The 57,671-nt window shown below is 42.0% G+C and carries 49 protein-coding genes (2 of these 49 only partly in view); 27 read left to right on the forward strand and 22 right to left on the reverse strand.

Annotated features, from left to right (window positions below; translation table 11 throughout):
* From cobA to WFY05_RS18560, 6 genes are all read right to left on the reverse strand, one after another.
* A protein-coding gene (gene cobA, locus WFY05_RS18535; RefSeq protein WP_340114408.1) for a uroporphyrinogen-III C-methyltransferase crosses the window boundary here: on the reverse strand, positions 1-62 show its 5' portion. 661 nt of this gene lie to the left of the window's left edge; the window shows 62 of its 723 coding nt (coding positions 1-62); its start codon is at positions 60-62; the stop codon falls past the left edge of the window.
* Between the two features lie 18 nt (positions 63-80).
* Positions 81-920 carry a Rossmann-fold NAD(P)-binding domain-containing protein gene (locus WFY05_RS18540; protein ID WP_340114409.1) on the reverse strand — a complete coding sequence of 280 codons (840 nt, stop codon included), beginning with the start codon at positions 918-920 and terminating at the stop codon, positions 81-83.
* A 53-nt stretch (positions 921-973) separates the two neighbouring features.
* Positions 974-2,674 carry an NADPH-dependent assimilatory sulfite reductase hemoprotein subunit gene (locus WFY05_RS18545; protein WP_340114410.1) on the reverse strand — a complete coding sequence of 567 codons (1,701 nt, stop codon included), beginning with the start codon at positions 2,672-2,674 and terminating at the stop codon, positions 974-976.
* A gap of 128 nt (positions 2,675-2,802) precedes the next feature.
* A complete protein-coding gene (locus WFY05_RS18550; RefSeq protein ID WP_340114411.1) occupies positions 2,803-4,620 on the reverse strand; it encodes an assimilatory sulfite reductase (NADPH) flavoprotein subunit in 1,818 nt (605 codons plus the stop codon).
* 9 nt (positions 4,621-4,629) lie between these two features.
* A complete protein-coding gene (locus WFY05_RS18555) occupies positions 4,630-5,073 on the reverse strand; it encodes a precorrin-2 dehydrogenase/sirohydrochlorin ferrochelatase family protein (RefSeq protein WP_340114412.1) in 444 nt (147 codons plus the stop codon).
* Positions 5,074-5,079: 6 nt separating this feature from the next.
* Positions 5,080-5,334 carry a DUF2061 domain-containing protein gene (locus tag WFY05_RS18560; protein ID WP_340114413.1) on the reverse strand — a complete coding sequence of 85 codons (255 nt, stop codon included), beginning with the start codon at positions 5,332-5,334 and terminating at the stop codon, positions 5,080-5,082.
* A gap of 630 nt (positions 5,335-5,964) precedes the next feature.
* On the opposite strand from WFY05_RS18560, the gene fusA2 reads away from it, so the two are divergent.
* Positions 5,965-8,121 (forward strand): elongation factor G2, encoded by a 2,157-nt coding sequence (fusA2, locus tag WFY05_RS18565; RefSeq protein WP_340114414.1) that lies wholly within the window; start codon positions 5,965-5,967, stop codon positions 8,119-8,121.
* A 113-nt stretch (positions 8,122-8,234) separates the two neighbouring features.
* On the opposite strand, the gene WFY05_RS18570 is transcribed toward fusA2, so the two are convergent.
* Positions 8,235-8,828 (reverse strand): hypothetical protein, encoded by a 594-nt coding sequence (locus WFY05_RS18570; RefSeq protein WP_340114415.1) that lies wholly within the window; start codon positions 8,826-8,828, stop codon positions 8,235-8,237.
* A 207-nt stretch (positions 8,829-9,035) separates the two neighbouring features.
* Here WFY05_RS18570 and WFY05_RS18575 point away from each other — a divergent pair, with 207 nt between their 5' ends.
* Together WFY05_RS18575 and WFY05_RS18580 are read left to right on the forward strand one after the other, a co-directional pair.
* Positions 9,036-9,977 (forward strand): DUF7544 domain-containing protein, encoded by a 942-nt coding sequence (locus tag WFY05_RS18575; protein ID WP_340114416.1) that lies wholly within the window; start codon positions 9,036-9,038, stop codon positions 9,975-9,977.
* Between the two features lie 57 nt (positions 9,978-10,034).
* Positions 10,035-10,505, forward strand: a complete 471-nt coding sequence (locus WFY05_RS18580) for an SRPBCC family protein (RefSeq protein ID WP_340114417.1) — start codon at positions 10,035-10,037, stop codon at positions 10,503-10,505.
* Between the two features lie 4 nt (positions 10,506-10,509).
* Here WFY05_RS18580 and WFY05_RS18585 read toward each other — a convergent pair whose 3' ends face one another.
* On the reverse strand, positions 10,510-11,799 hold the full coding sequence (locus WFY05_RS18585; RefSeq protein WP_340114418.1) for a T9SS type B sorting domain-containing protein: 1,290 nt from the start codon (positions 11,797-11,799) through the stop codon (positions 10,510-10,512).
* Between the two features lie 369 nt (positions 11,800-12,168).
* Between WFY05_RS18585 and WFY05_RS18590 the strand changes: the two genes are divergently transcribed.
* The 10 genes from WFY05_RS18590 (at position 12,169) to WFY05_RS18635 (ending at position 24,430) form a co-directional block, all read left to right on the forward strand.
* Positions 12,169-14,526, forward strand: coding sequence for an ATP-dependent helicase (locus tag WFY05_RS18590; RefSeq protein WP_340114419.1), 2,358 nt, complete (start codon positions 12,169-12,171; stop codon positions 14,524-14,526).
* 116 nt (positions 14,527-14,642) lie between these two features.
* Positions 14,643-15,221, forward strand: a complete 579-nt coding sequence (locus WFY05_RS18595) for a DUF4290 domain-containing protein (RefSeq protein ID WP_340114420.1) — start codon at positions 14,643-14,645, stop codon at positions 15,219-15,221.
* Positions 15,222-15,248: 27 nt separating this feature from the next.
* Complete coding sequence (murA, locus tag WFY05_RS18600) at positions 15,249-16,553, forward strand: UDP-N-acetylglucosamine 1-carboxyvinyltransferase (protein ID WP_340114421.1); 1,305 nt, start codon at positions 15,249-15,251, stop codon at positions 16,551-16,553.
* A gap of 97 nt (positions 16,554-16,650) precedes the next feature.
* Entirely contained in the window at positions 16,651-17,163 is a 513-nt protein-coding gene (locus WFY05_RS18605; RefSeq protein WP_340114422.1) for a peroxiredoxin family protein, read from the forward strand.
* 138 nt (positions 17,164-17,301) lie between these two features.
* Positions 17,302-17,907, forward strand: a complete 606-nt coding sequence (locus WFY05_RS18610) for a nucleotide exchange factor GrpE (RefSeq protein WP_340114423.1) — start codon at positions 17,302-17,304, stop codon at positions 17,905-17,907.
* A 13-nt stretch (positions 17,908-17,920) separates the two neighbouring features.
* Complete coding sequence (dnaJ, locus tag WFY05_RS18615; RefSeq protein WP_340114424.1) at positions 17,921-19,090, forward strand: molecular chaperone DnaJ; 1,170 nt, start codon at positions 17,921-17,923, stop codon at positions 19,088-19,090.
* A gap of 187 nt (positions 19,091-19,277) precedes the next feature.
* The gene (locus tag WFY05_RS18620; protein WP_340114425.1) at positions 19,278-19,907 is read left to right on the forward strand and encodes a Crp/Fnr family transcriptional regulator; all 630 of its coding nucleotides are present in this window, start codon (positions 19,278-19,280) and stop codon (positions 19,905-19,907) included.
* A 357-nt stretch (positions 19,908-20,264) separates the two neighbouring features.
* On the forward strand, positions 20,265-21,434 hold the full coding sequence (locus tag WFY05_RS18625; protein WP_340114426.1) for a phosphoglycerate dehydrogenase: 1,170 nt from the start codon (positions 20,265-20,267) through the stop codon (positions 21,432-21,434).
* A gap of 275 nt (positions 21,435-21,709) precedes the next feature.
* Positions 21,710-23,740, forward strand: a complete 2,031-nt coding sequence (locus WFY05_RS18630; RefSeq protein WP_340114427.1) for a transketolase family protein — start codon at positions 21,710-21,712, stop codon at positions 23,738-23,740.
* 114 nt (positions 23,741-23,854) lie between these two features.
* Positions 23,855-24,430 (forward strand): cysteine hydrolase family protein, encoded by a 576-nt coding sequence (locus tag WFY05_RS18635; protein ID WP_340114428.1) that lies wholly within the window; start codon positions 23,855-23,857, stop codon positions 24,428-24,430.
* Between the two features lie 11 nt (positions 24,431-24,441).
* On the opposite strand, the gene WFY05_RS18640 is transcribed toward WFY05_RS18635, so the two are convergent.
* Positions 24,442-24,879, reverse strand: a complete 438-nt coding sequence (locus WFY05_RS18640) for a VOC family protein (RefSeq protein ID WP_340114429.1) — start codon at positions 24,877-24,879, stop codon at positions 24,442-24,444.
* 134 nt (positions 24,880-25,013) lie between these two features.
* Between WFY05_RS18640 and WFY05_RS18645 the strand changes: the two genes are divergently transcribed.
* Positions 25,014-26,000, forward strand: a complete 987-nt coding sequence (locus WFY05_RS18645; protein WP_340114430.1) for a DUF4421 family protein — start codon at positions 25,014-25,016, stop codon at positions 25,998-26,000.
* Positions 26,001-26,007: 7 nt separating this feature from the next.
* Here WFY05_RS18645 and WFY05_RS18650 read toward each other — a convergent pair whose 3' ends face one another.
* Together WFY05_RS18650 and WFY05_RS18655 are read right to left on the reverse strand one after the other, a co-directional pair.
* Positions 26,008-27,429 (reverse strand): porin family protein, encoded by a 1,422-nt coding sequence (locus WFY05_RS18650; protein WP_340114431.1) that lies wholly within the window; start codon positions 27,427-27,429, stop codon positions 26,008-26,010.
* Complete coding sequence (locus tag WFY05_RS18655) at positions 27,429-27,983, reverse strand: RNA polymerase sigma factor (protein WP_340114432.1); 555 nt, start codon at positions 27,981-27,983, stop codon at positions 27,429-27,431. The genes WFY05_RS18650 and WFY05_RS18655 overlap by 1 nt, the downstream gene beginning before the upstream one ends.
* Before the next feature lie 366 nt (positions 27,984-28,349).
* On the opposite strand from WFY05_RS18655, the gene WFY05_RS18660 reads away from it, so the two are divergent.
* From WFY05_RS18660 to WFY05_RS18675, 4 genes are all read left to right on the forward strand, one after another.
* On the forward strand, positions 28,350-29,585 hold the full coding sequence (locus tag WFY05_RS18660) for a serpin family protein (protein ID WP_340114433.1): 1,236 nt from the start codon (positions 28,350-28,352) through the stop codon (positions 29,583-29,585).
* 41 nt (positions 29,586-29,626) lie between these two features.
* Entirely contained in the window at positions 29,627-30,280 is a 654-nt protein-coding gene (locus WFY05_RS18665) for a NigD1/NigD2 family lipoprotein (protein WP_340114434.1), read from the forward strand.
* Between the two features lie 165 nt (positions 30,281-30,445).
* Positions 30,446-30,991: a hypothetical protein gene (locus WFY05_RS18670; protein WP_340114435.1), complete on the forward strand. Its 546-nt coding sequence runs from the start codon at positions 30,446-30,448 to the stop codon at positions 30,989-30,991.
* Positions 30,992-31,068: 77 nt separating this feature from the next.
* Positions 31,069-31,551, forward strand: a complete 483-nt coding sequence (locus WFY05_RS18675) for a peptide deformylase (RefSeq protein WP_340114436.1) — start codon at positions 31,069-31,071, stop codon at positions 31,549-31,551.
* 53 nt (positions 31,552-31,604) lie between these two features.
* Here the strand turns inward: WFY05_RS18675 and WFY05_RS18680 are convergent, their stop codons facing one another.
* From WFY05_RS18680 to WFY05_RS18700, 5 genes are all read right to left on the reverse strand, one after another.
* Entirely contained in the window at positions 31,605-33,185 is a 1,581-nt protein-coding gene (locus WFY05_RS18680; protein WP_340114437.1) for an OmpP1/FadL family transporter, read from the reverse strand.
* Between the two features lie 435 nt (positions 33,186-33,620).
* Positions 33,621-36,440, reverse strand: a complete 2,820-nt coding sequence (locus WFY05_RS18685) for a TonB-dependent receptor domain-containing protein (RefSeq protein WP_340114438.1) — start codon at positions 36,438-36,440, stop codon at positions 33,621-33,623.
* A 237-nt stretch (positions 36,441-36,677) separates the two neighbouring features.
* A complete protein-coding gene (gene lpdA / locus WFY05_RS18690; protein ID WP_340114440.1) occupies positions 36,678-38,069 on the reverse strand; it encodes a dihydrolipoyl dehydrogenase in 1,392 nt (463 codons plus the stop codon).
* 109 nt (positions 38,070-38,178) lie between these two features.
* Positions 38,179-39,294: a methylmalonyl Co-A mutase-associated GTPase MeaB gene (gene meaB / locus WFY05_RS18695; protein WP_340114441.1), complete on the reverse strand. Its 1,116-nt coding sequence runs from the start codon at positions 39,292-39,294 to the stop codon at positions 38,179-38,181.
* A gap of 120 nt (positions 39,295-39,414) precedes the next feature.
* Entirely contained in the window at positions 39,415-40,512 is a 1,098-nt protein-coding gene (locus tag WFY05_RS18700; protein WP_340114442.1) for a DUF1573 domain-containing protein, read from the reverse strand.
* A 169-nt stretch (positions 40,513-40,681) separates the two neighbouring features.
* Here WFY05_RS18700 and WFY05_RS18705 point away from each other — a divergent pair, with 169 nt between their 5' ends.
* The 9 genes from WFY05_RS18705 to WFY05_RS18745 all read left to right on the forward strand — a co-directional run bounded on the left by WFY05_RS18705 (position 40,682) and on the right by WFY05_RS18745 (position 49,578).
* Positions 40,682-41,947 carry a sensor histidine kinase gene (locus tag WFY05_RS18705; RefSeq protein ID WP_340114443.1) on the forward strand — a complete coding sequence of 422 codons (1,266 nt, stop codon included), beginning with the start codon at positions 40,682-40,684 and terminating at the stop codon, positions 41,945-41,947.
* 2 nt (positions 41,948-41,949) lie between these two features.
* Positions 41,950-42,663 carry a response regulator transcription factor gene (locus WFY05_RS18710; RefSeq protein ID WP_340114444.1) on the forward strand — a complete coding sequence of 238 codons (714 nt, stop codon included), beginning with the start codon at positions 41,950-41,952 and terminating at the stop codon, positions 42,661-42,663.
* Positions 42,664-42,681: 18 nt separating this feature from the next.
* Positions 42,682-43,050: a sulfite exporter TauE/SafE family protein gene (locus WFY05_RS18715; protein ID WP_340114445.1), complete on the forward strand. Its 369-nt coding sequence runs from the start codon at positions 42,682-42,684 to the stop codon at positions 43,048-43,050.
* Positions 43,051-43,188: 138 nt separating this feature from the next.
* A complete protein-coding gene (gene rpmH, locus WFY05_RS18720) occupies positions 43,189-43,347 on the forward strand; it encodes a 50S ribosomal protein L34 (RefSeq protein WP_340114446.1) in 159 nt (52 codons plus the stop codon).
* A 292-nt stretch (positions 43,348-43,639) separates the two neighbouring features.
* On the forward strand, positions 43,640-44,443 hold the full coding sequence (locus WFY05_RS18725; RefSeq protein WP_340114447.1) for a PASTA domain-containing protein: 804 nt from the start codon (positions 43,640-43,642) through the stop codon (positions 44,441-44,443).
* A gap of 6 nt (positions 44,444-44,449) precedes the next feature.
* The gene (locus tag WFY05_RS18730) at positions 44,450-45,490 is read left to right on the forward strand and encodes an RluA family pseudouridine synthase (RefSeq protein WP_340114448.1); all 1,041 of its coding nucleotides are present in this window, start codon (positions 44,450-44,452) and stop codon (positions 45,488-45,490) included.
* 1 nt (position 45,491) lies between these two features.
* On the forward strand, positions 45,492-46,478 hold the full coding sequence (locus WFY05_RS18735) for a D-alanine--D-alanine ligase (RefSeq protein WP_340114449.1): 987 nt from the start codon (positions 45,492-45,494) through the stop codon (positions 46,476-46,478).
* A 133-nt stretch (positions 46,479-46,611) separates the two neighbouring features.
* Complete coding sequence (dnaB, locus tag WFY05_RS18740; protein WP_340114450.1) at positions 46,612-48,138, forward strand: replicative DNA helicase; 1,527 nt, start codon at positions 46,612-46,614, stop codon at positions 48,136-48,138.
* Between the two features lie 180 nt (positions 48,139-48,318).
* The gene (locus WFY05_RS18745) at positions 48,319-49,578 is read left to right on the forward strand and encodes a hypothetical protein (RefSeq protein WP_340114451.1); all 1,260 of its coding nucleotides are present in this window, start codon (positions 48,319-48,321) and stop codon (positions 49,576-49,578) included.
* A 5-nt stretch (positions 49,579-49,583) separates the two neighbouring features.
* Here the strand turns inward: WFY05_RS18745 and WFY05_RS18750 are convergent, their stop codons facing one another.
* The 6 genes from WFY05_RS18750 to WFY05_RS18775 all read right to left on the reverse strand — a co-directional run.
* Positions 49,584-50,264: a hypothetical protein gene (locus tag WFY05_RS18750; RefSeq protein ID WP_340114452.1), complete on the reverse strand. Its 681-nt coding sequence runs from the start codon at positions 50,262-50,264 to the stop codon at positions 49,584-49,586.
* Between the two features lie 118 nt (positions 50,265-50,382).
* Positions 50,383-52,056: a SusD/RagB family nutrient-binding outer membrane lipoprotein gene (locus WFY05_RS18755; RefSeq protein ID WP_340114453.1), complete on the reverse strand. Its 1,674-nt coding sequence runs from the start codon at positions 52,054-52,056 to the stop codon at positions 50,383-50,385.
* A gap of 32 nt (positions 52,057-52,088) precedes the next feature.
* Complete coding sequence (locus WFY05_RS18760) at positions 52,089-55,346, reverse strand: SusC/RagA family TonB-linked outer membrane protein (protein ID WP_340114454.1); 3,258 nt, start codon at positions 55,344-55,346, stop codon at positions 52,089-52,091.
* A 738-nt stretch (positions 55,347-56,084) separates the two neighbouring features.
* Positions 56,085-56,792 carry an MORN repeat-containing protein gene (locus tag WFY05_RS18765; RefSeq protein WP_340114455.1) on the reverse strand — a complete coding sequence of 236 codons (708 nt, stop codon included), beginning with the start codon at positions 56,790-56,792 and terminating at the stop codon, positions 56,085-56,087.
* A gap of 18 nt (positions 56,793-56,810) precedes the next feature.
* Positions 56,811-57,455: a hypothetical protein gene (locus tag WFY05_RS18770; RefSeq protein WP_340114456.1), complete on the reverse strand. Its 645-nt coding sequence runs from the start codon at positions 57,453-57,455 to the stop codon at positions 56,811-56,813.
* A gap of 73 nt (positions 57,456-57,528) precedes the next feature.
* Positions 57,529-57,671: the end of a DUF1735 domain-containing protein gene (locus WFY05_RS18775; protein ID WP_340114457.1), read on the reverse strand. The gene runs 790 nt beyond the window's last position; 143 of the gene's 933 nt are visible here — the last part of the coding sequence; its start codon lies off the right edge, out of view — the gene reads right to left on this strand; it ends in the stop codon at positions 57,529-57,531.

The raw sequence follows: 57,671 nt of genomic DNA on the forward strand, positions 1-57,671 counted from the left end.
ACTGTCAGCAGGTCGGCAGGCCCGGGTCCGGCGCCGACAATATATACTTTCCCTGTGTTCATGTTGATAAAGTCTTCAGATTAAATGCGATACGCCCACTCTTCAATTTCCTTCAGGTAATCCATCGGACTATTGTAACTGAATGAGTAGTCGAGCCTGCTAATCAGTTTATCGCTGTTGACTACTTTATAACTCCCGGCATTATCGATAAAAACGGGTTGCGGTAATTCGCTCAGTTTGGCCGCTTTGCTGTAAAACTCCTTTTTGGTGGGATGTTCCGGACAAACAGCATTAAACGTTTCTCCCCAAATATCGTTCTCAACTATTTTACTGATGACATTTACGCAGTCGTCGCGATGAATCAGGTTGATGGGCATTTGCGCGTTCACCTCACTCTTCCTTTGAACAAAACGGGCCGGGTTCCGGTCATAACCGATCAGTCCGCCAAAGCGCAGCACTGTAGTTTGGAAATTCGGATTATCCGTGAACAGTTTTTCGGCCTTCAATAAGGCCCTTCCGGCAGGCTTTTGAGGCGAACCTTCATCACCCTCTTTTACTTCTTTGTTTCGCTCTTCATAAACCGAAGTGGAAGAAATATACAGCACTTTCTTAATGCCGATCTCCTCGACCTTTTTAACCACCTGCTCCATTTTCTGCGGATAGGAATCTTCCACACATTTTGTGCGTGTTGGCGGAATACTAACCACCAATAAGTTGGTACTAAAAAAACTGTTGTAATCAACTTCCAGCGCCTGTGGTTTAGCTTTCACATAAAAGGCACTTATACCGGTCATCTCCAGCTTATTATAACTACTATTCGAACTGCTCGATCCTTTTACTTTCCAGCCTTTCCGTAGTAATGATTTACCCAGAGCCGTTCCCAGCCAACCACATCCTAATATCGAAATTACATTGTTCATACAAGTGTCCTTTCTTTTTTCGATCCCGCTCATCATTGCTGATGAGACCGGAATCAATGGTTAAATTCCTTCCCGTGTAATATCTCCTTCACATAGTTATTGCGGATCACAAAATCGCCAAAATGCTCTTTGGCTTTTCTGTTTTTGGCAAAGTCGGCAATAATTGGCCGTAGTTCTTTTAGAATCTCATCTTCCGGAATCGTTTCTTTAAACAGTGTGTTCAGCCTTGTACCGTTGAAGTTACCTCCAAGATAAAGGTTGTAATACCCCGGCGATTTCCCTATTAAACCGATCTCTGCCAGGTAGGGGCGGCCGCATCCGTTCGGACATCCGGTCATTCGTATAACTATCTCCTCCTTTATCAGATCGTGTTCTTCGAGGATGGTCTCAATTTTTGAAATCAGATCAGGAAGATAACGTTCTGCTTCGGCAAAGGCCAACGGACAAGTCGGCAGCGCCACACAGGCTATTGAATTCTGACGAAGACCGGAAATTTCGGTGGGTGCAACACCATGCTTTTTCAACAGGGCATCCACTTTTTTCTTCTCAGTGGCGGTAACTCCGGCCACAATCAGGTTTTGGTTTCCGGTAAGTATGAAATCTCCCTTAATCTGCTTTGCAATCTCACGAAGCGCAGTTTTAAGTTGTTGTTTGCCCTTATCGAGCACCCGACCACCTTCAACAAAATAAGTGAGGTGCCACTTGTTGTCGGTTCCTTTTTTCCAGCCATAATCGTCGCCATTGCGTTCAAGTTTGAAGGGCTTTTCCTTTTCGAGTTTGTAGCCCAGCAGTTTTTCCACTTCTTCCTTAAACTCATCTACCCCCATTCTGTCGATGGTATATTTCATGCGCGCCTGTTTCCGGTTTTTCCTGTCGCCGTTATCGCGCTGAATCAGCACCACTTTCTCGGCTACCTCTAAAACCTGATCGGGCGTGCAATAACCGATAACTGTACCGGTTCTCGGATAAGTTTCAGTCATTCCGAAAGTTGAACCCAGTCCTCCGCCAACAACAACATTGTAGCCGATTATCGCATCTTTTTCAACAATGGCAATAAAACCCAGATCCTGCGAGAACACATCACAGTCGTTATGTGGCGGGATGACCACTCCGATTTTAAATTTTCGCGGCAGGTAACGGACTCCATATAAAGGTTCTTCATCCTGCTTGCTGTTGGCTATGAGTTTTTTATCGAGCCAAATTTCGTGATAGGCTGTTGTCCGCGGCATCAGATGTTCGCTGATCCGGGTTGCCAAATCAATCACTTGGGCATGAAAAGGCGATTCTGCAGGATTAGCGTGGCTCATCACATTTCTGTTGACATCGCCACAAGCTGCAATCGTATCCAGCAACTCTTCATTCATTTCGCTGATCGTCTTTTTCAGATCGTTCTTAAGCACCCCGTGCAACTGAAAGGTCTGCCGGGTGGTTAGCTTCAGTGTATGGTTGGCATATTTTTCGGAAAGTGCATCCATTTTCAGCCACTGCGCCGGCGTGAATTTTCCACCTGGCATGCGCAAACGAATCAGGAACGAGTAGGCGGGTTCCAGTTTTTGGTGTTTTCGTTCTTTATCGAGATCGCGATCGGTTTGCTGGTAGATCCCGTGAAATTTCGAGATCTGTGTGTCGCCTTCCGAAATGGCCCCGGTTATTGGGTCAGCCAAACTTTCGACCAGCGTGCCACGCAGGAAATTGCTCTCGTATTTCAGTTTTTCTACCTCCGAAAGTTCTTTCCAGTCAATTGTTTCGTTCATCTCATTAATTTTAATCCTCAACGAGATAGTCAATGAAACTCATTCCCCGGTTGGTTGAAGGATGGGAATTTGTTTCATTTGGGTTATAAAATCGGTTCGTATCGTTGAGTAGTTGTTCTTAAATATCTTTAGTAAACATCACTTTGAAAACGCTTCTCTCGTTTAAGGTTCTTCACATATTTCTCGGCCTCTTCTTTGCTGAGCCCACCCTCGGTTTCGATGAGCTCAAGCAAAGTCTTGTTCACGTCTTTGGCCATGTATTTCATATCTCCGCAGAGGTAAAAATGAGCTCCGTTTTCAAGCCATTCAAACACCTCCTTTTGATTCTCTTTGAGTTTATGCTGAACGTATACTTTCTCGTCCTGGTCGCGCGAAAAAGCCACATCCATTTTTTCAAGGTACTCCGCTTTCAGTAACTTTTGCCACTCAGCCTGGTACAGAAAATCGGATTTAAATCGCCGGTCGCCAAAAAACAACCAGGTGTCGCCTTTCATCCCCAGGCTTTCGCGCTGCTGCATAAAGGCACGGTATGGAGCAACTCCGGTTCCGGCACCTACCATGATCAGTTTCGAGCCGTTTGGCGGAAGTTTAAATGCCGGATTTTTATCAATGAAAATGGCCAATTGATCGTCCACTTCAACACTGTCGCTAAGGAAACTAGAACAAGCTCCTTTGCGAAGACGGCTCTTTCGCTCGTAATTCACCAGCGAAACGGTTGCATGTACCTCCTCACCCACATATTCCATGCTCGATGAGATGGAGTACAAACGCGGGGGAATAGGACGCAAAATACTGATGAGTTTATTGGCGTTCCATTTGTATGGAAAATCTTCCAGCAGGTCGAGTACATCATGCCCGTATAAATAATCGTTGAGTTTTTCCTCATCGTTCAGAATGGCGTCAAGGTTTTCGTCTTTTGTAATCTCTACATATTTTTCAAGTAAATCGTATGTAACCACTGTGATCTCGTAATAATGGCTTAAAGCATCTCTTAAGGAGATCTGTTCCTCTTCGTGATCCACCTGCTGTTCCTGATCGAAGCCGGTGTGCTCCAGAATTTGCTCGACCAGTACTTTCGGATTTCGGGCAAAAATCCCTACAGCATCGCCGGGCTCGTATTCAAGGCCCGAACCTTCAAGCGACAACTCGAGGTGGTAAACTTCCTTGTCCGAATCGCGGCCCGTAATTTTTACTTTATCCAGCACCGTTGCTTTGTACGGATTGGTTTTCGTGAATTGTTCGCCCCTAACGGCAGCACCATTTGTTCCGGCAGCCGGATTCGCAGAATCTATAGTGGCGGGACTCTCACTTTCGGAAGGCTGAAGATTGAGCAATAAGTTGTTCATCCAAATTTCGGCATCCTGCTCGTAATCCACATCACATTTTACCATTGGAGTAAGACGATAAGCTCCACAATCTTTCATGGCTTCGTCGATATCTTCGCCGGTTTTACAAAAGTTCCGGTAGGTTTTGTCGCCCAAAGCCAGCACCGAAAAGTTGGTATCGTTTAGCTTTGGAGCACGATTCCCGGTGACATATTTATGAAAATCTTCGGCCATATCTGGCGGATCGCCTTCGCCATGCGTACTTACAATCACGGCCACATTATCTTCTTCGTGCAGCTTTTTGTAATTAAAATCGTATAAGCTCAACACCGTTGCGTTAATGTTCCGGAAAGCGGCTTTCTCTTTCAGTTTATCTGCCAGTCCTTGCGAATGTCCGGTTTCGGTACCGTATAAAATGGTCAGGTTAAGCAGACTTTTGGGTTGTGCTTCAGCAGCAGCGGGTACAAGCGCGTCACTTGCTTCAGCACTTCCTCCCATGGCAGAAAGTCTACCTTCAAAGAACCCACTTAACCAAAGTGTTTGCTCTTTTGTTAATCCTTGTGTTAGCTGATCCAAGGCTGTCAGCTGTTGGTCATTTAACGGATTTAACTTTAAACTCATCTTCTCTTATCAGTTAAAATTTATTGTCTGTTTTATTAAATCTCTAATTCTAATTGCTTCGTACACATTTTCACCATTCGATCCTACCGCAACGGTAATTTTGCCGTGACGATATATTGCCGGTGATACAAATTGACACAACGCAGGTTTATCGTGGATGTTCACCAGAACACCGGCTTCCTTTGCATCCTGAACAATTTGTTTGTCGAGCTCGTCGTTATTCACACAGGAATACAGCATGAGGTAACCTTTCAGAAAGTCTTTATTATAGACCGCTTCGGTGTACTTTATTCCGCTGTTTTTTATCTCGTCGATGACCTTTAAGGCCAGCACTTCAACATGTGCATCGAACCGTTGCAAAATGCGTATTTTCTTCAGTGCATCCTGCCCTCCCCCGATGACCAGAATTTTTGCATCGGAAATGTCGATCGATATGGGTAAAAAGTTTTTCATGCTCCACTAAATTTCGTATTCGATGGGTGTTTCTTCAACTCGCCCAAAATTGCAGCGGTTCCATGCCCGCTCGTGAAAAAAATAGAGTACCATTTTTGTAAACAACTCAACCCCTCCAATGGTTACGGCAAAATTTAAATTCCCCACCACAATCCACGAAATAATGATGGTATCAATGGTTCCGACAGCCCGCCACGAAATGGTTTTCACAACGCTGCGTCGCTTCCGTTCTACTGTTTTTCCGTTTATCCTGTTCTCCACTGTCGAGTTTATTTTAAAAGAGTCTTACTTTCTATTGTTAATCCGTTAGCCTATAAAAAAAGCTCTCCTGCTGTTGCAGAAGAGCCATTTTAAAAGGTGATATATACTTACACTAGCTGTTTAATTCTTCTGCCACTTAAACACAATCATACACATACACATCATGTGCATCATTGTAGTTCTTATGTCAGAAGTTGTATTTCTCATATCTTTTTCAAAATGCTTTGTGACTTTTGTCACATACTGCAAATGTAAGCGAATAAATCAGACTAAAAAGACTTTTATTGATTTTTTTTATTTAGGCTAAATAAATATTAAGACATCGGGCCGTAATATCATGAGTTTACCCAATAGAAAACATAACATTATTCCCTTTAAAATCAGCACAAAAAAGCTAATGTTAGCGCACTCATTTTTAGCACATTCAAACAATAACATTTATTAACACACACCAATTAAAACACTGTATTTCCATGCATTAACACCCACAAAAAACAACACTCAAATGCGATTCATTTATGAGCTGATTTATGCCTCTTGATTGTTAATAAATTATTATTATTTTTGGTGTCCTTTCTACTTTACGACGAAGTTCTAAGGGAAAAAACAAATCAATAAAACTCGAATAATATGAAGGTTTACAAAACGGATGAGATCCGGAACATTGCTTTAATCGGTAATGCCGGCAGTGGGAAAACCACCCTTGCAGAAGCTATGCTCTTCGAGGGTGGAGTTATAAAACGCAGAGGTGAAGTAGCCTCAAAAAATACAGTATCAGACTATACACCAATTGAACAAGACTACGGCAATTCAGTTTTTTCAACATTGATGTACACCGAACACAACGGTAAAAAAATCAATATCCTGGACACTCCGGGAATGGACGAATTGTGTGGAGGTGTTGTTTCTGCCTTAAGCGTTACAGCACTCGGACTACTCACCATAAACGCCACAAGTGGTATAGAAGCGGGAACAGACGCTGCTGTTCGTCATGCTGATGATGCAGACACTCCACTCATTCTTGTTTTTAACCAACTCGACCACGATAATTCAAACTACGATAATACACTGGAACAAGCCAAAACATCATTTGGCGGTAAAACAACTATCGTTCAGTACCCGGTTGATGCCGGACCAAATTTTTCGGCCATTATTGATGTACTGAAAATGAAAATGTATAAGTATTCGGGAGACGACGGAAAAGTTGAAATCCTGGATATTCCTGATTCGGAAAAAGAACGTGCCGATGAACTGCACAACGAACTGGTTGAAAAAGCAGCTGAAAATGAGGAAGCCTTAATGGAACTCTATTTCGACAAAGGCACTTTATCAGAAGATGAAATGCGCAAGGGAATTAAACTGGGAATGCTCGATCGCAGTCTTTACCCGGTATTCTGTACCTGTGCACGAAAAAATATTGGCGTAGGACGCCTCATGGAATTTGTTACCAACATTGCTCCGGCTCCGGTTGAAAAGAAACACCGCGAAGTTATCGAAGGTAAAGATGTTGAAATGAGTGCATCGGAACCGCCAAGTATTTTTGTATTTAAATCGGCAGTAGAATCGCACGTTGGAGAAATAACTTTCTTTAAAGTGATGTCAGGCGTTGTAAAAGAAGGACTCGATCTGATCAATTCCAAAACCGGAAACAAAGAACGTCTGTCGCAGGTGTTTGTATCGGCTGGAAAGAACCGCGAAAAAGTTGAGCAACTTGAGGCTGGTGATCTGGGTTGTACGGTTAAGCTGAAAGAAACAAAATTCAACCAGACGCTTTCAACAAAAGAAGCGGGAACAATATTTGTTCCGATTAAATTCCCGTCATCGAGACATACAGTTGCAGTTAAAGCCGAGAACGACGGTGATGATGAAAAAGTAGGCGAAGTACTGAGCAAACTGAAATACGAAGATCCTACCTTTGTTGTAGAATATTCAAAAGAATTAAAGCAATTACTGGTACACAACCAGGGAGAATATCACCTGAATGTTTTAAAGTGGTATTTCGATCAGGTACATAAAATCAGTGTTCACTTCCTGTCACCAAAAATTCCGTATCGTGAAACCATTACCAAACCGGCACAAGCCGATTACCGTCATAAAAAACAATCGGGAGGTGCCGGACAATTCGGAGAAGTACACCTGATTATAGAGCCATACACCGAAGGTGCAGAACCTAAGAACATGTTCAAATTTGGCGACAAAGAACAAAAGATTTCGGTTCGTGCCGTTGAGGAACACAAACTGTCCTGGGGAGGAAAACTGGTATTTGCCAACTGTATAGTGGGTGGTTCTATCGATGCCCGTTTTTTACCGGCTATTCTGAAAGGAATTATGGAAAAGATGGAAGAAGGCCCGCTGACAGGATCGTATGCCCGCGATATTGTTGTTTACGTTTACGACGGAAAAATGCACCCGGTTGATTCGAATGAGATCTCGTTTAAACTTGCCGGACGAAATGCATTCAGCACTGCCTTTAAAAATGCCGGTCCGAAAATTCTCGAGCCAATATACGACCTTAACGTGTGGGTACCATCCGACCGCATGGGCGACACCATGAGCGACCTTCAGGGACGTCGTGCCATGATTATGGGCATGGGATCGGAAAAAGGTATGGAGAAAATTACTGCAAAAGTTCCGCTCAAGGAAATGAACAAATACACCACTTCGCTGAGTTCGATTACCGGCGGTAGAGGTGTTTTCACCATTGACTTCGACGGTTACGAAAAAGTACCTTCCGATGTTCAGGATGAACTGCTGAAAGCATACGAAGCTGAGCAGGAAGAAGAATAGACCATTTTCTAATCCATTTTACTATAACTAAATTTAATTCCCCGGTTCGTCAATCGACGGATCGGGGTTTTATTTTAGCTACAAACTAACGGGATTTAAAAAATGTGAATGCTCTATTTTTTCTGCAACTCCATCCGGGTTTTGTGCAGTTCCATGTTTATTTTGGTGTAGCGATCGAGTGCCTGTTTTTTGTGATCTTCGTATTCGGCCTTTAATTCGTTATATTCTTTTTTGGTTTCGCGTGTCACCTTATTGCTCTTTTTAAACAACAGATACACAAAACCTGCCAGTACCAGCACTCCTAAAATAAAGAGATACATTACTGTTGAATAAACGGTTTTATTGATGTCGATTCCAAGAACAGTAATCGAATCCTGAAGCTTTTTACTTTCATCGAGTTTAGCCTGGGTTTCGTCAATAAGTTGCTGCTTATTGGCCAGCTCTTGTTTTTGCTCGTTGATTTTATTATGGCTGCCTGCCAACTGTTTTTCCAAACCTGAAATGGTATCCGACAATGCCCCGTAAAAGTCGTCGAGCTGACTTCCTTTCAGAAAATAATTGCCGTCCCAGAAATTCAGATTTTCTTTGAAAACATCGTATTGCTGTTCAAGACTTTTTTCCTGTTTCCAGGCATTAATGTCTTTTTTGGCCAGCGAAACAAATGTGAGGGAGCTAAACAAAATGGTAATAACTACAAATTTCTTCATGCGTCTTTTTATAGAATATACAATTAACGAGCAAAAATAGTTCTTGTTGCGTAATTTACAAACAAAGCTGTTTTTTATTGAAAATGAAAGGCTTAAACCCACTCTATTTAATTTTTTATATGTAAGGATTTGGTACTGTTCTTCCGCATTTCCTGTTTGTAAATTTTCAAAAAAGAAGTAACTTGCAGAAAACCAGCAACTATCGCCATGAGTATCAGCTACAGCCAACCGCTTTCCAAGGGTTTTCAGCGCATGAAAAAAGCCCTTTTTCAACCCTTCGATATTACAAAATGGTTCCGTATTGGTTTCACCGCCTGGCTTGCCGGCCTTACGGAATGCAATGGCGGAAGCAGCGGAAACAACAGCAGCGGTAATTTCAACAACCTCGATAAATTTTTCGATTTCCCGCAAACGGCATGGAACTGGCTCACCGACAATCCACTCTGGGCCAACCTTATTTTAGTAGGTGTAGTCTTTCTGATTATTATCGTTTCTGTGATTATCTGGGTAAGTGCCCGCGGGAAATTCATGTTTTTGCACAACGTGGTTCATGATAATTCAGAGATCAGCAAACCCTGGCACGACTACAGGAAAGAAGGAAACTCACTGTTTTGGTTCGATTTTGTTTTTGGCTGGATCGCTTTTGCCGTTTTTATGCTGATAGCAGCTCATTGTTTTGTAACCGCCAAAGACCTGTACTACGGCGATTTCACAAAACCGGAAATATTCTTATCGATTCTGCAAATGGTTTTACTGTTTATCGGCTACATCATAATATTTGGCTACATCGGTCTTTTCGAAAAAGATTTTGTGATACCGATTATGTACAAACACCGGATTGGAGTGCTGCGGGCCTGGAGTAAATTCCTGGCACTATTGGGACGAAAACTCTTTACTTTCCTACTTTACGGACTCTTTATTTTTGTGCTTGGAATTGCAGTGGCAATCGGGATCATATTTTTTGCCCTGGTTACCTGCTGCATTGGCTTGCTTCTGATCGCCATTCCGTATATCGGAGCTGTTGTACTTTTGCCGGTCAGCTATACGTTCAGAGCCTTCTCCATCGAGTTTCTTGCTCAGTTTGGCGATGACTTCGATCTATTACCAAAAGACGAACTCGGGCTATTGGTTGACACACCCGAAGAATAAAGGTGCAAACCAAAAACCGTCTTCATTGTTTATACTTTGACAAAATAGTGTAAACAAATGGGATTTTATCAATTTAAACGGTCGCAAAAATTACCTGCTCCCATTGATCAGGTTTGGGAGTTCATTTCAGCGCCTTCAAACTTAAAGAAGATCACGCCCGAAAGTATGGGTTTTGAAATCACATCATCGGACAGCGATCAGACAATGTACGAGGGTATGATCATCAGTTATAAGGTCCGCCCGATATTAAACATCAACAAACTCTGGGTCACCGAAATTACGCATATTCAACCCAAAATTTATTTTGTTGACGAACAACGGATTGGCCCCTATAAAATGTGGCACCACGAACACAAACTGAAAGAAATCGACGGAGGAGTAATCATGACCGATATTGTTTCATATCAACCTCCTTTTGGAATTATCGGAAATTTAGCCAACACACTAATAATCCGTAAAAAACTGAGTGAGATTTTTAATCACCGCGAAATCGTTCTTGAAGAAATATTTGGGAAATGGATAGAATAAACGTCTAATCTTTTTCTCTGAAAAGATGCAAGAAACCATGTTCGGTGCGTTTTCTTCCGTCGCGGCCACGACCGACAACATCCCAATAATACACTCCCGGACTGGCAGTTCCTCCACCAATGCGGCCATCCCAAACGCTTTCCGACCGCGAATCCTCAAATCCCTGAACATCGCCGCTTTGCCAGTGATGAACACGTTTTCCCCACCGATTATAAATATTGATCTCGATATTTTTCATCGACCAGAACTTGATAACAAATTCATCGTTAACACCGTCGCCATTGGGTGTAAATACATTTGGTGCCAACACAAAAGAAGTATCGGCCACAATAAACTCACTGAGCAAAAACGTATCAACGCAGGTATATTCTTCGCTAATGTGCTTGGCAATGAGCTTCACTAAATAACTCCCCGAATTTTCGTACGTGTAAACCGGAGCATCGTCGTAAGCTACCAGGTACACGCTGTCAACCGGGCCGCCCGTTTCTTCAAATTCTTTCTTAATTTCATCAATATCGCGGTAAAAATGCCACTCGTAATAACCCGATGTTCCGTTTTCGGAATTATTTGAAAATGTTACGGTCAGCGGAGCTTCACCACTCATCGGACTGGCCGAAAAATCGGCCTTGGTTACAATCGATTCGTAAGTGACGTCTGCACGGCCTTCACAATTATACTGATCAAAAACACGCAAGGTGTAATCGGTATTTTGGGTTGGCGGATTAAACATTTCAAGATGAATCAAGCTACTTAATTTTACTGATCCTTCCAGCCATTCAACACTGATTTGCTTTGGAAGATCAATGGCCGAATTATCGCTTAAATCGTAATATGTGAACGTGGCTGTTGAATAGCTGCCACTCATAGAAAACGACTCGCAATCGGAACTATCAATCACCGCCTCGGCAATCATCCAGTTGTTTAAAACCCATGCACGATAAATATCGGTTGTGGCGCCCAAAGTAACAGTGGCCCGATAACAACCATCGGCCAAACCATTTATTTGCGAATTGCTGAGGTCTGAACTTTCCTGTGAATAAAACTCAAAGTCGCCAATCTGTTCATTGTATTTTTCCCATAAAAAAGTTTTGGTTCCCGATAATGTGGTCGACACCGTCAAACTCCCTGATTCACTAATTGAATCCGAATTACAAAAAACAAAAATATCATCCGTTTCAGGATAGACCGGATATTGCGTCACATCGCTTCCAACAGCATCCGGAGCAGTGATCTGGGCAAATGTTACCGTAGAAAATAAAAACAGGATTACCAACAAATAAAGACTTCGCTTCATAAACATCGTTCTTTAAGCTACAATATTAACGTATAAATTTTATTTAATTGCCTGCGACATACAAAAATTCAGGGTAGAATATCTGTTCTCCGAGAAGGAAATTAGTTATCAAATCTGATACACCATGCTTTAGCTTGGTGACAAAGAATCATAAATAACAGGAACGGCTATAGCATTTAAGTTTTCCCTTATAAGATCGATTAGTCTAACCGGGTAAATTTGTATTGCTATTAACGGCTAAAGCCACACTCACTCAACGTTCATAAGTCACCGGACTAAAGCCGCGTTGCAAAATTATACCTATAGAAAAAATAATTTGTTGAAAAAAGCTTTTTAAAATGATGGCCGAAGCTGATACAACTTTTATTTTTGTGCTTCGGAACGAAAGGAGGAAATGTGCTGGATTATCTGAAAGAATTAAACGAAGCTCAACACGAAGCCGTTGTGCGCACCGAAGGACCCTCGCTGGTGATTGCCGGAGCGGGTTCGGGAAAGACAAGGGTACTTACATATCGCATAGCTCACCTTCTCAAACAGGGAGCCCGGCCGTCGTCGATTTTATCGCTGACTTTTACCAACAAGGCAGCACGCGAAATGAAACAGCGGATCGCTGCCGTAGCCGGCGAAAATGTAGCCCGTTACCTTTGGATGGGAACTTTTCACAGCATTTTCGCACGTATCCTGCGAATAGAACATGAAACCATTGGCTACCCGTCGAATTATACCATTTACGACAGTGCCGACAGCAAAAGCCTGATTAAAACCATCATAAAAAGCTTTCAGCACGACGATAAAGTATATAAAGCGGGGGTAGTTGCCAGCCGTATTTCAATGGCAAAAAACAACCTGATTACACCGGTAGTCTATGCTAATACTGCTGAAATTCGTTCGGTGGATAAGAACATGCGCATGCCGGCAATCTCCGAAATTTACAAAGAATACACCAAGCGATGCCGTTTATCGGGAGCCATGGATTTTGATGATCTGCTGTTGAATACCAACTTACTTTTCCGCGATCATCCCGATATCCTGGAAAAGTACCAGGATCGTTTTGGATACCTTTTAGTAGATGAGTACCAGGATACAAACTACGCTCAATACCTGATCATAAAAAAACTGGCAGCCAAACACAAAAACATTTGTGTGGTGGGCGACGATGCCCAGAGTATTTATTCGTTCCGTGGAGCCCGTATCGAGAACATCCTGAATTTTAAGAACGACTACCCGGAACACAAGGTTTTCAAACTGGAACAGAATTACCGGTCGACACAAATGATCGTGAATGCGGCTAACAGTATTATTGCCAAAAACAAACGCCAGATTCCTAAAAAGGTCTTTTCTGAAAACGATGCGGGTAAACCTATCAAAATTGTTTCGGCGCTTACCGATAATGAAGAAGGTTTTTTGGTGGCCCAGGAAATTGCACAAACTCAACTTCGCGATCACTACCAATACCTCGATTACGCCATTTTATACCGTACCAATGCACAGTCGAGAATCTTTGAAGAGTCGCTGCGAAAACGAAATATTCCTTACAAAATCTACGGTGGCCTGAGTTTCTACCAGCGAAAAGAGATCAAGGATTTGCTTAGCTACTTCAGAATGGCCATAAATACAGACGATAATGAAGCGCTGAAACGGATCATTAACTATCCGGCACGCGGAATCGGGCAAACAACCTTATCGAAACTTGAAAATGCCGCCATCGGAAAAGAAGTATCGATTTGGATAATCGTTACTGCCCTTCCCGATGTCAATCACGCAAACCTGAACCGCGGAACGGTGGCCAAGATCATGAAATTCACAGATTTGATCGGGCGTTTTCAGAAACTTGCCCGGGAAAGTGATGCGTTTGAAACCGCCAAAACTATAGCCGAGCAAACCGGAATTCTAAAAGAATTATACAACGACAAATCTCCCGAAGGCCTGAGCCGTCACGAAAACATCCAGGAATTGTTAAACGGGATCCAGGAATTTACGATTTCGGCTAAAGAAGAAGGTGAACCGGACAAACTGGAACGCTACCTCGAAGATGTGGCACTACTCACAGACCAGGACAACGAAAAAGATGAAGACCGCAATAAAGTTACACTGATGACTGTTCATTCGGCGAAAGGACTGGAATTCAAAAACGTTTTTGTTGTTGGCTTGGAAGAAAACCTGTTCCCCTCGCAACGCCAGGGCGAAAAAGCAACCATGGAATCGCTGGAAGAAGAGCGCCGTCTGTTTTACGTGGCCATTACACGTGCCGAGGAAAATGCCTGGCTGTCGTTTGCCACCCAACGTTACCGTTGGGGAAATCTTGATTTTTGCACACCCAGCCGATTTTTAGAAGAACTCGATGCAAAATTTGTCGACAATCAAAGTACGCAGGATTTCTCGGGAAACAACCGGCAAAACACAACATCCGGCTCGTTTCAGCAATCTAAACAGCGGCAGTTCACCCAGCGCCAGCCACAATCAGCATTTAAAACACGTGAATCGCAAAACATTTTTAACAAAAAGCTCGTTTCTTTAAAACAAAGCGGAGGTTCACAGTCGACATTCGAGGGCGACGATCCAACAAAAATACAAGCCGGAATGACGGTTGAACACCAACGCTTTGGCGAAGGAAAAGTATTAAACATCGAAGGCATTGCGCCCAACTTAAAAGCTACAGTTTACTTTCCACGTGCTGGGCAAAAACAACTGTTACTAAAATTTGCCCGCCTGAAAATTAAAGGTTAACAAGGGTTTAGAAAGAATTTATTCGTGAATTGACAGGAAATCATTAGTTTTGCATCAATACTTCGAAGACTATTCCTGGTCAACACGAAGAAAAAATATCACTTAAGAAAATTTAGATGGATTACAATTCGAATAGAAAAAAACTGGCTCTTCCAGAATATGGAAGAAATATACAAAACATGGTTGATTATTTATTGACCATCGAAGACCGCGAAAAACGTAACAAATCAGCAAAAAACGTTATTGATGTAATGGGGAATCTGTACCCATATCTTCGCGACGTGCCCGAGTTCAAACATAAATTGTGGGATCACCTGGCAATCATGGCCGATTTCAAGCTCGACATTGATTATCCATACGATCCGCCATCGCCGGATATACTTACCGAGAAACCTGATACTGTCCCATACAATCAACATCACATCAAGTATCGTCACTATGGACGTACCATGGAGTTGATTATTGAAGAAGCCAAAAATTTTGAAGGCGAACAGCGTGAGATCATTATCGAGCAGATCGCTAATCACATGAAGAAATCGTATTTGGCCTGGAACAAAGATGCCGTGGAAGACGAAAAAATACTTAGCGATTTAGATGAAATGTCGAACGGCGAACTGGTTCCAGCGAAAGACCTGCAACTTTCTGATGCAAAATCGCTGATAGGCAAAAAGAAAAAGTCAAAAAAGAAAAAATAATTTCAACAACCTTTCATTAACCTGCCAATGTCAACTTTTCAAATTGAAGGCGGCTACCAACTCAAAGGAGACCTTGAACCGCAGGGTGCAAAAAACGAGGCACTTCAGGTTATTTGTGCCACATTGCTAAGTTCAGGAATTACCACAATCGATAATATCCCCGAGATTCGCGATGTACTGAAACTCATCGATATACTGAATGGTTTAGGTGTAAAAACAGAGCGGATTTCAAAAGGAAATTACAGTTTTGATGCCGGCAATGTCGATATTAATTACTTAAAAAGTCCGGAATATGCAGATAAAGCGGCCGGATTAAGGGGATCGATTATGATCATCGGACCGCTGCTGGCACGTTTCGGACGTGGTTTTATCCCACAGCCGGGTGGCGATAAAATTGGCCGACGCCGTGTTGATACGCATTTCATCGGGTTGCAGAAGTTAGGTGCCGAATTCAATTTCGACAAAGAAAATCACTGGTATTCAGTAACAGCCGATCAATTGAAAGGAGCTTACATGCTGCTTGACGAAGCATCGGTAACCGGAACCGCAAATATCCTGATGGCTGCGATTCTTGCCGAAGGCACAACTACAATATACAATGCCGCCTGCGAACCTTATTTGCAGCAACTTTGCAAAATGCTGGTGAACATGGGCGCAAAAATCCAGGGCATTGGCTCCAACCTGCTCACCATCGAAGGTGTTAGTTCGCTTAAAGGATGTAAACACCGGGTGCTTCCTGACATGATCGAGGTAGGTAGTTTTATAGGACTGGCAGCTATGACAGCTTCCGAAATTCGCTTAAAAAATGTTGGGATCGAACACCTTGGGATCATTCCTGAATCGTTCCGCAGGCTAGGTATAAAAGTAGAACAATCGGGTGATAACCTTCTCATAAAAAATACCGGTCATTATGAAATCGACTCCTACCTCGACGGAGGGATCATGACCATTGCTGATGCCCCCTGGCCGGGTCTTACCCCCGACCTGCTCAGTGTTTTTCTGGTGGTTGCCACGCAGGCAAAAGGCAGCGTTCTTATTCATCAGAAGATGTTCGAAAGTCGTCTTTTCTTCGTGGATAAACTCATTGATATGGGGGCCCAAATAATTTTATGCGATCCGCACCGCGCCACGGTTATCGGCCTCGATCGCAAACATTCCCTGCGGGCCACTAAAATGTCGTCGCCCGATATACGTGCGGGAATTGCTTTGCTTATCGCCGCTATGTCGGCCAAAGGAACCAGTACCATTGATAACATTGAACAAATCGACCGCGGATACGAGAACATTGACGGGCGATTAAATGCCATTGGTGCAAAGATAACTCGAATCTAAGTATCGATTTATGCAGATATGTTCAAACAAATCCATTTCGCTTTCGTTACTATTGCAGAAAATTTTATTTTTGAACAAACAGAAAATTTCGACACATATGAAAAAACTTTTTTTGATCGCAAGCATTTTATTTAGTTCCGTTATTGGCCTGCAGGCACAGGAGCTGGGAATTAATGTTGGGAATAAAGCACCTGAGTTAATTGGAAATGATCCAAACGGAGAAACCGTAAAATTATCCGACACCCGCGGGAAGGTGGTTTTACTCGACTTTTGGGCTGCGTGGTGTGGACCTTGCCGCCGCGAAAATCCAAATGTAGTGAAAGCTTATAACAAGTACAAAGACAAGAAATTTGAAAATGGTGATGGATTCGTTGTATTTAACGTTTCGCTCGATCGCACTGCCGATCAGTGGAAAGCTGCCATTAAACAGGATAAATTGAACTGGCCGTACCACATCAGCGACCTGAAAGGCTGGCAATCCAAACTGGGTGCTGTTTATGGAATTCGGAGTATTCCATCAAATTTCTTATTGGACGAAAACGGTGTAATTCTGGCCCGTAATTTACGTGGCCCTGCCCTGGATGCCGCACTCGAAAAATATGTGAAATAGTCTGACTTATAGACTGTTTTAAGATTATTCAAAATTATTCAAATTGACACTCAACAATTCGTTTGGGTGTCAATTTGTCGTTTATATTTGCATGGCAAACTATTTGCAATGACAGCACTGCAAAATTAATTGGAAAATATGGCAGAAGAAAAAATAAACAAAGAGGCGGAAAACAACACTGAAGAGTTGGAGAACGGGGCTCAGGCTGCAGAAGATCAAGCAGCCAAGCAGGAAGAGGTACACGCCGACAAAAAATCAGAGAAAAAGAAAAAAGGGAAAAAAGATAAGCAGGAAACTAAAATTGAAGAATTGCAGGAAGAGCTTAAAGAAGTGCAGGACAAACACCTTCGTCTTCAGGCCGAATTCGACAATTTTAGAAGACGAACCATGAAAGAAAAGGCTGACCTCATTAAATCAGGTGGAGAGTCGGTTTTGGTGAATATCCTTCCTGTTATCGACGACTTCGAAAGAGCACTTGATTCCTTAAAAGAAGTTGAAGACGAAGATACGGGAAAACAGGGAACACTGCTAATTTACAACAAATTCAAAGAGTTCCTGAAACAAAATAACATTAAAGAAATTGAAGCCCTGCAACAGGATTTTGATGTTGACCTGCACGAGGCCATCACCAAGATTCCGGCACCAAGCGAAGAGTTGAAAGGTAAAGTTGTTGATGTGGTTCAAAAAGGATATTGCTTAAACGAAAAAGTTATTCGGTTTGCCAAAGTTGTAATCGGAGAGTAATTTGGAGGAAAACATGGCGAAAAGAGATTATTACGAGGTACTTGAAATTAGTAAGGATGCGAGTCCGGAGGCCATAAAAAAAGCCTACCGGAAAAAAGCCATTCAATATCACCCCGATAAAAATCCGGGCGATACAACGGCAGAAGAAAAATTTAAGGAAGCCGCAGAAGCTTATGAAGTTTTAAGTAACCCGGAGAAAAAACAACGTTACGATCAGTTTGGTCATGCCGGAATGAGTGGCGCTGCCGGTGGTAGCGGATTCGGTGGAGCCGGATTCTCGGATATTGAGGATATTTTCTCGGCCTTTGGCGATATTTTTGGTGGCCACTTTGGCGGATTCGGCGGATTCGGCGGCGGCGGTGGAAGAAGCCGTGGCGGACGACGTGTTAGCCGCGGATCGGACCTGAGGGTAAAGGTAAAGATGAACCTCAAAGAAGTGGTAAATGGCGTTGAGAAAAAGATAAAAGTAAAAAAATACGTCACTTGCGACCATTGTAGCGGAACAGGAGCAAAAGACGGATCCTCCTACTCTACCTGCGGAACTTGTGGCGGACGAGGACAAGTGACACGCGTTCAGAATACGCTGCTTGGCCAAATGCAAACCACCTCGGCTTGTCCGACCTGCCAGGGCGAAGGGAAAATGATCACCGATAAATGTCATCACTGTGCCGGAGAAGGCGTGGTGCGAGGCGAAGAAGTGATCAATATTAAAGTGCCTGCAGGTGTAGGCGAAGGTATGCAGCTCAACGTTTCGGGAAAAGGAAACGCTGGACGACGCAGCGGCATTAACGGCGATTTGCTGGTAGTAATTACTGAAGAAGACCATGAAGAACTGGTTCGCGATGGGAATAACCTTATTCACAACCTATTTTTGTCGTTCCCGGAAATTACTTTGGGAACCACTTCTGAAATACCAACTGTTGACGGGAAAGTTAAAGTTAAAATTGATCCGGGTACTCAGCCCGAAAAAATACTACGATTACGCGGAAAAGGTATCCCCGATGTAAACGGTTACGGACGTGGCGATCTGCTGGTTCGTGTGCATGTCTGGATTCCTAAAAAACTGAGCAACGAAGAAAAACGGACCCTGGAAAAACTGCAGGAGTCGCCCGGATTTCAGGATGGGCCATCAAGTTCGGAAAAATCGTTTTTCGCAAAAATGAGGGATATGTTTGAATCCTGATTTCAAAAAAATACAGAAAAAAACTGCAGTAAACATTTATTGCAGTTCTTTTTATAACCAGTGGCCATCAAAACGCTCTAAAAAAAGGATTCCCAAAATTATAAACGTTCATAATAGTAACATTATTCAAGCTTTTTTTTGCAAAACTCCTTTACAAGCTTAAATTTGTTCACACTGTTCAACTACTGTGAAAGATTTTATAAACCGATATAAATTTCTGGAACCTGAACTTCAAAAAGAGATTGCCGAAATCGGTGTATCCAAAGTACTTCAGGCCAATGAACCACTTATTCGCGAGGGGCAATTTATTTCCAGCTTCCCTCTTGTTCTAAGCGGGCTAATTCGGGTGTCGCGCACCAGCGACAATGGCAATGAGCTGTTACTTTACTATTTAAAGGAAAACGAAGTATGTGCTATGTCGCTTACCTGTTGCATGGCTCAGCAAGTGAGCGATCTGAACGCAGTAGCCGAGGTTGAAAGCGAAATACTGCTCATCCCTGTTGATATGCTCGATTCGTGGATCACCAAATATCCGCTGTGGAAGCAATTCGTTATGCAGACTTTCCAGTTTCGTTTTCGCGAACTGATCGACACACTCGATGCTGTGGCCTTTATGAGGCTCGATGAACGACTCGAGAAATACTTCCTCGACCGTTACAAAAAATCGGGTACCACCACCTATTCGGGGACTCACCAAATGCTGGCTTTAAAACTGAATTCATCACGCGAAGTAATTTCTCGTATGCTTAAAAAGCTCGAAAAAGAAGGGAAAGTTTCACTTTCGCGAAATTTTATCGATTATTCAGGTCTTCTGTGACTTAAATTACAGACCAGTTCCGTCCAACATCCTTTCTTTGCATCAAACAATATGACAATGTAACATTGTTCATAACTATTGTTTCATAATTTTTTGGGTTATAAAATCGGTTAGTAGTTGAAGGTTGATTAGCCATCCGTTAGTGAACGGATGGCTTTCTTTTTTTTATGAAAAAGTCATCTTAGCACTTGTGTTCTTCACCCAATAAATAGAGCATTTTATTTATATTTCAACCTTCCCTATTAATGTTAATTTCATATTGAAAACTTATCCCTGTTTTTACTTACGATTTATAGATTTAATGTTGATATTTGTCGTTATTCAGCTACACGATTCGACAATTTTAAATTTAACCACATGTTCAAAATTCAAACTTTAAATAAGATTGACCCCGACGGATTAAAGTTATTTCCTCTAGATAATTACGAGATAGCCAGCGAGATTCCGAATCCCGATGCCATCATTCTGCGCAGTTTTAAAATGCACGATATGGAATTGCCGTCGACCTTAAAAGCGGTGGCACGAGCGGGTGCCGGTGTCAACAACATCCCAATTGAAAAATGCACCGAAAAAGGTATTGTTGTTTTTAACACCCCGGGAGCTAATGCAAACGGGGTAAAAGAAGCTGTAATTGCTGCCATGCTTTTGGCTTCACGCGATTTTATCGGCGCTGCCAACTGGGCAAAAACACTTATTGGTAAAGGCGACGAAGTGCCGGCGCTGGTTGAACAAGGCAAGAAGAATTTTGCCGGTGAAGAACTCAAGGGAAAAACACTGGCCGTTATCGGGCTGGGCGCCATCGGTGTTTTAGTAGCCAACGCTGCTGCCGCATTACGCATGAATGTGATTGGTTACGATCCGTACATGTCGGTAAAACACGCACTGAAACTAAGCCGTGAAGTAACATGGGTTGAAGGCATTCAGGTGCTGCTGCAGCAAGCCGATTTTGTTACTATTAATATACCGCTAACTCCCGAAACCAAAGGGTATATCAACAAGGATAAATTTGCCATGATGAAAGACGGAGTAAAAATCCTGAATTTTGCACGTGGAGGCCTTGTTGATCACGACGATTTAAAAGGTGCCATCGAATCGGGTAAAGTTTCGTCGTATGTAACTGACTTCCCCGATGAAAAATGCCTGCAGATGGACAAGGTAATTTCAATTCCTCACCTTGGTGCATCAACCAAAGAATCGGAAACAAATTGCGCCATCATGGCTGCGGAACAAACGCGCGAATACCTGGAGAACGGTAACATCAAGAATTCGGTGAATTTCCCGGCTGCCGAGATGGAAAGAAACGGAGGATCGCGTATAATCATTGCCAATAAAAACGTTCCTAATATGGTAAGCCAGATCTCAAGTATCCTGGCCACAAAAGGACTGAACATCGATAACATGTTGAACCGTAAACGCGATGACATCGCTTATAACATTATCGATGTTGGTACCTCAAACGTTGATGAATCGGTTAAAGAGGAATTACTTGCCGTTGAAGGAATTTTCATGGTAAGAATTTTGAACTAATTACCGGTTCACAATCCTATTTATAAAACCGAGGAATCGAGAACAAGAATCAAAACTTATTTCATTCTGAATAAAAGGAGAACCTCAGAAAATAATATAAAAGAGAAATTCGGAATTCCGGGTTTCTCTTTTTTGCTTTAAATCAATAAAGTGTAAATATTACCTTTAATAAATTATCATTAATTCGAAGAATGAAGTCAAGCCTAATTAGCCCAAATTTTGTACTTTTGGCATTCCTGTTCTAGCTGATATTGAACGAATTTAAAAAAATGAACATGACTAAAAGAAATGAAGTTAAAGCAGCCGATAATATTCGCATTCTGGCTGCATCTATGGTTGAAAAAGCAAATTCAGGTCACCCGGGAGGTGCCATGGGTGGTGCCGATTTTATCAACATCCTTTACACCGAATTTTTAAATTACGATCCATCGGATATGACCTGGATCAACCGCGATCGGTTTTTCCTCGATCCGGGACACATGTCGCCGATGTTGTATAGCGTTTTATCGCTGGCAGGTTTTTACAATATGGAAGACTTGAAAAACTTCCGTCAGTGGGGAAGCGTAACTCCGGGACACCCTGAAGTGGATGTTGACCGAGGCGTTGAAAACACATCAGGACCACTTGGCCAGGGACACACAATGGCAGTTGGAGCAGCTATTGCCGAACGCTTCCTGGTTGAAAGATTTGGCGACTGGATGGCACACAAAACCTATGCTTTTATTTCTGATGGTGGTATTCAGGAAGAAATTTCGCAGGGCGCCGGTCGTATTGCCGGATTCCTTGGATTGAGCAACCTTGTTATGTTCTACGATTCGAACGACATTCAGCTTTCTACCGAAACAGATGAAGTAACCATTGAAGATACCCAGAAAAAATACGAGGCATGGGGATGGAATGTGGTTCCGATTAACGGAAACGATACAGACGAGATTCGCGGTGCGCTGAAACACGCTCAAAACGAAACCGAACGCCCGACCCTGATCATTGGAAAAACGATTATGGGTAAAGGTGCCGTTACTGCTGAAGGCGATAATTTTGAAAAACAATGTTCTACGCATGGTCAGCCGCTGACAGGTGCTGGAGCATCGTTTGCAAAAACCATCGAAAACCTGGGGGGCGACGCCGAAAATCCATTTGTAATTTTCGAAGATGTGCAGGAAGTATATGAGCAGCGAAAAGAAGAATTGATTAAAGCAGCTGCGGATAAAAAAGCCAAACAAGCTGAATGGGAAGCTGCCAATCCTGAATTGGCTGCCAAGCTTAATAAGTTTTTCTCGAAAGAAGCTCCGAAGTTTGATTTCTCGAAGATTGAGCAAAAAGCCAACAGTGCAACTCGTGGTGCCTCTTCAACGGTTTTAGCCGCTTTTGCTACTGAAATCGAAAACATGATCGTGTCTTCAGCCGACCTTTCAAACTCGGATAAAACAGATGGTTTCCTGAAGAAAACTACTTCATTCAAAAAAGGTGATTTTAGCGGATCGTTCCTGCAGGCAGGAGTTACCGAGTTGACCATGGCCGCTTTGATGAACGGAATGGCATTGCATGGAGGTGTAGTTCCGGTTTGTGGAACCTTCTTTGTATTCTCCGACTACATGAAACCCGCTGTTCGTCTATCGGCATTAATGGAGCTACCAGTTAAGTTTGTGTGGACACACGATGCTTTCCGTGTTGGAGAAGACGGACCGACTCATCAGCCGGTTGAACAAGAAGCACAAATAAGATTGTTAGAGAAACTGAAAAATCATAATGGCGAGAACAGCATGTTGGTATTGCGTCCGGCCGATGCAAACGAAACAACTGCGGCCTGGAAAATGGCACTCGAAAATACTTCTACCCCGTCGGCATTAATACTGTCGCGCCAGAACATCAAAAACCTTCCAACCGAAGGCGATGCTTACGAAAGTGCGCTTCAGGCTGAAAAAGGTGCATACATTGTTGAGACCGCCGAAGGCACTCCTGATGTTGTGCTTCTGGCCAGTGGCTCAGAAGTATCGACTTTAGTTGACGGAGCCGCTTTACTTCGCGATAAAGACGGACTGAAAGTGCAAGTGGTTTCTGTTCCTTCAGAAGGTGTTTTCCGTAATCAACCCAAAGAATATCAGGACAGCGTACTTCCGGTTGGTATTCCTCGTTTTGGAATGACAGCAGGACTGCCTGTGACTCTGGAGGGATTGGTTGGCGAAAACGGAAAAGTATGGGGGCTTGAATCATTTGGATTCTCTGCACCTTACACCGTTCTCGACGAAAAACTTGGATTTAACGGAGAGAACGTGTACAACAAGGTAAAAGAATTGTTAGCTTAATTGGCAAAATATTTAATTTGAGTGGAAAGGGTGCTTCAGTTTGAGGCATCCTTTTTTTGTTTGCGAATTTTGTATTCGTTCAAAAACTTGTACTTTTCCGGAAACTAATTTGCAATGAAAAAAACGGCACTCCTTATCATGCTCCTTGTATTGGGCATACAAACTTTTGCACAGAAAATCGATTCCACAGCCTTGATCCTTATCGATATTCAGGAGTTTTATTTTCCGGGTGGAGCCAGCGAACTGGTTGAACCTGAAAAAGCAGCCAAACAGGCAAAGGCAATTCTGGAATATTTTCGGAAAGAGCACGGATTAGTTGTACACATCCGCCATGATTTTGAGCCGGGTGGCAGCATTAATCAGCTGGTAAAACCTATTGATGGCGAAAAGGTGTTTACAAAAAAGGAAGTGAATGCTTTTCTGGGAACAGGTCTGAACGAGTACCTCGTTGAAAACAGCATAAACAAAGTGGTGCTGGCCGGCATGCAAACACACATGTGCCTCGAAGCGGCTACACGTGCTGCTCACGACCTCGGCTACCAATGCACGGTTATTGGCGATGCCTGCGCTACCCGCGACCTTAAATTCGATAATGCTGTAATAAAAGCAATTGATGTCCACAACTCAACGCTTGTCACATTAAGAAGTTACGGACAGGTTACCAATGTTGTAGAATATTTTAAAAATTAGAAGAAGGACTTTTAACTTGCCGGTTGCTCGCGACTCCCAATCATCCAACTGATGCCAAACTTATCGGTAAACATCCCAAAATATTCGCCCCAGAAGGTATCTTCCATGGCCATGGTAATCTCACCATCATCGGAAATGGCAGCAAAAAGACGATCGGCTTCTGAACGCGTTTCCGTACTTATCGACACTGAAAAGTTATTGCCGGCTTTGTAATGCTCAGACATGTCCGCGCCACTGTCACTGCCCATTAAAACACTGTCACCATCGATTGGCAAAGAAACATGCATTATTTTTTCAGCATCTTCTGCAGGCATGGCAGGTTGCCCGTTCACAGGAGGCATTTCCTTAAAACGATTGATCATTTCAAACTCTTTTCCAAATGCCGCTTTGTAAAAATTAAAGGCTTCTTCGCAGTTACCGTCAAACAACAGATATACATTAACTTTCATTTTTAAATAATTTGATACAACTATTAAACAAAGAAGCAGCATATTTAGTTGATTATAAAATAGTAACGCACTGAATGATAAAAAAGAGCTTCATAATTAGTTCCCGGTTATTTACATTCCTCCTTTATTGGTTAATGGCAATCCTGATTCCGACCATTTCTTCCGGACAGGAAAGCGACAGTATTAATTCAAGAAATCAGTACATTGAATTACACAAACAGGAACTGTCACTCAAACTAGCCATCACTAATAACATAGAATTCTTTTCGGTACACAGCGGAAATACCGATTATACCCTGCAGCCTAATACCGACCTTAAACTAAAACTATATTTTAGCTACCGCTTCATTTTGTTTTCAGTAGCTTATGCCCCGGGATTTCTTCCCGGAAACAATGATAACTCAGAAAAAGGGCAATCGGATATTTTTGAATTTGCAACAAACCTTAACATGAAACAATGGTTTCACCGCTTAGCTTACAGTAAAATCTCAGGTTTCTATACCGAAAATTCATCTTATGCCCCAGGGATAAATGATCAGTACTTCACATTTCCCGAACTGCAATACAAAGGATTCACAGGATCTTCAGCCTATAAGGTCAATCCCAACTATTCGATCCTTGCCCTTGAAAACCAAACCGAACGTCAGTTAAAAAGTGCGGGTAGTTTAATGCCTATTCTTGTTTATCGATTTTATACTGTCGATAATAAAATAGAACTCACTGAAGGTAGAAGTTCGCAGAAATCGAACAATTTTGAAGTGAATATGTCGCTGGGCTATTTCTACACTTTTGTAATCAATAAAAGCTTGTATGCAGCTGCCGGAGTAGCCACGGGAGGTGGATTCATTTCTACAAAACTTTTAACGCGCTATCCCGAAGAAAAATTCATCGATTATAATACCGTTCCCATTTTCAGGACCGAAGCTTCGGCTGCACTGGGATACAATGCGAATCGGTTTTTTGCCGGAATTCAAACGGCAGGTTTTTACGAACATTATAACCAGGACAAAGCATCGAATGCCATCACACACCAGGGATTAAATTTTCAGATTTTTGCAGGCTGTCGTTTCGGAGCGCCAAAGATCCTATCCCGCAACCTCGATCGGTTAATGCCCCGATGACCACAAATTAAAAAGCATAATAAATACCCGTGAATAAACCAAAACGATAAGGTTTGTAATCAATCTCGGGATTGGAATTTATGGAATTCAGGAAATAATTAAAACGTGGCTCCATGGCCAGTGAGAAATGGCGGCCAAGGTCATAATTAAAACCTACACCCACAGTTCCCGAAAGGTTGAGCGTAGAAATGTCTTCGGTGCTACCGATATTCTGCCTGCCATAATTGTTTTCGATGTAAGCGTTGTTGCCCACTACCATCCCGGCGTTCAAGCCACCAAGCAGATCAATTCCAAACTTACGGTCGAGTACTTTGTAGCGCAGGTAAACAGGAATTTCAACCAAATCGAACACCTGCGAAAAGTCACCGTCTGAAACCATGGTTGTTGCATACGAATCGTTGGCACTTTCACTTTTTGCATTGAGTTCCGTTCCCTGTGGTGCAGTCGCCATTTTAACAACGCCTGCGGTGCTGTTCATGGCAATTCCTTCGCGCGTAACACTTACGTTATTGGCATACGAAGGTGCATCGGCGACCATACTCATATCAAAAGAAGATTCATACATCGGGGCAGAGAAAAGCGAATTTGATACCCCCGAGCTTTGTGAATTCTGAGCGTAATAAACACCGCTTTCAATACTCAGTCGTTTGCTGGTTTTATATTGAATAGAAATTCCGCCACCAACGTTGCTCACGCCACCATTTTGCACCTGGCTCATGTTCTGTGAATACTCGCTCGAATAGCTTGATGAATGCGCCGAATAACCGGGGGAAAGCTGAGCACCTAAAATCCATTTCGAGCCTTTCTCCTGCTCATCATTCAGGTTTTTCATGTTTGCCGCAATGAGAACACGCTCGTTCTCAGTCTGAACAGTTACTGACGTTTCTGTTTCTTGTTCTTTCGCGGTGGTTCGTAAGGTCAATTCTTCCGGTTGAACAGGAAATTGAATAGTAGTAGCCGCCAAATAATCGTAATTCAGGAGCTGTCTTTTGGGCTCCACATTTTCTTCGCTTTCTGACACTATCTTTGCCGTAGCAACCAATTCTGAGTTATTTGCTGAAGTTACAGACTCAATATCTTCGTGATCAATCGATTCATTTTTATCGGCTACAAGTGCATTTTCTTCATCTACATCCAAGTTGTTCTTTGGCTCCACTTGTTCAATATTCTGTTTTTGTTCCTGTGGAATTTGTTTCTCCACCACCGTTTCAGTAATACCTCCCGATCTTTCGTTCAGCATCCAACCGGCAATAAATGCAAACACCACAATGGCTGCTGCACTTATCCAGCCAATATAGGCCATTCGCCTTTTTCTGCGTCGGCTTATCATCTGCTCCTGGATATTGTTCCATAAATGAGCAGAAGGCTCCACTGAAAAATCCTCAAATTTCTCGCGGAACATTTTATCCATATGTAAGTCGTCCTTCATTAAGCCGTATTGTTTTTATCAAGTCCTCCGTAAAGTGCTTTTACCTTACTCTTTAAAATTTCTCTTGCCCGTGCCAGGTTCGATTTTGAAGTACCGCTTGAAATGTTCATTTCCTTTCCGATCTCCTCGTGGCTCATTCCTTCAATCACATACAGGTTAAAAACCATTCGGTACCGCGGAGTAAGTTCCTGTATTAACACGGTTAATTCCTGAGCCGAAATGTTCGCCAAAATATCGTTCGAAAACTGCTGTCCCTCATAAATCGTTACATCTTCCACCGGGTACATCAATTGTTGCTTCCTGAATTTCTCCAGCGAAACATTTACCATTATTCTTCGCATCCAACCTTCAAAAGAACCTTCGTGCCTAAAACCTTTAATGCTGGTAAAAACCTTAATAAAACCTTCCTGCAAATTATCTTCGGCTTCGGTTTTATCACGGGAATAGCGCAAACAAACGCCAAACATTTTTGGCGCAAACAACCTGTAAAGTTGTTCCTGAGCGCGCACATCCGCTTTGGCACACTCCTTTATTATTTGTTTTAGGTCTTCCAAAATCTACTGCAAATGTGCCGCTAATGTAAAGATTATTACCCATTTGGTAAACATCACTCATCCGACTTTTGCAATTCGGTTGCACGGTTAATTTATTTAAAATCACAGGTTAGATGGCACAGCTGATAAAATGGTTGCGTACATTTCAAATTTATTCGGCAAATAATCAGATTGATAGTATTTGATTATCTCCTGAGAAATAACTTCAGAATAAATAATATTTATTCTTACGCAACCATTTTCACATTGGTATCATCTTTGTGTAGAACAAAGCAATCAAATCGGAGTAAAATGGCGTAACAAAACGCATTTTAGAGAGTAAAACCAAATTACCAAAAGCAGAAATCAATAAAACAAAAACAAGAAATGCAACGAATTAATCTGTTTATTTCATTAATACTGGTACTGCTGCTTTTTGCCTGCAATGCCAACGACGATTCGGCAAACGAAGTCAAGAATATTGATCTCGATACGAAATCGGCACAGTTGATTGAAGCCGACAATACGTTTGGTCTCGAACTCTTTCAACGCATTCGTGAGACTAGCGACGAAGAAAACCTGATGATCTCTCCACTCAGTGTCTCACTTGCACTTGCCATGGCTTACAACGGTGCCGACAATACCACCAAAGCCGAAATGGAGCATGCGATGAAGCTAAACGGTTTGTCAACCGATCAGATCAACAATTCGTACGAGATGCTGGTGGATGCCCTCCAATCGCTCGATGAAGATGTAGTTTTTGAGATTGCCAATGCAATATATTACCAGGAAGGATTTCCTGTGCATCAAAGTTTTCTGGATATTAACCAAATGGTTTACAAGGCCGAAGTTGAAAGCCTGCAGTTTGGTCCTGCAGCCGTAAAAACAATTAATGATTGGGTGGCCGATAAAACGCACGATAAAATTAAAGAGATCATTAATGACTTGTCGCCCGATGCCCGGATGGTACTTTTAAACGCCATTTATTTTTATGGAACCTGGGCCCAAGAATTTGATGAAGACGGCACAAAAATGAACCGCTTTACTAAAAACGATGGAACCATACTCGACGTGCCGATGATGAGCAAAACCGACAAACTTCAATATAGTACCAACGAGTCATTTAGCGCCATAAAACTGCCCTATGGAAATGGCCAGTACCAAATGGTAGTGATGCGTCCGGCAGACGGAATCACTTCTACCGATCTGATCGGGGAACTCAGTATGGAGAACTGGAACGAGTGGGCATCGCAATTCAGCGAACAGGATAATATTATGGTGACCATGCCACGTTTCAAATTTGGTTTTAAAAGCGAATTGGTAGAAATACTTAAACAAATGGGTATGCTGAAAGCATTTACCACAGCAGCTGATTTTTCAAAAATATCAAGCGAGAAGCTGTTTATCAGCGATGTTATCCACAAAACTTACATCGATGTAAATGAAACAGGAACCGAGGCAGCAGCAGTAACAGCTATTGTTTTCGAAACCACCAGTGTTGGACCGGGGCCTAAAAAAATCTATTTTACCGTGGATAAACCATTTGTGTTTGCCATTACTGAAAAAGATACCAATGCCATTTTATTTATTGGCGAAGTGCAAAACCCTGAATATGAAGAATAAATCGGAAAACTTTGCGTTATAACGAAAAGCCACTTTAAGCCATGAAACAAGTTATTATACTATTCACCGTTTTGCTTTTTGCATTGGCCTCGTGCCAGGACGAAAACGAGCCGGTTCTTACCGATACCGGGACGGTTGTCGATTATGCAGGAGCAGGCGACTGCGGTATCGTCATCGAACTCGACGGCGGCAGTAAAATTCAGCCCATGTATTACCCCGAAGGCTTTGTGTTCTCGCAAGGTCAACGGGTATTGGTGGAATACGTTGAAATGAACAATGTAAAAAACGGTTGTGACCGGGGCATACCGTGCGAAATCAATTATGCTGAAGAACTTTCGTGCTCGCCCTATGTCGATCTGTATTTCGAGAATTACGACAGCCTGGCGCGCGACCCGGTTCATTTGCACGAAGCTTACATGGACGGTACCTGTTTGTACCTGAAGATTTCGTACAGTGGCGGTTGCCAGGATCACACCATCGATTTGGCACGTATGCATCCGTGGACGGCTTCAAGTTCAACCATCCCTACTTTCGAGATCCGCCACAACGCCAACGGAGATTTATGCGAGGCATGGTTTACAAGGGAGTTCCGATTCGATTTAAGCGACTTGCTGGCCGAAGGAAAGACCGAGTTTGTACTAACCGCCAAATTATTAAACGACGAAATTTTCAATGAGATTTTTGAGATAAACTAGGAGTGGTATTCCTATATTTTTGTTGCACAGTTAGTTCGAAAAGCTGCTTCTTTTGAGGCAGCTTTTTTTCACCCATGAGATTTAGCGATAAATCAATGCAGCAAATCGTTTTTATTAAATAGGTTTTTGTCTTATATTGCAGTCATAAACCTTAAAAAATACAAAATGAAACGCTTTTTCACACTTTCCCTGTTTCTCTCCCTCCTGATCGCATTTTCGTCATGCGAAAAGATAAAGGATGCAGCCACTGAAGATTTCCAGACTACCATGACTGTAAAAATCCCCGTGTTGGTGGAGGAGGCAGATTCCATATCAACAACTAAATCTGCTCTTGTAAGTTATTCTTTTGAGGAATCGCTTACTGAATCTCTGGAAGATAATGACAAAATAAACGACTATCTTGACTTATTGAAAAAAATAGAGATTGATGAGGTGAATTTTGAATTTAGTGGATTGCTGGCTAATCAGATCATCGAAAAAGTAGATATCGCAGTAGATGGAGCTGGAGTAATTGTAACAATCGAAAACATTGACGCTTCTAAACTGAATTACACACCGGATATCAACAGTTCGGTGCTGGTTCAACTTGCCAATTTATTGTATATCAAGAAACAATTAACAGTAATAGTTTCAGGCTCAACCAATGCTGCTCCTATGGATTTTTCGGTAAATACATACTTCAACCTGCACGTTGAGGCAAGCCCACTTTAGAAAATACTTTTAATCCAAAATAAAAGCTGTTTCTTTTAAAAGGAGCAGCTTTTGTATTTTTGGAGAAACAAGTTTTTATGGCCATAAAAGACATCAGGTTATTGGGCGATCCGGAACTCTATAAAATAGCAGCACCCGTGCTTGTGGATGAACTTCGAGAACTACAAGCTCAGATCGGGTTGATGTGGGAGAGCATTCTCGATATTCGAAAAACTTATGGTTTTGGAAGGGCAATTGCGGCACCTCAGATCGGGCTGCAAAAACGTATTATTGCCCTGAATATCGACGAACCTTTGGTAATGATCAATCCTGAAATAGTTTCATTCAGTAAGGAAATGATCGAGTTATGGGACGATTGCATGAGTTTTCCAAATCTGCTGGTAAAAGTTCGGCGGCACAAAAACATCAGCGTAAATTTTTACGATAAAAATTTTCAAAAACACACCTGGAATCTGGAAGATGACCTGTCCGAATTAATTCAGCACGAATACGATCACCTGAACGGGATTTTGGCTACTCAACGGGCCATCGACTCAAAATCGTTGAAATGGAAAGCATAAAAAAAGGACGCAGAATAGTTTCAGCGCCCTTATGATCTTATATTGCTATTGGTTTAAAAAATGCTAACTGAAACACCTGCTCCAAACATGAATGCATTTTTCCCGTAAATATCGGTGTAATTACCAATATCCGGATCCAAAAAAGTGACTTCTTCTTCCTGATAAGCTATTTGTGATAAACCAGCGTCGAAAGTAAGTCTGTCCGTAATTTTCCATTCCAAACCTCCTGCGATCGCATAAGCTCCGTTATTATAGCTGAAATCACTATGAAACGACTCAGCAACACCGTTTGATAAATACAGACCACCTACACTCAATGCAAAATTATCGGTTAAATTAAATTGCAAACCGAGTGCTACTTCATGTGTATTTTTGTCTATCTCACGGTGCACTGCCTCCCCTACTGCATTGTATCGAACATTGTATCCCCAATCAACACCTTTATCCAGGAAATAGTTATAGGACAACTGAACTTCCATCCAATCCAAACCACGATATCCAACTCCTGCAGCAATAAGTCCGGGTACATCATTTCTGGATTCAGCTCCGTCAGGGAAAAGTCCCATATCATCAACTTTCGTGTCATTTGTTAATTTAAGGGTGGTTCTATGTTCGTATTTCAAAGCAATATTCCAGTCATCGTTAGGAGAAATATTCACTGAAATAATCGGAGTAAAACCAATACCGGTTTGTTTGGAATCTACTTCCTTGTCAGTTACATCAGCATCTCTTATTATTCCCAATTTAAGATTTGTGGCTTCCATTGCGTATACTGCCTCTTGATTTGTGACATCTGTAATCCCAAAAGCACCAAGCAGTTGAAGAATTTCAGGATTTGAGACGGAAGCATTACCATCTACCAAGCCAGCACCTATAGCAGCCTGTAAACCACTGGATGCTTGATCTATTGAATTAATGGTTCCGTCAAGAACAGGTTTCACCAGTGCCAGATAGTTATCAGCAGGAAGATTTCCTTGGGAAGTAAGTACGGATATATTTGAGATTGTCCCATCGTATGTATTTATAGATGGCATTACACGTACACCACCATATACCGAGATCATATCGTTGATCGCATAACTTGCCCCTAGTTGTATACCCCAGAAAATCGAAGAAGCTTCAAATGACATGTCTATACTATATCCATTTACACTTGGTATTTGATATGAATTGAAAAGTGGGGACAATTGTCCTAATCCCGAACCTAATTTTGAAATCGGGATTTCAAAAGACGGAAGACCATTTTCGAATTCAGCACTACCACCACCGGCAGCAGGACCTACACCCAAAGAAAATGCCCATTTGTTCTTTTTGTAAACTCCATAAAAGTCGGGAAATACAGGAGCAAATGTTTTTCCTTCGTAATAATTGTCATGATCATTCATTAACAAAGGAAAATTTGATGTTACTTCTCTCGTTTGCCAAATGGTTTGGCTCGAGAATGAAAAATGCCAGCCATCATTGAGTTTTATCAAACCGGCCGGATTGTAGAACACTGCATCAACATCCAGTGAAGCATTTCGCGATAACATACGGATGTACTGTGCACTTTGGTTGTAGTTAGTCAAAATTCCTCCTGCAAATGCAAGCTGAAGCAGCATCATAAATGCCATGGTTAATTTGATTCTTTTCATACGATTAATTTGGTTTTTTCAAAAGCATCATATAGAATTCGCATGATTATTTTGTATCCACTTAGATGAATTCCACACTGATGCTCATTTTATATACATAAATTTAATTCCGTGAATTTATCCTATTCATAAAATTCTTACTTACGGAAATAAATCGGTTGCTGTAGTTGATTTCAGGGCGCAAAATTAGAATTAAAAATTATACCACAAAACAATATTGTCTGATGTACAACACCTTGTATATAATTTGAATAATTAAGTCAATAATTCAAATTTTCAAAAAAAGAAAACCCCCAGTAATTACTGCGGGTTTATAAGCTATGTTAATTAGGCTTAAATAAATATCGATTCCCAAACCATTCAGCCAATTTTCTGTCGAAGTAAAACCAATCTATATGGTATGAATGTTAACTTTCAATTTGAATATGCTCTTCATTATAAATTCAAAGTCCATGACGCATAATACTGAGAACCAATATAACCCGTACCTGGCGCGCTAAAATATTCATTACCTCCGATGTTGGCTCCTCCTATTTTAATAACAGACTTCCACTTGGGTATGGAATAATTTACCTGTGCATCAAACACTGAATTTCCCGGTACGGTTCCATCCACAAAAGTCGATTCCCAGAAATATTCATTATGCCATCTGTAATTGAGGTTAAATCCCAGATTTTTGACAACACGTCCGCTTCCAAACGAGGCTTTAAACACGTGTTCCGGCGTATTAAACCCAGCCTCATAATCAGGATCTGTTTCCTGATCAAAATGAAATTTTGACCAGGTGTAGTTGACGCTTAAGTTATAATTGGAGAATACTTTTTTTGACAGACCAATGCCTATACCGTTGGATGATATTTCAGCTTTAGAATTTGTATAAATCTGAAAGGGGAAATAGTCTCCGTTATTTAAAGCAATTAAAGCTGTTGGCATAGGGCCTCCTAATTCCGGAGGCAGTGGAGTGATGTCAGAAAGATCCGCTTTGCCATAAAAAGGCACAATTACAGTTTTATTTCCAATAAAGTCATTATATATATTATAATAAGCACTCAAATCTACTGTTATGCCTCCAACTGCACCACGATATCCAATTTCAAAGGCTTTTACTTTTTCAGGTTGTACCAAATCAAAATCTGATTTTTCAAATGTTTGTGCCAATATTGATGAATAGGAGAAAGAATTGTCGTACGCTGCTCTACCGGATAATTGCACTGTTTCAGGATATCCTAATGCCTGACCTGTTGCACTAACCTCTAGAGGATTGCTGGTGTATCTGTCCAAATTATCAGAAGCAGAACCGACCAAAATAGCTCTACCTCCATTCAATCCAATGTATAAATCCTGTGTAGTTGGATTTCTAAAACCTGTTTGGTAAGATACTCTAAAATTATGATTCCTGTCTTCCCCAGCTGTATATACAAAAGAAACTCGTGGAGAGAAATTACCGTCAAAAAGTTGTGCTTTATCATAACGCACTGAACCGGTAAATTTCAGCCTGTCATCGGCTAATTTTTTTTGAAGTTGTCCGTAAGCACCGTATTCACTATAATTTATTGGACTATTATAGTCGGTAAAAATAGTACCAGACGAATTTAATGAATACTGGCGCCAGGAACCGCCAATTTGAATGTCGGCGAATTCAATAATATTTTTAAAATTATAGTTGGCTTCGACGTGATAAATTTTGGTATCATCAACAAATTTGGCACCCCCTGAAGCTATATCAGGATTTGAAATTACTTTATTAAAAGCATCTTTAAATGCTTGTGTGCCTGGTTCCAAAGCGCCTATTTGTGCCACTTGTCGAGCTAACTGATGTGCTGCTGCATCATCCAGCACAGGCATTCCGGGTATTAATCCAAGCCGTCCACCAACATATGCTTGTGCATACTCAGTAAACCATTGAGTATCTGATTTCCACATTCTATTTACATTAATGGCTGCAAACCTTGTATCGTATGAATCTCCCGCCGATTCACCCGTCATATATGCTCTTACAAAGAAATTGTTATCTCTGACTTCCAACTTATTCTGGTACATGTAAAAATTCTGAATCGAATACCTGTTTGTTCCCTGGTAAATGGTATTTCCCATTCCAAATTTCGAATTGATAATAATTTCGAAATCATCGCCTTTAGGTCGAATATTTAATGAGAGATCAGCTTTAAGACTTTCGGCCCCATAATCTATTACATCAACCTCGTTATATCCGGTTCTTGAAATAGTTTGCGAACCCAACATGGAGGCAATTTGTTCAGGCGCACCAGCTGACAGAGCAATTTGTTCAAAATTTAATGTGGTAAACACTTCATCACCATACACATTCAGACCATCATAGTCAGGGTTTAGTCGAGTATATCCGGGATTGAAATAATCTTCGTAATCTGTAGCATACCATTCAGTACCATTAAGAAATGAAACAGAAAGCTTTGCAGCAAATTTATCACTAAAAGCATGAGCCGCTCTAAATCCTGCATCAACAAACGGTTTTGTTCCTGCGGCTTTTTGCACGGTAAATCCGGTTTTGCCATAAACACTTACTCCCTGAAATTCAAATGGATTTTTACTTTCCATAAACATAATTCCATTAAAAGCGTTTGCCCCATATAATGCCGATGCCGCACCTGGAAGTATTTCAACGGTGTTAACATCAAGTTCTGACATCCCAAGCATGTTACCAATATTAAAATTGAGTGCCGGTGATGAATTATCCATTCCGTCAACCAGCTGGACAAAACGGGTATTGGCAAAGGTTGCAAATCCCCTGGTATTAACTGATTTAAAGGTAAAACTGTTTGTATTCACATCAACACCTTTCAGGTTTACCAATCCGTCGTAAAATGTTGCTGAAGTTGTATTTTTAATATCCCGGGTATCCATTCGCTCAATGGTAACTGGTGATTCCATAACTCGCTCAGGAGTTCTGGATGCTGATATAATCACCTCATTCAGTTTGGTTTCAGTCTCTGTTAAATCAATATTTATTTCCTGGTTATTTTGGTTGATTTCCACCTCACTCTTTTGATATCCAACCATAGAGAAGATGAGCTTAAAAGGTGGGTTCTGATCCAGATTTAGCCAAAAATTACCTTCCCAGTTAGTGGTAGTACCAATCGTCATTCCCTCTACAGAAACATTAACGCCCAACATCGGTTCACTTGTTTTAGCATCTTTGACATTTCCTGAGACTACTGTCTGAGCAAATAATGAAGTTCCGAAACAGAACAAAAAGATGAATGTTACTAGTTTTTTCATAATAAGTTTGTTAGTTGATTATTATGAAAATTACATTAAAATTCTATTCGAGGTTTTTTCTCATTCGAATTATAGTCAATTTTAAGATCCTGACTACCTGCAATTAAGGACAATTAGAACAAATAAGACTAAAATTCCACTACGATAATCTTATTTAGAATTGTTTTTACAAACAGATACATGGACAAAAAAAAGCCCGAAGAATTTATCTCCGGGCTTCCTATTTTGCATGATATTTTAAATATGAATTACCTCATCGTAGGCAGCGGCGGCAGCTTCCATAACAGCTTCGCTCATGGTTGGGTGAGGATGGATCGTTTTGATCAGTTCGTGACCTGTGATTTCGAGTTTCTTGGCCACAACCATTTCCGCGATCATTTCCGTTACGTTTCCCCCGATCATGTGAGCCCCCAGCAATTCGCCGTATTTGGCATCGAAGATCAGTTTCACAAAACCGTCTTTTTGTCCGGCAGCACTTGCTTTACCACTGGCCGAGTACGGGAACTTACCCACTTTAATTTCGTATCCGGCTTCTTTGGCCTTAGCTTCGGTAAGCCCTACCGACGAAACTTCCGGGCTGGTATAAGTACATCCGGGAATGTTACCGTAATCAACAGGTTCCGGATTCAGTCCGGCAATTTTTTCAACGCAAACAATACCTTCGGCAGAAGCTACGTGCGCCAGCGCCGGGCCGGCAAGAATATCGCCGATAGCATAAACGCCTTCAACATTTGTTTTGTAGTATTCGTCAACAACAACCCTACCGTTTTCGGTTTTCACACCCAGTTCTTCCAGGCCAATTCCTTCGGTATTCGGTGTAATACCCACTGCCGAAAGAACGATATCGGCTTCAACAACCTGCTCACCTTTCTTAGTTTTGATGGTTACTTTACACTTATCGCCTGAAGTATCCACTTTTTCAACCGACGAATCAACCATCACATCCATCTTGGCTTTTTTAAAGTTACGCGCCAGTTGTTTGGCCACTTCTTCATCTTCATTCGGAACAAGTGTCGGCATAAATTCAACGAGGGTAACTTTTGTACCAATTGTATGATAGAAATAGGCAAATTCGCTACCGATAGCTCCCGATCCAACAACCACCATACTTTCGGGTTGTTTTTCAAGTGTCAGCGCTTTGCGGTAACCAATAATTTTCTTTCCGTCCTGCGGCAGGTTTGGCAATTCGCGTGAGCGTGCCCCCGTTGCCACTATAATATTTTTAGCCTCGTAGGTGCTTTTCTTTCCTTTATCGTCGGTAACTTCCACCTTGTTTTTAGCGGTAAGTTTTCCAAAACCGGCAATCGATTCAACTTTATTCTTTTTGAAAAGGAACTGAATTCCTTTGCTCATGCCATCGGCAACACCACGACTGCGCTTTACCATGGCTGCAAAATCGGGTTTCACATCACCTTTAATCGAAACGCCATAATCGGCAGCGTGAGCGGCGTATTCATAGGCCTGGGCACTTTTTAAAAGCGATTTTGTGGGAATACATCCCCAGTTCAAACAAATTCCTCCGAGGTTTTCTTTTTCAACAACGGCAACTTTCAGTCCTAATTGGGCAGCGCGAATAGCGGCAACATATCCGCCCGGACCACTTCCAATCACTATTAAATCGTAAGTCATTTTATTTTTTTTGATGTATTGATTTTAAGTATTAATAACACCTTTTTTATGGAAAGGTTTTACAAAATTAGCTGTTTTACGGGAAAACATTGTCCTGTACAATGTGGTATCATCTCAGCTTTGAATACAATTCGAGTAATTCGCCTGCCGCAACAAACGAACTCATGGCGTCGTGCTTTACATAATTCTCCATTACCCTGAGCTTCTCCTTAATCTCAGGATGATCATAAAAGTTCCTTTTCAACTGTTCCTCGATGGTCTCGTGCATCCAGTAGGTAGACTGTGCATTCCTGTGCTGAAAGAGGTAACCGTTTCTCCGGGTATGCGCGCGATAGTTTTCTATTTGTTCCCAAATCGCTTCAATTCCTTTTTTATGATAAGCCGAGCACGTTAACACCTGTGGCCTCCACTCCGACTCCTTAGGAGGGAAAAGATGGATGGCATTTTTATACTGCGCTTTTGCAATATCAGCTTTTTCCACATTCTTCCCGTCGGCTTTATTAATTGCAATCAGGTCGGCCATTTCCATAATTCCGCGTTTAATTCCCTGCAGTTCGTCGCCGGCTCCGGCCAGCATCAGTAAAAGGAAAAAATCGGTCATGGAATGCACGGCTGTTTCACTTTGCCCCACTCCAACGGTTTCAATAAAAATATGATCGAACCCGGCAGCTTCACAAAGAATAATGGTTTCGCGGGTTTTACGGGCCACACCACCAAGCGAACCTGCAGAAGGGCTGGGCCGGATATAAGCATTTTTATCGCCCGAAAGTTCTTCCATCCGTGTCTTATCTCCCAGAATACTTCCTTTCGAACGTTCACTGCTCGGGTCGATGGCCAAAACTGCCAACTTACCACCTTGTGATGTAATGTATCGCCCCAATGCTTCAATAAAAGTACTTTTCCCAACGCCGGGAACACCGGTTATTCCTACCCGTATTGAATTTCCGGTGTGCGGCAGACATGCTTTTATCACCTCCTGTGCCACCTGCTGGTGTTCTTTTTTCGAACTCTCTACCAGAGTTACAGCCTTGCTCAGCAAAGTAATATCGCCTGCCAGAATGCCTTTAATATATGCCTCCGGTGCCAGTACTGAACGCTTCTTAGTCAAAAATCGTTTTACCGAATCGTGATTAACTGAATCGGGCTTTTCAATACCGGAATTCACATTGAGTCCCTTAAATTCCGGATTGTTCTCCGGGTGATGTGCTTTCTTATCTTCTGCCATGTACTTTTTATATATTGCTCAAAAATAAAACAAAATATACAGCTTGCCTAACACGCAAAAAAGAAGGTGCTGCAGGTTTTACCCTCCAACACCTTCGATATATTACTGACATTAAACTTCTTAACTTCCCTGTGTTGTTACTACGTTACTCGAAATACGCAAAGTTGTGGTTGGCGTTTTCGGATCGTTGGTAATTACAGTAATTGATTTACTCTGACGGCCTCTTTTACCGCGCGAGTCGAAAGTAACTTTAACAGGAGCAGATTCTCCAGGGGCAATTACTTTAGTTGATGGTGCAACGGCAGTACATCCGCAAGAAGAACGAACCCGACGGATCAGCAATTCTGATTTACCATCGTTGGTTAAAGTGAAAGTATGTGATTTTTTCTCGCCTTGTTTCATTTCACCAAAGTCGAAAGTTTTAGGTTCGAAATTAGCAACCGGAGCACTGGCCAATTGTTCAGGCGAAAGGCTTGAGAAATCTTCCTCAAGAGTAGCACTTACTCCCACCGAGTTTTTATAATTATCGCTACCGTTTAATTTCAGATAAATACGGTGTGAAGCAAAACCGTAGGTATTGGCCTCACTTGAATTATAAGTAACAATAAGCTTTCCTTGTCCGTGGGCAGGAATGGTGGTTGGCTCAACTTTGGCAGTTAAGTGCTTTGGTACAGTTCTGAAACCTACCTCGATTGGCTCATTAGTATCGTTTACTAATTCCAGTTCTTTGGTTGCATCTTTACCCATGGTTAATTTTCCAAACGACAAATAATTCGTTTTAACCCTCAAGTCTCCTATTTTCCTTGGGTATTTTTCTGCCAGTGTTTTTTCGCGTGGTTCAACTTTTCCTGAAATACGCAATACGACAGTAGAATTTGAGGCATTTGAACTTACAGTAACTGATTTGTTAAATGATCCGGGACGATTTTTAGGATTGTAAGCCACTTCAATCGATCCTTCGGCTCCGGGCGCAACCGGCTCGCGAGTCCACTTGGGAGTGGTACATCCGCAGGAAGCCCTAACATTGGAAAGTACCAGTGGTACCTCTCCATCGTTTTTAAACTTAAAAGTTGTTTTTTGCACACCGTCTGATTCTTTAAATGAACCAAAGTCATGTGTCGATTCTTCAAAAGCAATTTTGGATTTCCCCTGGGCATTTGCTGAAACAAAAGCCACAACAAAGGCGAAAACCATCATTAGTTGTAGAACTCTTTTCATAATAAATATTTTAAATTTGTAGGTAATATTCAGATTTACTAAAACAAATGTAAGGATGCATAATAACAATGGCTGTTAATCAAGCTCAATAATTTGTTAACGAGTTGTTAACCGGCCCATTCTAGTAAAAAAATAACTAGTTTAGTTCCGCCTCTGCCATTCGAACTCTATGAAAAACAAAGCATTAAAATACATTATCATCCTGGCGACAATATCCATTGCCGGTGTTTTTCTGATTCAGTTCGCATTTGTTCGTTATTCGTACCGATTATCCGAAAACCAGTTTACCGAGAGCGCCAGTGTCGCTTTAAAAGAAGTAGCCTGGCAAATTATGCTGGCAACCGGAACTACCGGAAGTTTCGACAGCATTACACCGGTAGAAATTATAAATGATAATACTTATTTGGTAAACGTTGGCGTAACCATCGACAAAGAACTTTTAAAGCCGAACCTCGACGAGCAGCTAAAAAGACATGTACTCTATTACGACTACGAATATTCTATTTACGATCCGACTGAACAGCAAATGGAAGAAGGAACGCTGGTGATGCCCAACGGCAACGAACAGGTTTCAAATTATGATTTCCCGGTGAATGAAGAGTACACCAACTATTTCGCCATTCATTTTCCCGACCGCTCGGCTTACTTTAGTTCACGGCTGTCAATCTGGTACTTTTTAACCGGCCTGCTGGTAATTGTGGTTTTCTTTTTTGGCTATACGCTTTCGGTCATCATCCGGCAACGGCAACTTTCCGAAGTTCAGAAAAACTTTATTAATAACCTGACCCACGAACTAAAAACACCTATTTCTTCGATCGCACTTTCGGCCCAGGTTATTAACGACGAAAAAATTGTAAGCGAGCCCAAACGCTTGCTGGAATATGCCCGCATCATTCAGGACCAGAACAATCGGTTGTCGAAAAACGTGGAAAAGGTACTTAACCTCGCTTCGCTGGAGAAAAGCCGAATTCATTTGAATAAAGAAGAAATGGCTTTGTGCGATTTTGTAAAAGAAACGGCACAGCTTTTTAAGCAAAGCAATAAAGGACAGGAACTGATTATTCACTTTAAATTGAACGGATTGAATCCAACAATTAAAGCCGACAAATTCCATGTATCCAACCTGTTAAGCAATATCCTGGAAAATGCTGTAAAATATTGTGAAAAAGAACCTGAAATTCTGATCGAACTTAAAAAAGACAAGAACCTTTGGCTCCTGAATTTTTCCGACAACGGCATTGGTATTCCTAAAGAATACCGAAAAAAGATCTTTAAGAAATTCTATCGTGTCCCTACCGGAAACGTACACAATGTAAAAGGGTTTGGACTGGGATTGGATTACGTGTATAAAATTGTGAAAGCTCACAACTGGAAAATTAAAGTAGACGAAAACAAACAAGGAGGAAGTACATTTACCATTAGCATACCTGTTTAAAAATGAGCGATAATAATTTTAAAATACTATTGGTTGAAGACGACGAAGCGCTGCGTTTTATCGTAAAAGACAACCTCGGACAACACAATTACGAAGTGTTAGCTGCTGCCGACGGCCGGGAGGCACTCGAACTGTTCGATAAAGACAGTTTCGACCTGATCATTCTGGATGTAATGCTGCCAAAAATAGATGGCTTTCAGGTGGCCGAAAAAATTCGGAAAACAAACGAACAGGTCCCGATTATTTTTCTGACCGCACGCAGTATGACCGAAGATAAAATTAAAGGACTGACCATTGGCGGCGATGATTATATTCCAAAACCATTCAGTATGGAAGAACTGCTATTGAAGATCAAAATCTTTCTTCGTCGCAGCCAGTCGCAGCCGCTAAACGACACAGGCGAAGATGGCTACATGCAAATTGGCCGTTTTTCGTTTCATCCCGAAGAACTTACGCTGAGCATTGACGATACAACCCGCAGCCTGACGATGAAAGAAGCCGAACTTATTCGTTTTTTTGCCGAGCATCCAAACAAAGTGCTAAGTCGAAATGAGATACTTGAAAAGGTTTGGGGATCGGATGACTATTTTTTAGGGCGCAGTCTCGATGTGTTTATTTCACGACTTCGAAAATACTTTAAGGCCGATTCGTCGGTAAAGATCGTTAACTTGCATGGTATTGGATTTCGATTTTCGGTAAAAAAAGAAAATGCGTAAACGAAAAAATTCATTAAAATGACTGTAACACAACTGATCATACTCATTCTCATCGGGCTGGTTTCCGGACTACTTTCTGGGGTGTTCGGAATTGGCGGGGCAATAATCGTTATTCCGGCACTGATCTTTATCCTGGGGCTCACGCAGCACCAGGCTCAAGGTACCAGCCTGGCTTTTATGATTCCTCCGGTTGGTATTTTAGCCGCCTGGAACTACTGGAAAGCAGGACATGTAAACTGGAAATTTGCGTTGGTTTTATCCCTCACTTTTGTGGTTGGCGCCTACCTTGGTTCGTACTTCTCATTAACCATTCCCGATCGTACGCTACGCAGACTTTTTGGAGTACTGATGATTTTAATGGCCCTAAAACTCATTTTTTCAAAATAGCTAAGCAACTGAATGCAAGACCCTAATATTAAAATTCAGTTTTCGTTCAAAAAAACACACAAGTTTTGGAGGAATTAAAAAAAACACTATTTTTGCAGTCCGAAAATTCAAGAAGTAAATAGTTAAAACTTTATAGAAATGAAACGTACATTTCAACCATCGAACAGAAAAAGAAAGAACAAGCACGGATTCAGAGAAAGAATGTCCACTGCCAACGGACGTAAAGTATTAAAATCCCGTAGAGCTAAAGGTCGAAAAAAACTTTCGGTTTCAGACGAACCGAGACATAAGAGATAAATATATCTTCTGAAGAATATTCACGGGAAGGTAAAGAAAGCAATTTCTTTACCTTTTCGTATTTATAGGAACCGACGTGCGAACGTGCAAGACTAAAACCACTAACACACGTATTTAGCCAAATAAGTTTTCTTTTTTTATCTCCCCTTTTTTACTGATAATCAAAAAGGTACTTCATCCTTCGGGCAAATACTGAACGTTTATTGAGTTCATTTAATAATCACCGGGACTGAACATACTTTTTTTGGCTTATTTTTGTTTCTTTATAAAAAAGATCGACAAGCTTTGTATTATGAGTTTCAAAAAATTTTTAGTGAGCCGTGCCTTTTTAATCAGCCTCGCAGTGGCTATTGTTTTGCTGGTGGCAATTATCGCGGCAACCATGAACCAGCTCAAAAGCTACACACATCACGGGATTTCATACCGGGTTCCCGATTTAAGCGGTTTAACATTTGAAGAAGCCAACACGGCAGCCAATGACAGAAAACTTAAGATTGAAGTTCTCGATTCGGTTTATAATAAAAGTGCTGCTCCCGGAACGGTTGTCGATCAGGTTCCAAAATCACACAAACAAGTAAAAGAAGGACGTGTGATTTTTGTGACAATGAATTCCACTGAGCCGGAAAAGGTTAAAACACCAAAACTCACCGATATTTCGTTCCGGCAAGCTCAGGTGCTCCTCGAAAACTGCGGTTTATTAATCGACAGCATTGTTTATAAGCCCTCGGAATACAATGACCTGGTGCTTAACATCCTGCAAGATTCGACTGAGGTGAACGAAGGCGACCGGCTGGTTCGCGGAAGTGCCGTTGTAGTGGTTGTTGGACAAAGCAAAGGAAATATGGAAACTGCCCTTCCCAAATTGTTTGGTATGTTTGTGGACGATGCCAAGGCAAAAATTACGGATGCCAGGCTAAACCTGGGTGTAGTAATTTACGACAACACAATAACAACACAAGACGACTCATTGAATGCTCGGGTGTGGAAACAGATGCCCGATGCCGATGTGGTGAGAAGTGTATACCTGGGTTCGTCGGTTGATCTGTGGCTGACTGTCGATGATGAGAAACTCATAAATAACGAATTTCAGCAATAGCTGCCCATGAGCGACTATATTGAAGAAAATGACGAACTGGAAGATGGGGGAATGTATGAACATTACCGTCTTGCTGTAGATCCCGGGCAGAAAGCAATCAGGATAGACAAGTTTTTGTCAAACCGGATCGAAAATGCTTCACGCAGCCGGATACAGTCGGCAGCCGACGCCGGCAATATCCTGGTGAACGGCGAAGCGGTGAAATCGAATTACAAAGTGAAGCCCAACGACGACATTCAGATCGTGATGGACTACCCCCGCCGCGAACTAAAGATCATTGCCGAAGATATTCCGCTCAATATTGTCTTTGAAGACGACCACCTGGTTGTGATCAATAAACCACCGGGACTGGTTGTGCATCCCGGACACGGAAATTATTCAGGAACCCTGGTCAACGCACTGGCCTGGTATTTTAAAGACCTTCCGCTGTTTAACAGCGAAGATCCGCGGCCGGGACTGGTGCACCGCATTGATAAGGACACTTCGGGATTAATGGTCGTGGCCAAAACCGAACAGGCAAAAAACCGCCTGGCACTGCAGTTTTTTGAAAAAACCACCGAACGCCGTTACCAGGCACTGGTTTGGGGGAGTGTTAAAGAGGATGAAGGAACCATTACCGGGAATATTGGCAGAAGCTTAAAAAACAGACAGGTGTTTACCGTTTTTCCCGAAGGAGATTACGGGAAACATGCCGTTACCCATTACAAAGTGCTAAGACGTATTGGTTATGTTTCGCTGGTTGAGTGCCGGCTCGAAACCGGTCGGACACACCAGATCAGGGTACACATGAAATACATCAACCATCCGCTGTTTAACGATGCCAATTATGGCGGCGACCAGATTCTTCGCGGAACCACATTCACCAAATACAAACAGTTTGTACACAACTGTTTTAAAGTGCTTCCCCGCCAGGCACTTCATGCCAAAACACTGGGTTTTGTCCACCCTGCTACAGGTGAAAAAATGCAGTTTAATTCCGAAATACCCGACGATATGCAGCAGGCAATCGATAAATGGGAAAATTACATAGCTAACAGAAATGACTAAAATGAACACAAACAAACCCAATATAGCCGTTATTGCTGGTGGAAACTCCTCTGAATTTGTAGTTTCGGTAAAAAGCGGCGCCAACCTCATCAATGCAGTTGATACGGATAAATACAATCCCTGGCTGGTTGAAATGCAGAACGACCGCTGGGAAGTCTTTCAAAACGACGAAAAAATAAACGACATTGATAAATCGGATTTTAGCTTTATGCTTAACGGCGAGAAAGTAAGGTTCGATTTTGCCTATATTACCATTCACGGCACCCCCGGAGAAGACGGAATTTTACAATCGTATTTCGAACTAATCGGCATTCCCTACTCCACCTGCGATGTACATTCTTCGTCGCTTACTTTCAACAAATGGTTTTGCAACAACTATCTGCGCAGTCAGGGTGTAAAAATGGCCAAATCATTACTGTTTACACAAGGCGAAAGCATCGATCCAAAAGCTGTTGTTGAAGAACTTGGACTGCCCATTTTTGTAAAACCCAATGCCGGCGGATCAAGCTTTGGCATCACAAAGGTGAAGAGCATTGATGAAGTTGAAGCTGCCATTAACAAAGCCTGGGAAGAAAGCAGCGAAGCCATAGTTGAACAATTTATCGACGGACACGAGTTTACCTGTGGCGCAGTAAAGATTAAAGGAGAGAAAACTATATTTCCGATTACCGAAGTTATTCCCAAAAACGAATATTTCGATTTCGAGGCCAAATACACTCCGGGTGTTACAGAGGAAATTACACCCGCCCGCCTGCCGGAACCGCTGTTCAAAAAATGCCAGCAACTCACCTCCGAAATTTACGACTACTGCAAGTGCTCGGGCATTGTCCGCATCGATTATATCCTAAAAGACAATACCTTTTATTTCCTCGAGGTAAACACAACTCCGGGGATGACCGGAACCAGTTTTATTCCACAACAAATAGCGGCTATGGGCAGTAGTTTGAAGGAAATTATCACACAAATTATCGACGATAAAATCGGATAAAAATCAATTAACAGGCTGTGTGAATAACAGGTTAATATTCCATTAAAAAGACATGGTTTTTAACTTGCCAACAGCATCTGTTATTTATACTTTTGAGCTCGCAGAAAAAGCCTAACTTTTTAGTAATCGAACTATGGCAGAACGTAAAAAAAGCAACTCCACATCCACCTTAGAGCAAATTAACGCGCAATACGGCAAGCTTCCTCCTCAGGCAATTGACGTTGAAGAGGCAGTACTTGGTGCGCTTATGCTCGAACGCGATGCTTATGTTACGGTTGCCGATATTATCGATGCCCGGAGTTTCTACAAGGAAGAACACAAAAAGATTTTCGAAGCCATTCAAAAATTGTCAGGGAAAGAAAAACCGGTTGACTTGTTGATGGTTACCCAGGAATTGAAAGACCGCGATGAGTTGGATGCTGTTGGCGGCCCGGGCTATATTACCCAACTTACCCGGCGTGTGGCATCGGCTGCTCACATCGAGTTTCATGCAAGGATTATTGCGCAGAAATTTATGCAGCGCGAACTGATACGCGTTTCCACCGAAATTCAGACTAAAGCATACGACGATACCATAGATGTTGACGACCTGATGGATTTCTCAGAATCGGAATTGTTCAAGGTATCTGAAGGCAACATTAAAAAAGAAACGGTTCCGATTAAACCGGTACTGAACCAGGCAATTGAACAAATTGAAAAGGCAAGGAGTAAACCGGATGGCCTGAGTGGTGTTCCTTCGGGATTTTCGGCACTCGACCGGATTACTTCGGGCTGGCAAAAAACAGACCTCGTTATTGTGGCAGCCCGTCCGGCAATGGGTAAAACTGCCTTTGTGCTGTCTATGGCCCGCAACATGGCTGTTGATCACCGGCAGGGAGTTGCCCTCTTCTCGCTAGAGATGTCATCCATCCAGCTGGTTAACCGTTTAATTGCGGCCGAAACCGAATTAGGAGCCGAAAAAATTAAAACCGGTAAACTTGAAGATTATGAATGGACACAGTTGAACCAGCGCATTAAAGCACTTGACGATGCCCCAATTTTCATTGACGACACTCCTGCCCTTTCAATCTTTGAATTCAGGGCAAAATGCCGTCGCCTTAAAATGCAGCACGACATCAACATCATTATTGTCGACTACCTGCAGCTGATGACTGCCGGAACGGATATGCGCGGAAGCCGTGAACAGGAAGTGAGTACCATTTCGCGCTCGCTAAAAGCCATTGCCAAAGAACTGGATGTCCCGATTATTGCGCTGTCGCAGCTGAATCGTTCGGTGGAATCGCGTGAAGGGAAACGTCCACAGCTATCCGACCTGCGTGAATCTGGAGCGATCGAACAGGACGCCGATATTGTTACCTTTATTCACCGTCCGGAATACTTTGGAATTACGGAAGATGATTCAGGTAATTCATTGCTGGGCGTGGCCGAGATCATCATTGCAAAACACCGTAACGGTGCTACTGCCGATGTACATCTCCGGTTCAAAAAAGAAATGGCCAAATTCTCCGACATGGATCCGCAATTCGATTCGGGTGGTTTTGGCGATGTTCAGACTTTTGGTTCATCGATGAATGCCGACCAGGAAAGCTATGAACAACAAGGCATAAGTGGTAATCGTGGCTTCGATTCAGAATCGGGTGGTTCGGATGCACCGTTCTAGCGTTCCGCTTTGAATACTACTTCCCCCGAAAATATATACAATGAATTAGAGTAATAATACCTTTTTATTACTCCGACCTTTAGGGCGGTACAAAAAACAAGTTCGCAGTATAAAAATATTCCCCACATTTCTCTTGAACCATTTTACCACTAAAATTGTATCTTTCGGAAAAGTTATGCCATGAAGCTCAAAACAATATTTATACTGTTATTTACGCTCATATTTATCCAGGTAAAAGCCATGTACCTGCTCATCCCCATGGATGATTCGCAAAAAGATCACCTTAAATCTTACGGTATTGCTTATTGGACACTCCAACGCGACATGGAAGTAAAATGGCTCTTGAATTACCGTGGCGGCAGCTTCCTTATGGAGCATCGCCCGGAAATTGAAAACGAATGTGTGGTGCGTGGTGTAAGCTACGAAAACATTGCCGATGCACAGGCAAACGCCATACTTACCGAAATTGCCCGGCCCGATATTAACCAAGATGCGGTGAGCATGAACAAAGCGCCTAAAATTGCGGTTTATTCGCCACCCAACAAGCAACCCTGGGACGATGCTGTTACCCTGGTGCTCACTTACGCAGAAATTGATTATGACGTAATTTACGACGAGGAAATCTTAAGCGGTAAACTAAAAGACTACGACTGGCTGCACCTGCACCACGAAGATTTTACGGGTCAGCACGGTAAATTCTGGCGCTCGTACCAACATATGCCGTGGTACCAGCAGGAAGTGCGGATTAACAATGAACTCGCCAAAAAGCTGGGCTTTATGAAAGTATCGGAAATGAAATCGTTTGTTACGCGCGAAATTGAAAAATACGTGATGAACGGTGGCTTTTTATTTGCCATGTGCGCCGCTACTGATACCTACGATATTTCTTTGGCCGCTGCCGGAATCGATATTTGTCAGCCGATGTTTGACGGCGACCCTATGGATCCCGACGTGGATAGTAAACTTGATTTTAACCATACTTTTGCCTTCGAAAATTTTAAGTTGGTTAAAGATCCGAATCAGTATGAATTTTCCAACATCGATGCAACCGAAACCAGAAGAGTGGCCCGTGAAAACGACTATTTTACCCTGTTCGATTTTTCGGCCAAGTGGGATCCTATTCCAACCATGTTGTGCCAGAACCATAAAAACCTGATCAAAGGTTTTATGGGGCAAACCACGGCATATCGCAAACAGGTACTGAAATCGAATGTGTTGGTATTGGGCGACAACAAACCAGCCAATGAAGCACGCTATATTCATGGTGAAAAGGGCCGTGGATTCTGGACCTTTTACGGAGGCCACGATCCGGAAGATTACCGCCACCTGATAGGCGATCCGCCTACCGATCTGAGCCTGCACCCCAATTCACCGGGTTACCGATTGATCTTAAATAACGTATTATTTCCGGCTGCTAAGAAGAAGAAACGGAAAACCTAGCCGTGTTATAGTGTATTTAAAAACTTAACAAGATTGGATAAATCCTCTTCATCAGAAAATTTGATTTTTTCCTTTTTCACAAAGGCCTGTATTTCTTTCGATTTTTCAGGGTAAATCCCGTCGAGGCTTTTCTTATTTTTAAGTTCGACCAAACCGCTGGCTGCGTTGTACAGAAAATATTCGGGGTTTTTTGTGACAAAGCGAGCCGGCTTTGCTTCCACATAAGGACGAGCCGGTTTGGGTTCCTGGTATTCAGCCTTATCTTTAGCCAACAGCATATAGGCCCCGGGCACCAGCTGCCGGTAAAAACCTCCTGAGCCGTCTATGTCTTCGTAGACCAATGTTACGTCTTTTAATTTAACCGAGCTGATGTTCTCCGGAGTTAGCACATCATAAACTTCACCCTTTTCGTTTTTAAATTCCAACTGTTGCTTGTAATTGTTGTAGCGCAGTTCGCCCTCGTAATATTTCTGATTGTTGAGTTTTACGCGGCCCACCGCAAAATCGCCGTATAAAAAAGGTGTTCCCTGCACATCTTCGTAGGTGCTTCCCGAACGCGAATTGGTAAGATTAATGTTGTTGTACTCTATAAATGCGTTGAGCTCCATCACGTAGTTCTGTGCACTTAAGTTTGTACCCAAAAATGCTGATAAAAAGAATAATAAGGAAAAAATAACTGTTTTCATGTTAATCAATTTTTAGTGCTTTAAAGGTAAAAAAATAATCAACCAAATTTTCAACTGCAACCTAAAAGAAAAGGTCCACCGAGATGGCGGACCTTTTAACTTATATCATAACAATATGTTATTGCTTGTCTTCAGCAGGAGGATCGATTTCTGTTGGAATCGGGTTTCTTCTGGTGTTCCACCATACCCAACTCTCGAACAATCCTTCGTTCAGGTCCTGAACACCCTGACGTTGTTTCGCAGCGTCAAGATTTTCGCCATTATAGGTATCTTCAACCGTTGAATAAGTCAAACGTGTAGGCATACCCAAATTAGGATAGTAAGCACCTTCCAGTTCGTATTCGAATATACGAGCCGGGAAACCTGTACGACGTACTTCGATCCAGGCTTGAACGCCCTGACCAAACATCGCCGCCCATTTTTGCTCAAGAATCTTCTGGAATTTTTCGCCTTTCGAGCCACCCCATGCTACAAGCGGATCAGCCAGGTAAGCAGCCTGATCAACAGTTACAGAGAATGCAGAAAAGTCGTCACCGGCTTTGTTCGATGGTGTTACAGTTGCGCCGTCAGCACATCCCCAACGATCCATACTTGCAGCAATACCGGCTTCGTAATGAGCCTGTGCACTTGTTTCGTCGTTTCTACGCAGATAGTACTCAGCCTGAATAAATTCAACTTCATCCAAACACAAAACATACAGCGGTGCAGTTTCGGTATATGCTATTGCTGTACCCAGTAAGGATACGTTCTGGAAAGTTGCGGCTGCATGGGCCAAACCGTTTTGATGTCCGTTGTATTCAATAGCATCAGTTCCCACACTTTTAGGAATAGGCTGTGCGTAGATGTGCACCCTTGGGTCAGTCCGTGCATTCAGGAAGTCAACCATAGTTTGGCTGATACCCTGGTCGGTACGTGAGAACAAGGTGTTGAAAATCGGATTACGGTAAGGTAAGCCCGGATACGCCAATTGTACATTATCGTCGTTGCTTGTCATAATCGGATATTGCGATGAATTACCCAAAATTGTAGCGATTTGAGCATCAGCATCGCTCATAGCTGCAGAACCGGCACTTGTTGTTACCTGGGTTCCGCCAACCATATCGTAAGTAAAATCCCAAGGCGTACCGGCGGCACGGTTAAGAATTCTTAAACGAAGAGAGTTTCCAAACTTTTTCCACATCATTGGGTCGCCACCAAAAAGCAGGTCGCCACTACCAAAGTTAAGTGATGAAGAAGTCAGCAGATCGTTTGCTTCGTCCAATTCTGCAATCATACCGGCATAAATGTCGGCCTGTGTATCGTACACCGGCGTTACATTATCCGATACCAATCCCATATTAGCCTCACTGTAAGGCACATCGCCCCACAGGTCAGTCATCATATCAATTATCAGAACCTTCCATATCTTTGCTGCTGCATACAATTCAGGATCTCCACCATCTTCATTTGCCGGATTGGTTTTATCCATAATAATGGCCAAATCCTGAAGCGGATCAGTATAACGCGAGTGGAAATATCCATCTAGGTTACGAGGCTGATATTTGTCTTCATCAATGTATTGCACTTTGGTCCATTGTTGTGACCAGTTTCCAAGATAGGTGTGCTGCATCCATCCACCCATTTCATATCCGATCTGAGATACAATTGTATGGGTAAAAATATTTATTGCAGGAACATCAACCGGAGAGTTCGGGTTGGTGTTCATCTCCTCAAAGTCGTCTGTACACGATCCTGCTGCTAAAATCAGGACGGTAAACAGGACTAATTTAAAATCTTTCAATATGTTTTTCATGTTCATTGAATTTTTAAGTTAAACCATCCTTATTAAAAATTAATTTTCAAGTCGAAACCAAGAGTTCTGGCCGATGGTATTGGAGTAGAGTTCATACCCACAGAAGTATTACCGGCACTGATTCCGTTCTCAGGATCAACATGTGGCATGTTGTCGTAAATGATCCAAAGGTTACGTCCTACAAACGAAAGGTTCACGTCTCTAACACCTATATCGCTCAGGTAAGGAATGTTGTTGAAGGTATATCCTACAATCACTTCGCGCAATTTAACAAAACCTGCGTCGTAAACTGAAAGACTTGGTTTTCCCCAGTAATCGGTCTCGAAGAAAGTTTGTGCTTCAACATACGAGTTATTAGCTACCGGAGTAGATGATTCGTTTCCTGAGCCATCAGTAAGAACAACACGTCCGTCAACCAGTTTACCATAAACACCATCAACTTTTACACCACCACCGTCTGCAACAGCGTCACGTACGTTTTTGCCATTGTCGTTAGTAGCAGCTGTATTAGCCATTACACCTGAATAACTACCGAACCAGTCAGTAATTGAGTACTGATCGCCACCCCAACGGAAGTCAACCAGGAAGCTCACATTTAAGTTTTTGTAATGGAATGCGTTGTTAACACCACCATACCAATCAGGAGTTACGTTACCAATTTCGGTTTGCTGTGGCGAACGGATATAACGACCGTCGGTTCCAACAACAGGTTTTCCGCTGTACTTAATGTAAGCTAAATCACCTTTCGAGTCATATACTTCGGTTTCGTTTTCGCGAACAATGTCGTATCCCCACATTTGGCCGTATGTTTCACCCAAACGAGCACGAACGGTCATTCCCCACGATCCGGCGTACAGGTTAATGTACTCCAGGTCGCCTGTTAATTTGTTAACCGTGTTTTTGTTGGTTGCCCAGTTGGCTGTAATGTCCCATGAGAAATCTTTGGTCAATACAGGCGTTGCATTTAATGTGATCTCTACCCCTTCGTTCTGGATTTCACCGGCGTTGATGGTTTTGGTACTAAATCCGGTAGTATTCGAGATCGCAATGTTCATAATCTGGTTCTCGGTAACTTCGTTGTAGTATGTTGCATCAAGACTCAAACGGTTGTTGAAGAATTTTAATTCCGCACCAAACTCAAGCGAGTTTTTCGATTGTGGTTTCAATCCCAGAGGAGCCAAAGTATTGGTATACGATAATGAAGGCTGACCACTGAATGGATCAGATGCACCAAATGTTCCCTGCAATGCATAAGCACCTGCAGTACCACCAACCTGCGCATAACTGGCTCTCAGTTTACCGTAAGAAAGAATTCCTGATTCGATTCCCAAAGCTTCAGTAAAGATGAAACCAAGTGAAGCAGAAGGATAGAAATAAGAATTGTTATCGACAGGCAAAGTTGAAGACCAGTCGTTACGAGCAGTTAAATCGAGGTAAAGCATGTCGGCGTAACCAAAGTTAACACTGGCAAATACACTCTGAAGCTCAGTATGAGTTTCTGACATACCTGTTGTTGCAGGAGAAGCAGCATTACTTACAGCGTACAAGTCAGGAATAATCAAACTTGCAACGTGAGTAGCCTCACTACGGTAGTCGTAATGGTTGTATTCCGAACCGATTGTTCCGAGTACGTCCAGATCGCCAAAGTTTTTGTCGAAATTCAATACAACGTTGGCAGTTGTTTCGCTACGAACTGATTCGTAGTTGTCGAAACGTCCGTCCATCCAGTCGTGAGAATTCTTGGCACGAACTTCCTTGATACCTTGTGAATAAGCATCGGTACCTACCATGGCTTTCAACATCATCCACTCGTTAATATCGTAAGAGATGTTTACATTACCCATAAAACGTTCACGGTTCAGAGAGTTGGTGTTTTTATTCAAAGTCCAGTATGGGTTATCGTGGTAACTGTGGTTCCAGTTGTAGTTTCGTCCTGATACAGGATCGATCTCCTGCCAGTTGTCTTTCAACCATTGAGTATCAACCTGACGACCGAACCACTGCATGGTACTTTGGAAAATACCTGCTGAAGTATAACCCGACGACATAATGTTGTCGCTTTCGGTTAAAATGTATGAAGCAGAACCCTGAACACGGATTTTATCAGTTACATTCAAACCGGCATTCAAAGTGAATGTGTTTTTACGTTGATCGGTATTCGGTATCATACCTGTCTGATCCTGGTGCGAAACCGACAGACGGTAGTTGTAATCGTCTTCCATGCGGTTTACCGCAATAGAAGTAGTACTGTTCAAACCGGTATCGAAAAGATTCTTTACGTTATCAGGATGTGCAATCCACGGAGTTGCTTCCCGAATACCTGTTACAGGATCGTAAGGGCTGTCGAACTGAGGAATCAAACGTCCGTCGAGAGCAGGTCCCCACGATTCGTCAATACCATCATTTACACCACCCCAGTTACCATCGACGTATTCAAATTCGCCGTCGTAACCTTGTCCGTATTTGTTCTGGAAATTAGGTAATTTCAATGGATTTGACCATACCATGTTTTGCTGGATAGAAACGCCTAAACCTTTGCGGCCCATTTTACCGGATTTGGTGGTAATAAGTACCACACCGTTCACAGCGCGTGATCCGTAAAGTGCAGCAGCGTTCGCACCTTTCAGTACCGAAATGGTTTCGATATCAGCAGGGTTGATGTCAGCTGAAGAGTTACCGTAGTCAGTACCACTGTAAGCACCTACATCAGAATATGAGTTAATGATCGGGATACCGTCAACAACGAAAAGCGGCATGTTATTACCAGTTAAAGTACTCATACCACGAACGATGATACGAGAACCGGCGCCAACGTTACCAGAAGAGTTGGTAATCTGTACACCCGATAATTTACCTTGCAGCGAGTTTACAACGTTAGGTTCGCGTGCGGTCATCAGTTCATCACCCTCAATGTCCTGAACGGCATAAGCCAAACCTTTCTTCTCGCGTGACTGACCAAGTGCGGTAACCACAACTTCATCCAAACCCAGTACATCAGGTTCCATTACTACGTTAATGGTAGTAGAAGTCCCTAAGGCAATTTCCTGGGTTTTCATACCCACAAAACTCAAAACTAAAGTTCTAGCGTCTTCAGGTGCTTTTAAGGTATAAACACCATCAATGTCGGTGATCGTTCCCAAAGTTGTTCCTTTCACCGAAACCGAAACTCCGGGTATTGGCATATTATCCTCAGCCGAAGTAACCGTACCGGTTATCGTCTTTGTCTGAGCAAAGGCTACCAAATTACCCATGAAAAGGAGTATCGATAAAATAATCGCAATTTTTTTCATAGAAATAATTTTTAGTTATTAAATAAACAGCTATAAAAAATGTAGAATGTATTCATTGTATGAATTGATCTTCTTTTGGTTTTTTCACTTTCCTTAAATCTTATCTCATCTCACAAAACAATAAAAGCCGGGAGGATAAAAAAATTCTACGAAGGGTAATCGTGAGTATATGTTGAGTGAGATCCTCCCGGCAATATTTTTGCCCCGAAAAACATAATTCTAATAAGTTAACAGGAAATAAACAGGTTCTACATATACTACCCTTCATAGAAACGGTTTTAGTAATAATTAAACAGCGTATAAAATATAAATGGATATTTTGTTATGATTCCCCCAAATCAAATATCACATATTACCCTCTTGCAATTGTTAAAAAAATTAACAGTAACAAATGTGTAAAAAAAAATCATAACTCCAAAAATTATGAAATCATTTTTTCGGTTTTTATGACACAGTGAAAGCGTTAATGCCTGATAACGTCAAAACTAACACCCACAAGAAATTTTGAATTTTTATTTTAATTAAGGTTAAATAAACCAAAAACGGTGGTTTGTTTGTGTGTTTTTTAAAAAACCGGGAGGATAAAAAAAGTTCTACGAAGGGTAATTGTGAGTAAGTGTAGAGTAAGTTCCTCCCGGTCTGAAATATTTTTTTATGATCTTTTTCATCGATACGGGAAATCAAGCGGTCCCGCGGTCTAAAAACCTATTTGTGTTCTGTTCCTGAAAAAGAAAAAAACTAATGGTTTATATCAATATCCCACCTACCTGCAGTAAACAGGACTACTTCCACAACACAGTTTGTCATTTCGAAATGTGAAGTTTTTCGAATCTCATATTCCAGTCTGAAAGTAACCGGAAAATCTTCAATCTCGCCAAAAGCAACCAAGGTATTCAACGAACGCTCCCTGGTTTCTAATTTATGCCCACTGGAAATCTCAGTATTCGTTATCACTACTGATTTATCGGGAACGCCATCGGTTTGAAAGTTAATCCAGACTTCATTTTTTATGGATGCATCTCTGGTGAGTTCAGGATCAATCAATTTGACTCCTCTGCGTTCTTTGACTTTATACAGGGCTTTTGGATCGTTGGGTATTATCAGAGAATCGGCTACCCACAAACCGTACTCCTGGATTAAATGGCCTCCTTCGGTCAGATTATTGAATAAACCGTAGCCATCTTTTTTCCCTTTTGTAAAGTTTCCAACGTAATTCGAGCCATTTTCATAGGTATAAACTCCATACCCGTGCGGGTATCCCTTTTTGAAACTTCCGATATAGCTATCAGTACCTTTGGCTGCTCCCTCACCATTTGCCAAACCTTTTCTACAATCACCGTTGTACTGCCCCTGTAATTCTTTTACCAGCACTTTGCAATCGTACTGAGCATATACCGAAAGTGTAAACACGAAAAACAGTCCGAAGAGAAAAGTATATTTTTTCATTTTTACAAGGTATGATGGTTAAAAGTTAAATCCAAGGGTAAAAGCGAGGCCGTTGTTGGTTTTATCAAGATGCTGCTCAGCACCGCTCGAACTTACAACAGTAACTTCTACATAGTCGCGGTAGGAGTATCCCACAGCAAAATAAAATTCGTTAAGATTAGTAGTAACAGAATAACCAAAGCCAACCGAAGCCAGTGCTCCGGGATCGATTTGCTTATAATTTGAAGTGTTGTAGCGCGAATTGATGTTGCCTTTTAAATGCCAGCTATAGCCTACCTGACCATATGCAAAAGGCGACCATTTTTGTGTGTAATTAAAGTAGTATTTATAATCGATCGTAATGGGAATAAACATTTCATCGGTAAACTCAACGCCAAGTCCGCCGGTGAGAACGTGTTGCTGCAGGCGATAACCAATTCTGAAATTCGCCAACGTTCTAAACATAAAATCATCGTCAGCCGTGAATGAAGGATTAAGTGATGTTTCAATTCCTGCAAGAAATTTATTCTGCATACGAACCATTGAATTCTCTTCTGCGTCACTCACGTAATCTCTGTTTTCAGTTTTTAATTCCGGAATCAATATTCTTTCGGAATTACCACCCTTTACCGTAAAACTGAGAAAATACAGTATAATTAAGGGAATAAATGTTTTTCTAATCATTTAATTAATTGCCACAGGTTGAAGAGAAAGAAGTCACCTAAAACAGGTGACTTCTTTTTTATACCATAAATCTTTAATTCTGGTGATACCAGTTCGCCGAAAAGTGTGGTCCACTTCCCGATGTATAGGTTTGACACAATTTGAAATGATACTTACCGTTTTCATCCTGATAACAGTAGTTCCACACTTCACCATTGTAATCGTCATGCTGTTCGC

Origin of the sequence: Maribellus mangrovi, assembly GCF_037646455.1 — a bacterium.
GTDB classification, from domain to species: domain Bacteria; phylum Bacteroidota; class Bacteroidia; order Bacteroidales; family Prolixibacteraceae; genus Draconibacterium; species Draconibacterium mangrovi_A.

What these genes read in the sequence shown, in the direction of transcription:
- WFY05_RS18675 (WP_340114436.1), top strand. Translation starts at nt 31,069, where the DNA reads ATGGCCATAAAAGACATCAGGTTATTGGGCGATCCGGAACTCTATAAA.
- WFY05_RS18670 (WP_340114435.1), top strand. Translation starts at nt 30,446, where the DNA reads ATGAAACGCTTTTTCACACTTTCCCTGTTTCTCTCCCTCCTGATCGCA.
- dnaJ (WP_340114424.1), top strand. Translation starts at nt 17,921, where the DNA reads ATGGCGAAAAGAGATTATTACGAGGTACTTGAAATTAGTAAGGATGCG.
- WFY05_RS18580 (WP_340114417.1), top strand. Translation starts at nt 10,035, where the DNA reads ATGGGATTTTATCAATTTAAACGGTCGCAAAAATTACCTGCTCCCATT.
- WFY05_RS18685 (WP_340114438.1), bottom strand. Translation starts at nt 36,440, where the DNA reads ATGAAAAAACTAGTAACATTCATCTTTTTGTTCTGTTTCGGAACTTCA.
- WFY05_RS18645 (WP_340114430.1), top strand. Translation starts at nt 25,014, where the DNA reads ATGGCAATCCTGATTCCGACCATTTCTTCCGGACAGGAAAGCGACAGT.
- WFY05_RS18650 (WP_340114431.1), bottom strand. Translation starts at nt 27,429, where the DNA reads ATGAAGGACGACTTACATATGGATAAAATGTTCCGCGAGAAATTTGAG.
- fusA2 (WP_340114414.1), top strand. Translation starts at nt 5,965, where the DNA reads ATGAAGGTTTACAAAACGGATGAGATCCGGAACATTGCTTTAATCGGT.
- WFY05_RS18665 (WP_340114434.1), top strand. Translation starts at nt 29,627, where the DNA reads ATGAAACAAGTTATTATACTATTCACCGTTTTGCTTTTTGCATTGGCC.
- WFY05_RS18640 (WP_340114429.1), bottom strand. Translation starts at nt 24,879, where the DNA reads ATGAAAGTTAATGTATATCTGTTGTTTGACGGTAACTGCGAAGAAGCC.
- WFY05_RS18570 (WP_340114415.1), bottom strand. Translation starts at nt 8,828, where the DNA reads ATGAAGAAATTTGTAGTTATTACCATTTTGTTTAGCTCCCTCACATTT.
- WFY05_RS18555 (WP_340114412.1), bottom strand. Translation starts at nt 5,073, where the DNA reads ATGAAAAACTTTTTACCCATATCGATCGACATTTCCGATGCAAAAATT.
- WFY05_RS18765 (WP_340114455.1), bottom strand. Translation starts at nt 56,792, where the DNA reads ATGAAAAAATATACTTTTCTCTTCGGACTGTTTTTCGTGTTTACACTT.
- WFY05_RS18660 (WP_340114433.1), top strand. Translation starts at nt 28,350, where the DNA reads ATGCAACGAATTAATCTGTTTATTTCATTAATACTGGTACTGCTGCTT.
- WFY05_RS18625 (WP_340114426.1), top strand. Translation starts at nt 20,265, where the DNA reads ATGTTCAAAATTCAAACTTTAAATAAGATTGACCCCGACGGATTAAAG.
- WFY05_RS18540 (WP_340114409.1), bottom strand. Translation starts at nt 920, where the DNA reads ATGAACAATGTAATTTCGATATTAGGATGTGGTTGGCTGGGAACGGCT.
- WFY05_RS18575 (WP_340114416.1), top strand. Translation starts at nt 9,036, where the DNA reads ATGAGTATCAGCTACAGCCAACCGCTTTCCAAGGGTTTTCAGCGCATG.
- WFY05_RS18700 (WP_340114442.1), bottom strand. Translation starts at nt 40,512, where the DNA reads ATGAAAAGAGTTCTACAACTAATGATGGTTTTCGCCTTTGTTGTGGCT.
- WFY05_RS18760 (WP_340114454.1), bottom strand. Translation starts at nt 55,346, where the DNA reads ATGAAAAAAATTGCGATTATTTTATCGATACTCCTTTTCATGGGTAAT.
- WFY05_RS18710 (WP_340114444.1), top strand. Translation starts at nt 41,950, where the DNA reads ATGAGCGATAATAATTTTAAAATACTATTGGTTGAAGACGACGAAGCG.
- rpmH (WP_340114446.1), top strand. Translation starts at nt 43,189, where the DNA reads ATGAAACGTACATTTCAACCATCGAACAGAAAAAGAAAGAACAAGCAC.
- WFY05_RS18550 (WP_340114411.1), bottom strand. Translation starts at nt 4,620, where the DNA reads ATGAGTTTAAAGTTAAATCCGTTAAATGACCAACAGCTGACAGCCTTG.
- WFY05_RS18755 (WP_340114453.1), bottom strand. Translation starts at nt 52,056, where the DNA reads ATGAAAAACATATTGAAAGATTTTAAATTAGTCCTGTTTACCGTCCTG.
- WFY05_RS18715 (WP_340114445.1), top strand. Translation starts at nt 42,682, where the DNA reads ATGACTGTAACACAACTGATCATACTCATTCTCATCGGGCTGGTTTCC.
- WFY05_RS18705 (WP_340114443.1), top strand. Translation starts at nt 40,682, where the DNA reads ATGAAAAACAAAGCATTAAAATACATTATCATCCTGGCGACAATATCC.
- WFY05_RS18770 (WP_340114456.1), bottom strand. Translation starts at nt 57,455, where the DNA reads ATGATTAGAAAAACATTTATTCCCTTAATTATACTGTATTTTCTCAGT.
- WFY05_RS18595 (WP_340114420.1), top strand. Translation starts at nt 14,643, where the DNA reads ATGGATTACAATTCGAATAGAAAAAAACTGGCTCTTCCAGAATATGGA.
- WFY05_RS18605 (WP_340114422.1), top strand. Translation starts at nt 16,651, where the DNA reads ATGAAAAAACTTTTTTTGATCGCAAGCATTTTATTTAGTTCCGTTATT.
- meaB (WP_340114441.1), bottom strand. Translation starts at nt 39,294, where the DNA reads ATGGCAGAAGATAAGAAAGCACATCACCCGGAGAACAATCCGGAATTT.
- WFY05_RS18735 (WP_340114449.1), top strand. Translation starts at nt 45,492, where the DNA reads ATGAACACAAACAAACCCAATATAGCCGTTATTGCTGGTGGAAACTCC.
- WFY05_RS18610 (WP_340114423.1), top strand. Translation starts at nt 17,302, where the DNA reads ATGGCAGAAGAAAAAATAAACAAAGAGGCGGAAAACAACACTGAAGAG.
- dnaB (WP_340114450.1), top strand. Translation starts at nt 46,612, where the DNA reads ATGGCAGAACGTAAAAAAAGCAACTCCACATCCACCTTAGAGCAAATT.
- WFY05_RS18680 (WP_340114437.1), bottom strand. Translation starts at nt 33,185, where the DNA reads ATGAAAAGAATCAAATTAACCATGGCATTTATGATGCTGCTTCAGCTT.
- WFY05_RS18725 (WP_340114447.1), top strand. Translation starts at nt 43,640, where the DNA reads ATGAGTTTCAAAAAATTTTTAGTGAGCCGTGCCTTTTTAATCAGCCTC.
- WFY05_RS18635 (WP_340114428.1), top strand. Translation starts at nt 23,855, where the DNA reads ATGAAAAAAACGGCACTCCTTATCATGCTCCTTGTATTGGGCATACAA.
- lpdA (WP_340114440.1), bottom strand. Translation starts at nt 38,069, where the DNA reads ATGACTTACGATTTAATAGTGATTGGAAGTGGTCCGGGCGGATATGTT.
- WFY05_RS18730 (WP_340114448.1), top strand. Translation starts at nt 44,450, where the DNA reads ATGAGCGACTATATTGAAGAAAATGACGAACTGGAAGATGGGGGAATG.
- WFY05_RS18745 (WP_340114451.1), top strand. Translation starts at nt 48,319, where the DNA reads ATGAAGCTCAAAACAATATTTATACTGTTATTTACGCTCATATTTATC.
- WFY05_RS18750 (WP_340114452.1), bottom strand. Translation starts at nt 50,264, where the DNA reads ATGAAAACAGTTATTTTTTCCTTATTATTCTTTTTATCAGCATTTTTG.
- WFY05_RS18585 (WP_340114418.1), bottom strand. Translation starts at nt 11,799, where the DNA reads ATGAAGCGAAGTCTTTATTTGTTGGTAATCCTGTTTTTATTTTCTACG.
- WFY05_RS18545 (WP_340114410.1), bottom strand. Translation starts at nt 2,674, where the DNA reads ATGAACGAAACAATTGACTGGAAAGAACTTTCGGAGGTAGAAAAACTG.
- murA (WP_340114421.1), top strand. Translation starts at nt 15,249, where the DNA reads ATGTCAACTTTTCAAATTGAAGGCGGCTACCAACTCAAAGGAGACCTT.
- WFY05_RS18630 (WP_340114427.1), top strand. Translation starts at nt 21,710, where the DNA reads ATGACTAAAAGAAATGAAGTTAAAGCAGCCGATAATATTCGCATTCTG.